42 protein-coding genes and 2 pseudogenes (1 of these 44 running past the window's edge) are annotated in these 57,671 nt (G+C 58.2%); 27 read left to right on the top strand and 17 right to left on the bottom strand.

Annotation, left to right across the window (positions count from 1 at the left end; genetic code table 11):
- The 3 genes in view from IVA79_RS08730 to IVA79_RS08720 are tightly spaced (at most 46 nt apart) and all read right to left on the bottom strand, a layout consistent with a single transcriptional unit that may run on beyond the window.
- Nucleotides 1-685: the 5' end (the start) of an IS66 family transposase gene (locus IVA79_RS08730; protein ID WP_247551896.1), read on the bottom strand. The gene continues 968 nt to the left of window position 1, outside the view; only the first 685 of its 1,653 coding nucleotides appear in the window; the start codon lies at nt 683-685; its stop codon lies beyond the left edge, outside the window.
- 46 nt (nt 686-731) lie between these two features.
- Nucleotides 732-1,079, bottom strand: coding sequence for an IS66 family insertion sequence element accessory protein TnpB (tnpB, locus tag IVA79_RS08725; protein ID WP_247551894.1), 348 nt, complete (start codon nt 1,077-1,079; stop codon nt 732-734).
- Entirely contained in the window at nt 1,076-1,477 is a 402-nt protein-coding gene (locus IVA79_RS08720) for a transposase (RefSeq protein ID WP_247551892.1), read from the bottom strand. The genes tnpB (IVA79_RS08725) and IVA79_RS08720 overlap by 4 nt, the downstream gene beginning before the upstream one ends.
- A 747-nt stretch (nt 1,478-2,224) precedes the next feature.
- Between IVA79_RS08720 and metC the strand changes: the two genes are divergently transcribed.
- The 3 genes from metC (at nt 2,225) to IVA79_RS08705 (ending at nt 5,177) form a co-directional block, all read left to right on the top strand.
- Nucleotides 2,225-3,451, top strand: coding sequence for a cystathionine beta-lyase (metC, locus tag IVA79_RS08715; RefSeq protein WP_247551890.1), 1,227 nt, complete (start codon nt 2,225-2,227; stop codon nt 3,449-3,451).
- Nucleotides 3,452-4,450: 999 nt separating this feature from the next.
- Complete coding sequence (locus tag IVA79_RS08710; RefSeq protein ID WP_247551888.1) at nt 4,451-4,891, top strand: autoinducer binding domain-containing protein; 441 nt, start codon at nt 4,451-4,453, stop codon at nt 4,889-4,891.
- On the top strand, nt 4,878-5,177 hold the full coding sequence (locus tag IVA79_RS08705; protein ID WP_346658161.1) for a helix-turn-helix domain-containing protein: 300 nt from the start codon (nt 4,878-4,880) through the stop codon (nt 5,175-5,177). Before IVA79_RS08710 ends, IVA79_RS08705 begins: the two co-directional genes overlap by 14 nt.
- A gap of 453 nt (nt 5,178-5,630) precedes the next feature.
- On the opposite strand, the gene IVA79_RS08700 is transcribed toward IVA79_RS08705, so the two are convergent.
- The 6 genes from IVA79_RS08700 to IVA79_RS08675 form a co-directional block, all read right to left on the bottom strand.
- The gene (locus IVA79_RS08700) at nt 5,631-6,368 is read right to left on the bottom strand and encodes an outer membrane beta-barrel protein (protein ID WP_247551886.1); all 738 of its coding nucleotides are present in this window, start codon (nt 6,366-6,368) and stop codon (nt 5,631-5,633) included.
- A 1,592-nt stretch (nt 6,369-7,960) separates the two neighbouring features.
- A complete protein-coding gene (locus IVA79_RS08695) occupies nt 7,961-8,302 on the bottom strand; it encodes a hypothetical protein (RefSeq protein WP_247551884.1) in 342 nt (113 codons plus the stop codon).
- 1,281 nt (nt 8,303-9,583) lie between these two features.
- On the bottom strand, nt 9,584-10,612 hold the full coding sequence (locus IVA79_RS08690; protein WP_247551882.1) for an LLM class flavin-dependent oxidoreductase: 1,029 nt from the start codon (nt 10,610-10,612) through the stop codon (nt 9,584-9,586).
- 214 nt (nt 10,613-10,826) lie between these two features.
- A complete protein-coding gene (hisC, locus tag IVA79_RS08685) occupies nt 10,827-11,903 on the bottom strand; it encodes a histidinol-phosphate transaminase (RefSeq protein WP_247551942.1) in 1,077 nt (358 codons plus the stop codon).
- A gap of 1,327 nt (nt 11,904-13,230) precedes the next feature.
- Complete coding sequence (locus tag IVA79_RS08680) at nt 13,231-13,950, bottom strand: MerR family transcriptional regulator (protein ID WP_247333180.1); 720 nt, start codon at nt 13,948-13,950, stop codon at nt 13,231-13,233.
- A gap of 2,329 nt (nt 13,951-16,279) precedes the next feature.
- Entirely contained in the window at nt 16,280-17,224 is a 945-nt protein-coding gene (locus IVA79_RS08675; protein WP_247302375.1) for a LysR family transcriptional regulator, read from the bottom strand.
- 442 nt (nt 17,225-17,666) lie between these two features.
- On the opposite strand from IVA79_RS08675, the gene IVA79_RS08670 reads away from it, so the two are divergent.
- The 13 genes from IVA79_RS08670 (at nt 17,667) to IVA79_RS08610 (ending at nt 33,274) form a co-directional block, all read left to right on the top strand.
- Nucleotides 17,667-18,083: a response regulator gene (locus tag IVA79_RS08670; protein ID WP_247551940.1), complete on the top strand. Its 417-nt coding sequence runs from the start codon at nt 17,667-17,669 to the stop codon at nt 18,081-18,083.
- A complete protein-coding gene (locus IVA79_RS08665) occupies nt 18,080-18,712 on the top strand; it encodes a NodA family N-acyltransferase (protein WP_247551881.1) in 633 nt (210 codons plus the stop codon). The genes IVA79_RS08670 and IVA79_RS08665 overlap by 4 nt, the downstream gene beginning before the upstream one ends.
- Complete coding sequence (gene nodB, locus IVA79_RS08660; protein WP_247551879.1) at nt 18,709-19,368, top strand: chitooligosaccharide deacetylase NodB; 660 nt, start codon at nt 18,709-18,711, stop codon at nt 19,366-19,368. Before IVA79_RS08665 ends, nodB begins: the two co-directional genes overlap by 4 nt.
- A 14-nt stretch (nt 19,369-19,382) precedes the next feature.
- Entirely contained in the window at nt 19,383-20,741 is a 1,359-nt protein-coding gene (nodC, locus tag IVA79_RS08655; RefSeq protein WP_247551876.1) for a chitooligosaccharide synthase NodC, read from the top strand.
- 22 nt (nt 20,742-20,763) lie between these two features.
- Nucleotides 20,764-21,393 carry a nodulation methyltransferase NodS gene (gene nodS, locus IVA79_RS08650; RefSeq protein WP_247551873.1) on the top strand — a complete coding sequence of 210 codons (630 nt, stop codon included), beginning with the start codon at nt 20,764-20,766 and terminating at the stop codon, nt 21,391-21,393.
- An 11-nt stretch (nt 21,394-21,404) separates the two neighbouring features.
- A complete protein-coding gene (nodU, locus tag IVA79_RS08645) occupies nt 21,405-23,117 on the top strand; it encodes a nodulation protein NodU (protein WP_247551871.1) in 1,713 nt (570 codons plus the stop codon).
- Nucleotides 23,118-23,121: 4 nt separating this feature from the next.
- Nucleotides 23,122-24,036 (top strand): nodulation factor ABC transporter ATP-binding protein NodI, encoded by a 915-nt coding sequence (nodI, locus tag IVA79_RS08640; protein WP_247333172.1) that lies wholly within the window; start codon nt 23,122-23,124, stop codon nt 24,034-24,036.
- 3 nt (nt 24,037-24,039) lie between these two features.
- Nucleotides 24,040-24,828, top strand: coding sequence for an ABC transporter permease (locus IVA79_RS08635; RefSeq protein ID WP_247311328.1), 789 nt, complete (start codon nt 24,040-24,042; stop codon nt 24,826-24,828).
- Between the two features lie 198 nt (nt 24,829-25,026).
- Entirely contained in the window at nt 25,027-27,039 is a 2,013-nt protein-coding gene (locus IVA79_RS08630) for a carbamoyltransferase (protein WP_247551869.1), read from the top strand.
- Between the two features lie 192 nt (nt 27,040-27,231).
- Nucleotides 27,232-28,206, top strand: coding sequence for a nodulation protein NodZ (locus IVA79_RS08625; protein ID WP_247551867.1), 975 nt, complete (start codon nt 27,232-27,234; stop codon nt 28,204-28,206).
- A 983-nt stretch (nt 28,207-29,189) separates the two neighbouring features.
- On the top strand, nt 29,190-29,957 hold the full coding sequence (locus tag IVA79_RS08620) for an SDR family oxidoreductase (RefSeq protein ID WP_247551938.1): 768 nt from the start codon (nt 29,190-29,192) through the stop codon (nt 29,955-29,957).
- Nucleotides 29,958-30,149: 192 nt separating this feature from the next.
- Nucleotides 30,150-31,994 carry a nif-specific transcriptional activator NifA gene (gene nifA / locus IVA79_RS08615; RefSeq protein ID WP_247551865.1) on the top strand — a complete coding sequence of 615 codons (1,845 nt, stop codon included), beginning with the start codon at nt 30,150-30,152 and terminating at the stop codon, nt 31,992-31,994.
- A 413-nt stretch (nt 31,995-32,407) separates the two neighbouring features.
- Nucleotides 32,408-33,274 carry an electron transfer flavoprotein subunit beta/FixA family protein gene (locus tag IVA79_RS08610; RefSeq protein WP_247551863.1) on the top strand — a complete coding sequence of 289 codons (867 nt, stop codon included), beginning with the start codon at nt 32,408-32,410 and terminating at the stop codon, nt 33,272-33,274.
- A 474-nt stretch (nt 33,275-33,748) separates the two neighbouring features.
- Here IVA79_RS08610 and IVA79_RS08605 read toward each other — a convergent pair whose 3' ends face one another.
- The 4 genes from IVA79_RS08605 to gmd all read right to left on the bottom strand — a co-directional run bounded on the left by IVA79_RS08605 (nt 33,749) and on the right by gmd (nt 40,174).
- Nucleotides 33,749-35,098, bottom strand: a complete 1,350-nt coding sequence (locus tag IVA79_RS08605; RefSeq protein ID WP_247551861.1) for an MFS transporter — start codon at nt 35,096-35,098, stop codon at nt 33,749-33,751.
- Nucleotides 35,099-36,084: 986 nt separating this feature from the next.
- Nucleotides 36,085-37,911: a glutamine--fructose-6-phosphate transaminase (isomerizing) gene (gene glmS, locus IVA79_RS08600; protein WP_247551859.1), complete on the bottom strand. Its 1,827-nt coding sequence runs from the start codon at nt 37,909-37,911 to the stop codon at nt 36,085-36,087.
- A 222-nt stretch (nt 37,912-38,133) separates the two neighbouring features.
- Entirely contained in the window at nt 38,134-39,108 is a 975-nt protein-coding gene (locus IVA79_RS08595) for a GDP-L-fucose synthase (protein ID WP_276577468.1), read from the bottom strand.
- Nucleotides 39,089-40,174: a GDP-mannose 4,6-dehydratase gene (gene gmd, locus IVA79_RS08590; protein ID WP_247551857.1), complete on the bottom strand. Its 1,086-nt coding sequence runs from the start codon at nt 40,172-40,174 to the stop codon at nt 39,089-39,091. The genes IVA79_RS08595 and gmd overlap by 20 nt, the downstream gene beginning before the upstream one ends.
- A 387-nt stretch (nt 40,175-40,561) precedes the next feature.
- Between gmd and IVA79_RS08585 the strand changes: the two genes are divergently transcribed.
- The 7 genes and pseudogenes from IVA79_RS08585 to IVA79_RS08555 all read left to right on the top strand — a co-directional run bounded on the left by IVA79_RS08585 (nt 40,562) and on the right by IVA79_RS08555 (nt 50,594).
- On the top strand, nt 40,562-40,816 hold the full coding sequence (locus IVA79_RS08585; RefSeq protein ID WP_247551855.1) for a hypothetical protein: 255 nt from the start codon (nt 40,562-40,564) through the stop codon (nt 40,814-40,816).
- Between the two features lie 4,094 nt (nt 40,817-44,910).
- A complete protein-coding gene (locus IVA79_RS08580; protein ID WP_247551853.1) occupies nt 44,911-45,498 on the top strand; it encodes a hypothetical protein in 588 nt (195 codons plus the stop codon).
- A gap of 579 nt (nt 45,499-46,077) precedes the next feature.
- A pseudogene (gene bioB / locus IVA79_RS08575) lies at nt 46,078-47,059 on the top strand (biotin synthase BioB).
- Between the two features lie 50 nt (nt 47,060-47,109).
- Complete coding sequence (gene panD / locus IVA79_RS08570) at nt 47,110-47,463, top strand: aspartate 1-decarboxylase (RefSeq protein ID WP_247551851.1); 354 nt, start codon at nt 47,110-47,112, stop codon at nt 47,461-47,463.
- Between the two features lie 85 nt (nt 47,464-47,548).
- A complete protein-coding gene (locus IVA79_RS08565; protein ID WP_247551849.1) occupies nt 47,549-48,703 on the top strand; it encodes an 8-amino-7-oxononanoate synthase in 1,155 nt (384 codons plus the stop codon).
- On the top strand, nt 48,700-49,332 hold the full coding sequence (bioD, locus tag IVA79_RS08560; RefSeq protein WP_247551847.1) for a dethiobiotin synthase: 633 nt from the start codon (nt 48,700-48,702) through the stop codon (nt 49,330-49,332). The genes IVA79_RS08565 and bioD overlap by 4 nt, the downstream gene beginning before the upstream one ends.
- A complete protein-coding gene (locus tag IVA79_RS08555; protein WP_247551845.1) occupies nt 49,329-50,594 on the top strand; it encodes an adenosylmethionine--8-amino-7-oxononanoate transaminase in 1,266 nt (421 codons plus the stop codon). Before bioD ends, IVA79_RS08555 begins: the two co-directional genes overlap by 4 nt.
- A gap of 548 nt (nt 50,595-51,142) precedes the next feature.
- On the opposite strand, the gene nolL is transcribed toward IVA79_RS08555, so the two are convergent.
- Together nolL and ectB are read right to left on the bottom strand one after the other, a co-directional pair.
- The gene (gene nolL, locus IVA79_RS08550) at nt 51,143-52,264 is read right to left on the bottom strand and encodes a nodulation factor fucose acetyltransferase NolL (RefSeq protein WP_247551843.1); all 1,122 of its coding nucleotides are present in this window, start codon (nt 52,262-52,264) and stop codon (nt 51,143-51,145) included.
- A 1,065-nt stretch (nt 52,265-53,329) separates the two neighbouring features.
- Nucleotides 53,330-54,592 carry a diaminobutyrate--2-oxoglutarate transaminase gene (gene ectB, locus IVA79_RS08545; RefSeq protein WP_247551841.1) on the bottom strand — a complete coding sequence of 421 codons (1,263 nt, stop codon included), beginning with the start codon at nt 54,590-54,592 and terminating at the stop codon, nt 53,330-53,332.
- A 554-nt stretch (nt 54,593-55,146) separates the two neighbouring features.
- Here ectB and IVA79_RS08540 point away from each other — a divergent pair.
- From IVA79_RS08540 to IVA79_RS36695, 4 genes and pseudogenes are all read left to right on the top strand, one after another.
- Nucleotides 55,147-55,554 carry a transposase gene (locus IVA79_RS08540; RefSeq protein WP_247551839.1) on the top strand — a complete coding sequence of 136 codons (408 nt, stop codon included), beginning with the start codon at nt 55,147-55,149 and terminating at the stop codon, nt 55,552-55,554.
- Between the two features lie 23 nt (nt 55,555-55,577).
- Nucleotides 55,578-55,769 carry an IS66 family insertion sequence element accessory protein TnpB gene (gene tnpB, locus IVA79_RS08535; protein WP_346658160.1) on the top strand — a complete coding sequence of 64 codons (192 nt, stop codon included), beginning with the start codon at nt 55,578-55,580 and terminating at the stop codon, nt 55,767-55,769.
- 561 nt (nt 55,770-56,330) lie between these two features.
- Nucleotides 56,331-56,612: pseudogene (locus IVA79_RS36915) on the top strand (group II intron reverse transcriptase/maturase); the annotation flags it as partial.
- 130 nt (nt 56,613-56,742) lie between these two features.
- Nucleotides 56,743-57,078: a reverse transcriptase domain-containing protein gene (locus tag IVA79_RS36695; RefSeq protein WP_253075256.1), complete on the top strand. Its 336-nt coding sequence runs from the start codon at nt 56,743-56,745 to the stop codon at nt 57,076-57,078.
- Here the strand turns inward: IVA79_RS36695 and IVA79_RS08525 are convergent.
- Together IVA79_RS08525 and IVA79_RS08520 are read right to left on the bottom strand one after the other, a co-directional pair.
- Complete coding sequence (locus IVA79_RS08525) at nt 57,014-57,280, bottom strand: hypothetical protein (RefSeq protein WP_247551835.1); 267 nt, start codon at nt 57,278-57,280, stop codon at nt 57,014-57,016. The two genes, IVA79_RS36695 and IVA79_RS08525, sit on opposite strands and share 65 nt — an antisense overlap.
- Before the next feature lie 197 nt (nt 57,281-57,477).
- Nucleotides 57,478-57,671 (bottom strand): hypothetical protein (locus IVA79_RS08520; RefSeq protein WP_247551833.1); only part of this gene is annotated, 194 nt, incomplete at its 5' end.

Here is a 57,671-nt window from a genome sequence, read left to right as displayed (position 1 = left end):
ACAACGGCAGGTCGATCCCCTCGCACTTGAAGCGCACACTCTGGCGGTTGAGCGGGATATGCATGCCGAACTTGTCGAACAGGATCGTCGCCAGCAATTGCGGGCCGATGAAGCCGCGCGGCGTGGTATGGAACGGCGCGGGCGGCTGGCTGATCTTCTCGCAATCGCGGCAGGTGAACTTCTCGCGTACCGTCTCGATCAGCTTGAAGCGGCGCGGGATCTCCTCCAGCGTCTTGGTCACATCCTCACCGATCTTCGCCAGCCGCGATCCACCGCAGCAGGCACAGGTCGTTGGAGCCTCAATGACGACGCGCTCGCGTTCGATGTCATCCGGCCACGGTTTGCGCACCGGCCGCTTGCGCATGAAGGGGCGGACGTTCTGCGTCTTCGCCGCTGCGGCCTGCGCGGCAAGCTCATCCTCGCTCGCCGTGGTGACGAGTTCTTCGAGCTCCAACTCCAGCTGCTCGAGCAGCCGTGCCGTGCGCTCGGAGCGCTGCCCGTACAGTTCGCGTTTAAGCTTCTCGATCCGCAGCTCGAGATGCGCGATCAGTGCCTCGTTGTCCGACAGCTCCGCCCGCGCACTGGCAGCCACCGCCTCAGCTTGCAGCCGCGCCTCACGCTCGGCCTGCAGCGCCGCCAGGGCACTCGCAAGGTCCGATGGAAGATCGTCCGGCTCCGATATCATGGAGCCATTGAATCAGATCGAGCAGCAGATTCAAACTGTAAAACGACTATCCGACCCGCGTCGGACGCTGGGTTTCTTGAGGGGTGCGCCAATCAATTCCGGACAACAGGTAGCTCAACTGCGCCGGGGAGATCGTTACCGATTCACCGGCAACCGATGGCCAGATGAACCTTCCTCTCTCGAGTCTTTTGGTAAACAGGCATGCTCCCTGGCCATCGTGCCAGATCATCTTCACAAGATCGCTGCGGCGACCGCGGAAGACGAACAGATGACCGCTGAGCGGGTCTTTGCGCAGCACCTCCTGCACTTGGAGTGCCAACGACGGAAAGCCTCTGCGCATATCCGTGTAGCCTGTCGCGAGCCACACCCGCGCACCCGTCGGAACCGGGATCATCGGCGCACCAGAGCATCGAGAACGCGACGCAGCGCATCTCCATCAACGTCGCCATCGACCCGGATGCGGTGTCCGCTACCAAGATCGATCTCGATGATGCCCTGGCTCTTCCGTCGACGCGCCGGCGCCGTCGTCAATGGCGCTTCGGCCACATCCCGCGGCGGCCCAGACGGCTCAATCTCGACCGGCACGAATGGCGCTATACTCGTTTCACCGTGCTTGCAAAGCTCTTTGCGCCACCTGAACAGCTGGCTCACATGAAGGCCGGCCATGCGAGCCACCTCGGAAACAGTGGCTCCGGGCACGAGCGATGCTGCAACTAGCCGTTCCTTCTCATCCTGCGACCACCGCCGCCGCCGCTCGACCGATGTGATCACCTCTGCCCGCGAAATCGTCATAGCGCTTCTCCTAGGATTACCCCTAGGACCTGCAGCGCTCGCGTCCGTCAAACAAGGCGGCCCTCAACGGAGGAATACGTACAACTTGACGCTAGGTACGATTCAAGTCTGCCAAGGGCCAGCTCTCGATTCAGTCAGATGTCGGTTCTTATTGGTTGTGATAATTCAGCGTAGTGGGGCTTGTGAAAATCTCTTGCACCACGAGCTTGCATGACGGCGGCGTAACGATCGCAACCGTGGCTTAGATGGCGCAAATCATGCTCCGCGCTTCGCTATAAGCGGTGCAGCAACTAGGCCTTCGTTGGGAAGCTGCAAAAACAAACGGCAGCGCGCGAGTTCATAGAAGTGCAATTGTCAACCCACATCAAGATCGTCCCGATTTAGCTGATTTGGCGAGGAGCCCACATGCAGCGTCTTTTGTCCGACAAGAAATCCGCCTGGTGGACGAGGCATCCGACCAGTCCGGCTTAATCCGCCTGCAGCGACAGCCGGCGCGTCTGGCCCGCCCTTTGCTGTAGTGATGGACCCACTGTAGAGCTGAATGAAGCTGACAACCGATTTTCGGGGAGCTCGGTCCGGCGCGGTCTCACTGTGCGGTCGACAGCGCTTTCGATCGGGGAAGAGAGCTGTTCCAAGGTTGGGATACGATCCAGAGTTCTCGAGTTGTCGCGCCTGAGACGAGTTGCAGAGTTATAGTAGTGGGCTTTCGCCGCGCATTTAAGCGACGCGATCCCAGATAGGAGAGGTATGGATCGCATCGCTTGGGATAAAATCTTGCCAGAGCCCAACACGCAATTGTCTCATCTCGGTCGCGCGCCCGCTAAACACGCCGGGATGGTCAATGTTCCTGTCTATCGAGGTTCCACGATCGTTTCGGAAACCCTCGAAGAGTGGGATAGGCGCAAGCAGAATCCAGTGACGAACTACGGACGATTCGGCTCACCGTTGTCTCGTGCTCTCGAGGCTGCCATTTGTGAACTGGAGGGCGGGTATCGTTCGATCTTGTTCCCTTCGGGGCTCTCTGCGTGCTCCCACGCACTTCTCGGGATCCTGAAGGCCGGGGATCATGTTTTGATCTGCGATAACGTCTATGAACCGGTGAGGATGTTCGCGAACCAGGTTCTAACTAGATTTGGGGTCAAGGTGGAGTACTTCCATCCCACTCAGCCTTCGGATCTACTCGCGAAGATTGGGACAAAAACGCGAGCTGTGTACCTGGAATCCCCGGGGTCCATGACGTTTGAGGTACAGGATCTGCCCGCGCTGTGCGCGATCGCACATCAATCGGGTGCGCTCGTGCTCATGGACAATACTTGGGCGACGCCGCTCTATTTCAAACCCTTTCTCCATGGCGTCGACATCTCGATCCATGCCGCGACCAAGTATATCGTTGGTCATTCCGACGCCCTTCTTGGCATTGCTACCGCTAACAAAGAAGCGTGGCCGCTCCTGCAGCAAAGCGCTCATCATTTCGGGGAGATTGCTGGGCCAGATGACATCTATTTAGCTCTTCGTGGACTGCGCACACTAGCCGTTCGCATGAGGCAGCATTACGAAAATGGCCTCAAGCTGGCTCAAAGCCTGGAAGACCACCCGGCAGTGGGCCGGGTTCTACACCCTGCGCTCCAAAACCATCCTGGCTACAATATTTGGAAGCGGGATTTCTTGGGTGCAAGTGGCCTATTCGGCGTCGTTCTGAAGCCTATCTCCAAGGCCCAGCTTTCGGTTTTCTTCCAGAAACTGCGCCTTTTTGGAATCGGATTGTCGTGGGGTGGGTACGAAAGCCTTGTGCTGCCTGTCGATGGTCCTCAGCGAACGGAAGCAACGGTTTCATTTGATGGACCATTGATTCGTATTCACGCCGGCATCGAGGGACCGAGTGATCTCATTGCGGACATGCATCAGGCGCTGCAAGCCGCCTGCGAACACTGCGTGAGCGACGCTGCTTACCAGGATGAGAGCAGAGACGGGTGATTTCAAGGGCAGTATTGACGGCGCGGAGCAGACCGATAAAAGCGACGCTTGGGGGCGCTATGCTTACCGCACAACGAGCCACTATCGTCGCGAGATCACGCCCGAACTCGTCTCCGCCCGAAACGCGGCAACTGGAATCCCAGCAGAGGTCAGTACTGCAGACGGTCGCGAGTTCTGGGCATGTTGGCCGAGCGGACCGATGATCTACCATTTGTAAAGCGGATTTATGGCCGTGCATCTCCGAGGTGGAGCACCAGCCCCGTGCAGGAAGACCATGCGCACGGCTTCTATCTGTCAATGTGCGTGAGCAGGACGCCCATGATGGGCGGTCAGTTGAATGTCATTTAAGCCGCAGGTGCCATTGCCGTATTCGGATGATTCGCTCGCCCAAACATGTCCGGGTGCTTTTGAACACGAGCGCTTGGCAATACGCGATCGCGCAACCGGGGATCTCCAGCGTTGCGTTCGGTAAGGCGCGACCGCCATGGCAGACCGGTATCGCAGCGGATGCATGCCATTTCTGCGTCTAATTACCTTTGCGCCCTATGACGCGGGCGCTGGGCCTAGCTAGCTCGGCTGGCGCCCGAGGCAGAGGCGGGAGGCTGACCAACGCGTAAACGATCGTTCGCGTACTTGCCGATGCAAGATATATTCTTCAGCTAGCGCGAACAAGGTTGTCTCTCTTGCGACGAATGTCCGAATTCTAACAGTGAACGTTGCGTGCCCAGTTCTCCAGCACTCGTGCTTTTGCGGCACTGCTCCTGGCGCGTCAGCTGGTACGACATTTGCTGGACGCTTCAGGTCCGCCTCCTCCCGAAGAAGCGCATGCACAATGTTCTTTATCGAGCAACTATCCGATCTCAGCCAAATCGATTGACGAGAAGTATGATTGTCGCGTTCGGTCGAGCACTTCGCAGAGAGGAGGCTGAAGTGGCGCAGGGCCCCTGCCCAAATCGATCCACCAGCACCGGTTGCCTAAGTCGGTGGCGGAGGCACCAAATGGACCTATTTTGCTTCATCGAATGCGCAAAACAGAGTCGATCTCCCGAGGTGTTGTTCAATCTGCTTGTGAGCTGTTCGAGCGAACAGGGCTTCAGTCAAGTCGCTTATGGGGCGCTGACGGACGCGGAGCCGACCCGCCGGCCAGAGTATCTGCCAGCCGCCGTGACAGTAAACTTTCCTTCGGCGTGGAGCGAGCGCTATGCTGAACGCCGATACAATGCCATCGATCCCGTGGTTCGGCGTACGACGATGCAGTCGGCTCCGTTTCTATGGGATCAACTCGCTCACAAATTTCAATTGCAACCCGGCGAAATGCGTGTCTTGAACGAGGCCAAAGAGGCCGGTCTGAAGCACGGCGTAACCGTACCACTGTTCGGACCATTTGGACAACTATCTGTCGCATCCTTTGCATCCAGGTTCGACGATGTCGAACCCTGAGTATCGGCTCAGTCGTCTCAACGCATTGGCTTGGCAGTTTCATCATGCATTTGCAGAAATCGCGCCGTCATCGGAGGGCAGATGCCATATGCAAGTAGCCCTATCCGAACGAGAAAAGGATTGCCTCCGCTGGGTGGAAGAGGGGAAATCATCCTGGGAAATCGGAGTCATCCTGAGAGTCAGCGAGAATACCGTGAACTTTCACCTGAAGAACGCGATGCGAAAGCTAGAGACGAACAGCCGTACCCATTGCGTTGCCAAGGCGATTCGCCTCGGTTTAATCTGACGTTTGGCGCCGCTGCCCCGTATCGACCTATGCCGGAGTCACGAGCGAGCGATCTGACCAGCGTGACAATATGACAATAGCAGCGAGGACGTTCAGCCCAAGGTGCAGAAGATGTTGTTGCCGCGAATAGCTGACAAGCCTGTCACTCGATCATCTTCGGGAGCCTCGATGCGCATCCCGCCGAGGGTTGGTCGTGTCTTCATGGGTGAGAGGTTCGCACGATTGGCTAAATCCGACGTGGACTGGCATGACGGGAGACTATTCGCCGCATCGATGACGCGCGTGCGACAGTGATCTTCGCAAGCTGATTGGTTGTGGATGCTGCCACTCGTCCAATATGGGAGCAGTTTTTTGGGCTTGAATTGCGACAACATAGTCGCCTGGGACCCGCCCTCGCAAAAAACAAGCCCCGGCCATGGGCCGGGGCTTTCGATCCGCCGTTCGTACTGCGGATCAATATTTCAGAAGAAACGGGCCGCCGAACTTATAGTTGAGCCGTGCAGTCAGAAGATCGAGATCCTGGCGGATGCGATCGGTTCCGCCTGCGGGCGTGGGGAAGTGCACCGCTCCGGGCTGCATGAATAGGTGGTCGTACTCGAGGCTGACCGACCAGTTCGGCGCGAAACCGTACTCGATCCCAGCTCCCAATGCACCACCCCAAAAAATGTGGTCGCTCTTCCCAAGCTGCGCGCCCGTGAGGGTCGGGCTAATCTGATAGGTATTGCTTGTCACTGCGGCACCAGCTTTGGCGTAAAATAATACGTTGTCCACGGCATAGCCGATCTGCCCCGTTACCACGCCGAACGCATCAATCGTGGTCTTGTTGATATCCGCAAACGCGACGCTGTCATTCGAGCCAGTCAAATCAGCCCAGTTCCCCTGGCCTTCAACACCAAGCACGATCTGGCCCATCTGCCTTCGATAGCCGATCTGGCCACCCACAGTAGCGCCGGTCGCATCATGGCAGCCCTCAGGCGTGCCGCCATTGAAGTCCCAGCAATTCGAGCTTGCGCCCAAGCCGCCGTTCATGCCGACGTAGTAGCCGCTCCAGTCGTAGATCGTAGCCGCAACAGGCTGCGGAGCTTTGGTATAGAGAGGCTGGACGGGCTGCGCAGCCAGATCCGCGCCGAATGTGGGCGCCACCGCGCCAAGCGCCACAATGCTTACAGTCGCAAGCAACAAGTTCTTCATTTCTACTCTCATGTCTTGAGTGCCCCGAGCCTCGCGCGTCTTAACAACATCCGCGCGAATAGCTGTAGCTGCATCGCAACATTTGGGCCGAAAGGAATGCGTGAACCGAACCCTGCGTCAGGTTGCGGCGTTGCGGATCATCTTCAACTGCCCCGCTATGCTCCTTCGTGTGCGAACGTAGATTGCGTAGGCGTGGGCGAAAAGCGGGTTGCTGATCTCAGCGGATGAAGCGCACCGCTAGCCACACGACGCCCAGCCACACCGCAACCGAAAAGAGCAAAGCGCTTTGCAACGCCCTTGCTCTGATCCTGTGACGCCATCGAAGGAGCTGCGATGAGCAACCGGTGAAGCGCCGACCCCGTACAACAGCTGTCACTTCACCGTAATCTGCAAACCGGAAGTGAGAGCGATGCTTGCGAATATACGCCAGCCGCTCAGTGGGCGAGAGGCACTGTGCCCACACCTTCCCTGCCTCATCATCAAAACACGCGCTATTCTCAAGGACCTCGGCTAGGCGCTCGTCAGGTTTCATGATGTATCCGCTGTACTGACTATCGCGGATCGAGTTCTAGGATGGAAGCCTCACCTTCGAAACCTCTCAGTTTAGGTAGGCGAGTTCAGGGGAATCGAACTCGGCAGGTAGCATTTGTCACGGTCAATGCGGTGCTGATCCTGCGCGAGATGAAAGTCGAAGTCCGTGCGATAACTCTGGATCTCTCTTCTCGCCCAGTGCAGATAGCCACGGGCATCGAAGCGGCGTAGATGCCGCGGGAGAGTGAAAGGTGCTCCTTGTCGATGCTGTTGAAATCGTGCTCGCCGTCGCATTCAGTTCAAGCGCCAACTCGCGTGCCAGACATGTCTTCTCCGCGGTGTGCACCAGCGCTGATTGGAATTCGTACCGGCAATGGCTTCCGCGCATGCTCAGATCACACAAATGTACCTTGCAAGGTCCAGGGCCGGTTGCGAATGCACCGCCGCCGACCCGATCATCCGTGAACGGCCGACTCGCAGTCTTCACCGATAGCTGGCGGTTAGCTATGTGGATTTGGAGATTATTGGTAAAATCTATTGTTTTGATGCGAGGTATCCGTGCTGTGGATGGGCCAAGAGGGATCCATCAACACTGATTGCGTGAGCCGATCCTCTTGAGTCAATTGATCAGGCACATGCCGAAGAATGGCTCAGCATGCGACCGTCCATTCGGTGAAGGTCCTAGCCAGGCATCGAAGCCATCTCGGGAACGCGAATCATGATGCTTGAGCTGGATCAACTCAAGCGCTGCTTCCCACGAGCAGAGTCGAGCCTACGCCGCTGCCTAATGACCACACCTGGCCGGTCCTTTCGATGATCAAGTTACAGAGCTGAGGTGGACGCGCATATGGCTTGAAGCAGCGGACCATTAAAGATTGCCAGAGAAGCCTGGTTCGGGATGCTCGAGAAAAACAGCCTGCAGCATTTCGGCTGCTGCGCATCCAAGCTTGCTCCATTCCCATCAGCTTCATAGCTGCTCAGGAGCTCAATCGAAGCCGCTCGGCTAACCAACGCTGCAGAGCAAAGTGTCCGAGCAAACGCTCGCTGGAGCGGGGCATGGATCAATGCATCTTGGGATGTGCGCTGCAGATACCGACTTCCTTAAAAGGTCCTGAGGGCGGCTCGGTTCTGGTCATGAACATTTTCATTGCAAAGTCGAGCGACCTGTATGCTCGATCGCGCACCGCCGGAGGCAAACCAGGAGTTGCGTCAATCGCAGCGCGCGCGTCGCTCATAATCTTATCTTTTGCGGAAAGAAGCTTTGCATCTAATATTACATGAAGCGTCTCTCGAACTTCAGGTGAGATCGAGCTGTCGCCATCGATCAATTCTCGAAGTTTCCAAAACATGCGCTCGACTGCTACCATCGACCCGAGGACTGACATCAGTCTTGGTGACATCATTGGCTATCTCCTTCTAGATTCTGGCGACCGTCCCAGCGAAATCAGACCTGTCCCCTTTGACACCGGCGCGCTAGACGACCCTGAACAGGCGAATGACTGGGATACATGTCCGCTGCTACGCCGCAGCGGGCGTGAGACGGACGTTCAAGATATGCTCAGGGGAACTCACAAACTGTGCGATTTGCGAGCAAGGGCATTTATCTTTCCTGTGCTCCAGGCCGTGACGCCGGTAGTGTGCGGTGGCTCACGTGCAAAACTGACATGGAGGGTGTGCGCCGCTGATTTGCCACAACCATGCAGCGGCATCGGGGTTGGACTTCTGCCGCGCATCCGTGCTCTTCCGCTTTCTCACTCGGATCGCTCTGTTGACGAGGCCGAATTGAATGAGTGATCCCGGTTACGCAAGGTGGTCATCCGATATCCCGGTGCTCGGGGCGCCCACCCCGGTTTGTGATTGCGTGGGTGCATCGAGATCGAGCCTGCCGATCTGGCGATGGTGTGTTGGTCGTGCGCCACGTCGACCTCGATCGATCTCTCAAGTCTCCACCGGCTGTCCGGTCGAGCTCAGAAAAGCTAGCAACTTAAACGCGCAGATCATTTCCATGTGCTGGATTCCCGATCTCGGATTGGTTCATTTCGTCTGTCTTACTGTCCTCGCCACTGCACGGCTATGCTGTGCAAGCCGTGCATTTCACCCACCAGCGGCCACCGCGCTTCTCCGCGCGCAACTTGCCGCGGCGGATCCGAGAGAGCACGCCTTCGGGGCTTATGTGGTTCATCGCTGCGAATCGCTGAACAGTGAGGTAGTCCTCATGCAGAGGTGGAGGGGTGCTAATTCCGTGCGCAGCCAGCAGAATGCGCAGCGAAGCCAACTCCGCCAGCACGATCTCGAGCTTACGCGCGATCTCCTCCGTCTGGTCGGAGCGCTGCCAGGACCGCGTCACGACAGGCCAGCCCGGGCGATAAGCCAAACCTTGGATTCGTGTGGAATGCAATTGACGAACTGGCGCGCCAAAGCGGGATGAGCGTGAGCCAACTCACCTGTCCAAGCAAACCACTGCTCGGGCAATGTCAACGCACGCAAACTGGGAGGCAGGGCATTTATTGCCGTTGAGCCTAGTGTTTGGTGATGTAGTCGAAAGGGTCTCATGCGCGTAAGAGCCATTTGAACCCATAAGAACGGCCTGACAAATGCATCCGGCTGCAGTGCTCATGGGCCTCGGTGTTGCCATTTATTGCCTGGTCAAGGACGAAGTTATTGGAATCGATGTTGGGTCACCGTCAGTGCTCTGCCGCTATGAGCTCGGAGTGAATCGCAGTTGCTGTGCTGAGGCAGGCATCCAGTGACAGAGATCCAAAGGCGAGCTGGCAAAGGAGATAGTTGGCGCCTGCCTCTTCCACATGATCGAGAAGAGTTTGGCGCACCGAAGCGCGCGTTCCGACAACGCACAGTTCACTCTCAATTGCGGCATCCAAGGTTAGGGGCAGGTTGGATGGAGGCGGGATGTCATTGAGCTCGTACAGGAACTTAAAGCTCTTGAGCCATGTTTCGTAGGCTGGCGCGGCGAGGGAGCGGGCAGCTGCTTCAGAGCTGGCAATTACGACCATGCGGAGTAACGCGAGAAATGGTGCTGAACCGTTGGCGTGATGCTTGACGTTTTGATGAGCGCGATAGCGATCTGTTACCTTGCGAACGGCAGAAGAGGGCCCCATGCACGCCAGATTAGCGCCATTCGCCGCCGCCCAATGCGCGGACTCTGGCCGATTTGTAGCAATCCATGTCGGCGGACAAGGACGCTGGTGAGGTGAAAGCGTCAAAGGAACGTCGCTCAGCGCGAAATGTTGCCCTTCGTACGAGAGCGGGCCGCCATTCATCGCGTTAACGAAGATTTGGGAAGCTTCCTCGTAACGGCTTGAGGCAACATCGGCCCCAACCCCAAAATAACTCAGTTCGATTGGTAGGGAGCCGCGACCAAGACCGACCTCGACCCTGCCGCTGCTCAGGTGATCCAACATGCAGATCTCCTCGAATGCCCGCAACGGGTGGTAGAGGTTGAGCAGCATGACCAATGGACCAACGCGAAGTCGCCGTGTGCGTTGTATGACGCTTGACAGAAACAAGTTCGGCGACGGACTGCGTCCATGGGGGGTGCAATGATGCTCCGCCAGATGATAGGCATAGAAACCTAGCCGGTCGTAGGCCTCCGCCAGCGCGAGGCGGTCCGCGTATTGCCGGGCGATATCGGGGCCGTCCTCGTCAAGATGATCAAAGATGCCGCAGGTCAGGTTTGAGGGAAGAACGTTTCTCACTCAGTTATCTCCTATAGAGAGGACCGGACTCCGCCGGGTTTTGGGGTGCAAGAGGTGCTCGCTGGCACTGCGGTGCATATGCTGCGAAGCCGTTCTCAATAGCTCGCAATGCGCCGATCGGACAAAATTGACTCCGGCTGCGTCGCGAAGCTGCATCATGTGTTGGTCCGGATCGATGACGAACGGGCATCTGTGACCTGAGTGGAAGGGGTCACTAGCCACGGCATCCCACTTTCTTAAGAATGCTGCCGACAGCCGCAAGAAACGCATCCATCTGGCGCGTTGTACCGATGCTAACCCGAATGCACTCTTGCAGGCCGGCATCCGGAAAGAAGGCAACGAGGATGCTCTGGTCTTGCAATGCCGCCTGCCACCATCTGCCACCCTGGCGTACCGGCACACGGGCGAGAAGGAAGTTCGCGTGGGAAGGCGTTACGGAGAACCCAAATTCCGAGAGGGCGGCCGCTACGCGCTGACGTTCAAGCCTTACGTGGCGATGGTTCTCCTCGTAGGCGTCGCGATGCGCAAGGACGCTCATGCCTACGGCATGAGCGACCACATTCATGTTGAAAACATTCTGGATGTTGCGAAGCCGCCCAATCAGCTCGGGATGGCCGAAACCGAAGCCGACGCGAATGCCAGCGGCGGAATAACTCTTGGAAAACGTGCGCAGGACCAGAAGATTCGAATGGCGCTCAACGAGGCGTAGGCCGTCCTCAGGTGCGAAATCGACATAAGCTTCGTCCAATACGATCAATCGGTCAGATCGTATAACAAGGCGCTCGATCTCAGCGAGCGGAACAAAGCTTCCGGTCGGATTGTTCGGATTGGCCAGCAGAATGAACTTGGCATCTTTAGCCTGACCGAAAAGCAGCTCGTCCATCGGCAAGCAGTCGGGTTCAGACCAGGGAATTTCAATGAACCGGGCCCCTTGCAACATGGCAAGCTTGCGATTGAATGAGAAGCCGGGCGACATCATTGCGATGCCGTCGCCCGGGGCAAGAAAGGCTCTGTAAATGAGGCTGAGGAGTTCAGACGATCCATTGCCAGCCATCACGCGATCAGTGGCAACCCCATAAGCCGCTGCGGCCGCTTGCCTCAAGCTGACATTATCGTCTTCTGGATAGCGGTATTGCACCTCAAGAGCTGCAATTGCGCTTCGCATCACGATGGCTGGCAAAGGAAATGGGTTCTCATTCGTGTTCAGTTTCACGCAAGTATTATCCAGGGTGGGTCGCCCGGACGGCAGAGCATCCAATTCGCGGGCCACCGGCGAGAGCGAGGAAAGCATAGTTTGCAGTTTTGCATCCAATTTGGTGTTCTCCCTTTTGTCGGCGAGAGCAGTTGACGGCCTTCATCGAGCCTACGTGATGCGCGCGCTGTGTTCGGAGCCGGGAAGCGCAAGGCGTGCATGAATGTGAGGGGTGGGGTGCCATAGGCGGGCTCAGATCTAAGCGCCGCACCGGATCAGAGCCCGTCTCAAAGTCCGGCAGCGATCAGCACGGATCAGGCGGCGCGCGGCGTTATTCCAGCGAATACCTGTTTCACGAGGGGAGGCAACGCCACGTCCACTCGGCCGAACAGCGCTGCTAACGCTTGGCTTGAACTCGCGTAATCCGCAGACAGACTGCGCACGACTGACATCTTGCCACAAGCTACGTTCCTTCTAAAGAGGTCCTGGCAGCTCACTCCCGAGAGCGAGGTGCGCATCAGTTTCACTAGCTGGAAGAAGTCACCGATGTTCGTCGGCCTTACGAATGTGGAAATGATGCTCACTCTAGTGGCACCAGGCGAATGGGAACGTACTCTTCGGGCGGCCGTTCGGGCGTGCACGACAGCTTTGATAGCATTGCCGCGAGGGCGAGAAATGCTGCGACTGCGGCGACTGCGACGCACGTGAGCAGCGCGTAATCGCTATGTCGAGGATGGTTCATCATTCGAACGCTCCGTGCGGTGTTGGTGCGGGCGGTCAGGTCTGCGCGACCGCTTCGACGGTATTGTCGCGCCAGCGGTAAACGATGACCCCAGAAGCGGCATTGTCTCCCTTGAAGTCGAATCGAACCGTGGCAATGGCCGTGTCGATTGAGCCCGAAGTAGGGACCGCAGCGACCCGTGTGGCTTCGAAGGTGCCCGTCCGTTTGACCGCGCCTGCCCATGCTTGAACTGCGGCATCTAGAGCGTGCAACCGCGGCAGATAGGCTCGTACCCTAGAGCTTGGCGACAGCGGCTGCCCCTGCAGCATTCGTCGTCGAGTCCGGCATAAAGGTAAAGAGCGTGCCATTTGCGCAGTCGCCGGCGCTCTCACCGGGAATTTCCGAAAGTGATGCTGATCATTGGAGTCTCCGTCGGCCTAGCCGACGCTCTGTCGGTCGCCCCGCCGCTGCGTCGATACGTTTAGAAGGTACAATGTGACGCTACGTGCGAATCAAGTACTTCGAAGGGTGCTCGTCGAGGGCGATTGCCAAAATCCACAGAGCGAAGAACCCCAAAGAGTGCCGACAACGCAGATTCGCAGGCGAATTGCTACGGGCCAACGATCCTCAGTCAGACAAGGATCAGCATCACTTCATTGGCGTTTAGAGACATTGCAGTAACCGAGTCGCGGGCAACCGCGTGCGTCAACTCTTTCCCAGCTGGTCCTCCAGCGCGGCGAGAGCGAGATCCAGGTATCGCATGAGGCTCGCATCCCAGCCGGCGAGATTGTGTGGTTCGGTCAATCGCGTCAGCACCTTAAGTATCATCGAGACAGTCGAGTCAACTCCTGCGATCTCAGTCAGCAGCGAACGGGCCTGACGCGCGACCGCATTTGCCCGCTCACTGCATGGAGGCTCGCCCCGATCCATGCAGCTACGCAGCTCGTCCCGAATCTTCCGCCACCGATCTTCGCGGCTAGCGTTAGAGGCACACGTGCAGATGGCCGAGGGGGTACGCTCCTCAATTCGCGACATTGCATCTAACGTGGCCGGCAGCTCGTCGACACTGACTTCTGTCTCACCTTGCGTCGTCATATTGCGCAATCGATCCCGTAATAGTGTCGCCCGCGCGACTTGAACTTCAATTCGCTCCAGATGGTTGCGCAATAGGTCCGTGAGAGATGTCCGCCCCTCGATGGCTTTGCGGATCTCAGGAAGCGAGAAGCCGAGCTCACGTAGCGCGCGAATCTGAGAGACGCGTTGTAGGCTTTCACGATCGTACATGCGGTGACCGCCATCGGTACGTTCCGAGACCGTCAACAACCCGGTATGTTCGTAGTGATGCAGAGTGCGTACCGTTACGCCGGTCGCCTCTGCAAGTTCTCCAATGCGCCATCGGCGCCGTCGTGGTGTGGCGTTTGTCATGGTCCTCAATTTGCAAGCCTACAACCTGACGTCACGTGAGAATCAAGTTATTTCAATGATCTAGATGATGGTCTCTCGCTGCGAACCCCGGGAGGACTGAGCGCATGCTGTTGATCAAGCGGCCGAGACAAGTGCAAGCATCAAGTTCGCCAGCGACGCCAATTCGTCCCTCGCTGCGCGTTGCATCACAAGTCTGGCGATCGCCACGCGATTCTCGCTGGTTCGCATGCACGTTGGTAAAGACGCGATTGCTCGATCAAAAAGGTTTCCCAAGCTCGCGAGATCCTCCGGATCGTAGACTCCGCTCGGCTTATCCAAGAGTAAGCTCCTTTGATTGTCGCACCGGCGCCGCACGTGACGAAGCCGTTTGGCTGTGGTGCGGCAAAAAGGAGACGGAGCGGCGACGTGCGCGAAAGAATGTGACAGGACGTTCGTGTGGTGCCGTTGTGCAACACGGCGTTTGCTTCCCTTTTGTCCAACACTGCCCTAACCGAAACTGTGCAAGTTCTGCTGGATGCTACCGCAGCAGTGGGCATCTGCTGTCTGATCGCCACGCGAAAGCGAAAGCAGGTACATGCAGCCCCGCTTGCTCTTGAGCCACAGCTTGACGAAGGGCGGTCCAGGCACAGTACTGATCCGATCAGATGGTCCTCTTCCGGTCGAATCCTTGCTGTGATGTCTATGTCGAGCCGGGCGTTGATTGATCAATCATCGCAGATTAGTCGTACCACCACATCGTGGCGAGGCCGCCCGATCGGCGCCTAACAGCGTTTTCGACACGGCGCGGGCGCGAAGGCGTTGTTCGCGCATGGCAACATCGGGTTTTGGAATGCCACAAGATGATTGCTGCTCTTCAACGGCGCAAGTCTGCGACGCAAAGCATCGGTAGAATGAGAGAGGCGGGCCGCAAAACCATTCCCGGCATGGATCTCAACGTAAGCGCGCCTCGCGCGGCTGGCGAAACGTCTTGCGATTGAGGACCGAGCCTCGAAGGATCGCTCTGGTATCCGTTGGACGTGGAGGCGCTCAAAGCGGGTCAACAGGCCGCCGGCGCCGCGCGGCCGCGAAAACAACGACGTGCCATAACTCCTACAGCAATAACTCGCATATCCAGACGTGAGCCGGATCAGTGTTGCGAGCACAGTCCAGCTGTCGCGGGTAATGGCTTGCTCGTCCACACTTTCATCCTCGAACAGTATCGCTTTGGTGTGCGAGCGCTGGACATAGATGCTTTGGGTAAGATAGGCAAATCATGTTACCGCACCGAAGTAGCTCTTCGAGGTCAGCAGAGGGGCCGCAACTCGGGACTAACGGCGGCGGCATCCCGCGCGCCACGACACTTTCGACAATAACACGACTGTCGCGAGATCCGAAAGGATGACCCTGCACCCGCGATCCGATGTGGCTGGATTGACCATATCGCCCGAAACGATCAAAAGTTGTGGGTGGAGCAGGGCTTGGCGAATGGGAGCGGCGAGCCATTCCGTGCGCCGGACATTGGCATAGTTGCCGTCCTCTCATCATAAAGGCTCATCCCCCCAGCACGCGCAGCGGGACAATGCCGCGAGCTCACGGCGGGTGGATTCAGGTTGATCCTGCGATCAGCGAGTTTGCGGTTGCGCTCCGTCATGCCGGGTCGAGTACAACAAGAGTAAGACAAGCGCCGTTGAGATGACGTGTCCCAACCTCCATGCCAACCTTGCGCAGACCTCTCACCTGCAGGTTCCGCTCTCCCGAGTTACGCCAGCTCGCGTTGCGCTTTCCGGGCGACTGTGGACAGCGTTGGCGTTCGGCAGAACTAGTTGGTTCGACGCGAACGAGCCGGCATCGGCCCTGTGGGGCGGCCCGCCAAGAGGCGTCTAGCTACTGGCGTGCTTCGGCATTACTGCTGCGATCGCCGGGACATTAGACGGCAAGGAGAATGCCCACCGGCAGGCGAAGAGCGGTGCGGGTGCGCTGCCAGTGCCCACGTTTGCAGCCTCGATCGCAGGTCTTGGTCTACAACCTGATGCGGTGAACGATTCAAGGGATTTTAGTGCCGAGGCCCGACCTCGTTCACCTGACTGGCCGGATCATTTCGCGAGCTCTGAGCTCAGCTCATGTAGAACAGTGCGATGCAGCCCGTCGGATCAGCGGAAAGTCATTGCGGAGCGCCTCCGAATGAGCTGTATGACCCGCAAGATCGTCACGCCAGCGCGACTATCAATAGCGCCGCCGACCCGATCAAACTACGCTCAAGCGCGCCAATCCGAACACCAGCGAGGACCGGAGCTTCGAGCCTGGCGTAGATCTGGTTAACGAAGAGTAGGTCGCAAACGGCCGAACAATCCTAGAACGATCCGTGACATTGGTTGGTCTCGGACGGAGAGACCATCATGGATGCCTCTTGGAAGAACATGTTGCGCATCCAAATGCTTGCAGGATCAGTATTGTGAATGGCGGGCCATTGGACGGCCTCGGTGAATGTGAGAAGTCGCAGCGGAGGTTCGATGACCCGCAGGGGCATCGTGTTTGCGAAATGGCTGACCAATCTTGAGGGCATACTCGCTATACGATTGGTGCCCAATATCATAGGCGGAATCATACCAAAACCCTGCACAGCGACCTCGGTGCGTACCTTGAAACCATGCTCGAGCAAGAGCCATTCGTGGAAGGAGGGCCTCAGGGAGCGCCCGAACTGGGCTTCCACGTGTCCGATCGACATGTACTTCTCGAACGTAAGTCGCGGCGCCAGCTGCTTGTTCATCGGGCAGCCCACGCAAACGAAAGTGTCCTCGAACAGTGCCGCCTTGGGATGCGCACTTGACATGAACATCTCCGGATACATGAGGAAATCGACTTCACCGCGCCGGAGAAGTTCATCGGGTTCCTCTACGGGCGGCAGCAACTCGAAATTGATTGTCGGAGCTTCCCGCGCCACGCGGTCCACGATTCGTCGAAGAAACACGACAGTCATGAAGTCGGACAGGATGATTCTGAATCGCCGATTCGATTGAGACGGAGCGAAGCCGTCCGGAGAAATGATGGAGAGCTGAATGTGAGCGAGAGCCTCGCGAATCGGGACTGCGAGCGCTTGAGCCCGCGGCGTTGGGACAAGCTTCCGGCCCCTCATCGTGAATAGCTCATCGCGAAAGTAAGTGCGAAGCCGCGCGACGGCAGCACTCATGGCAGGTTGACTGAGGTTGATGCTTCTTGCCGCCGCAGTGAGATTGCCTTGCGTCACCAGGGCGTCGAACGCGACGAGGAGATTCAGATCGAGGCCCTTGAAACGCATAATCTTGAGTGATCCACGGTATGAATGTGTTCGATCGATACAATCGATTTTACCATTTGTACCGAATGAGGATAGCAAAGGATAGTTTAGCGAGATGTCAGATCTATCAGAATGGTTACAAATCTTAGCGCGTCTCAGCCCAGCGCCAGGGATCGATCAAGACATCTGGACCGTGCGGTCGCAGTTTCGCGCGTGTTGCGCAAGTCATATCTCGGCGAGCTAGCACGGTGGGGATCCGCAAATGTGCGTGGCCGTATAGGACGAGCAAACGTTCGTATGGCTTCGCCAACCCATTCTATACCGGCCGTGTACCGCCGTAGAATTGAGCGAACGCTCAACCTGGCCGTAGATTTCCCTCCAGTTGAACCCCTTCGGTTGCGAGTGCCAAATGTGTTTTGGTCGCATCCGATTACGTCCTTGCTGCGGAGAAATCGTGCGGAACATGCAGGCGAAGGCGTCCTTGGCGAATCTGATGCGAGTTGCGCACACGCTCGACGTCGTATCCATTGTGAATGCAGATCGGTCAGTGCGTGAAGCTCTGACAGATATGGTGTTTTCTGCGGGTTACGTACCCGAACCCTTCGAGAGCGCAGACGAATTCTTGAAATCGGGCCGCCGTTTGATCACGTCGTGCTTGATCGCGGACATGCAGTCGAGCGTGATGAGTGGCTTTGAGCTTTTCCATCATCTGGCTGCATCCGGAGGCGCGATTCCCACCGTTCTGCTCACAGACAACTCCGAAGACGACATGAGGCGAGTCCTGCAAGCTGGAGTCCAGTTCTTGAGCAAGCCTTTCGAGCGTAGCGAACTGCTGGCCTGCGTCAGGAGCCAGATAATGAATAGGAATTACTCTCTATGAAAATGATCGCGCCCGGATCCACACGAGGTGTTTCGGCGCGCCATCCAGTTCGTTGGAGGCTGTGCTGGGAGAATGAGCTTCAACTTGCTGACCATATTGAATTGTCCGACTTCTTCCGGAAGACCTATGGTCCGACCGGGGCATTCAATGCAAAGCCCTTTGAAGATCATCGAAGCTGGGCCGGCGCAAGGCCTGAGATTCGGGCAATCGGCTACGATGATCGTGGCGTCGCGATTCATATCGGCGCACTGCGCCGCTTCATAAAAGTTGGTGAGGTCGATCTGCTTGTGGCTGAACTCGGATTGTACGGGGTACGCCCGGATCTCGAGGGGCTCGGCATCAGCCATTCCATCCGCGTGATGTATCCCGTATTGCGAGATCTTGGCGTGCCGTTCGGCTTTGGCACGGTCCGATCCGCCCTGCAGAAACATATTACCAGGCTGCTCGGGCGACAGGGATTGGCGACTGTTTTGCCAGGGCTCCGTGTCCGGTCCACTCGTCCGGATATCTATCTCACTGTGCCTCCGACGCGCGTGGAGGACGTGGTCGTCCTCGTTCTGCCGATCGCGAGGCCAATGAGCGAATGGCCGGCCGGTGAGATGATTGAACGAAACGGGCCAGAACTGTGACGTTCGCAGACGACGAAACTAAAGCGCGGAGCGACTACGCCGACCCCGGCGGAGAGCACTGCGTCTATCTGACATTTGATGATGGGCCCAACCCGCATTGCACGCCGGCTATCCTAGATGTGCTGGCGCAGCATCGGGCCCCCGCCACCTTCTGCGTGATCGGTGGATATGCAGCAGGTCAGCCGGAGCTCATCCAGCGCATCATTGCAGAAGGGCACGAAATCGCAAACCACACAATGACGCACCCGGATTTATCCAAATGCATGCCGGATGAGGTGGAATACGAGATCCTCACGACGAACAAGGTCATCGGAATGGCCTGCCCCCGAGCCTCTGTGCGGCACATGCGTGCGCCGTATGGGATATGGACCAAGGAGGCCCTCGCTGCTTCGGCGAAGGCCGAACTGGTAGCCCTGCACTGGTCAGTCGACCCGCAAGACTGGTCTCGTCCTGGCGGCGAGGCAATTGTTGCCGCGGTGCTGGCCTCGGTCCGGCCGGGGGCAATCGTGCTCCTGCACGACGGGTGCCCTCCCGACGAGTTGGAACGCTGCCCTTACTCTGGTCGGCGCGACCAGACTGTGACGGCGCTCGCCCAGCTCATTCCAGCACTGCGTGACCGTGGATTCGCAATCCGGTCGCTTCCTCAAACTCACTGAATAGATCAATTCCCATGACCCTGCTTGCCACCATCAGCACCGTTGCTGTTGCCTCCTACGCGTTGCTCTCCAGCGTCCATAAGAGCGCGCAGGCGCTTTATGCGCTGCGAACCGACGCCTCACTGCCGCCGTACGACCCGGTCGACACCGGTGCTCTGCCCAGCGTGGATGTCATCGTGCCCTGCTTCAACGAGGACCCGCGCACGCTGGCGGCCTGCCTGAAGTCTCTCGCAAGCCAGGACTACCCAGGGCGATTGCAGGTCTATGTGGTCGATGACGGCTCTGCAAATGTGGCTGCAGTGGCCCCGGTCCATGGGAGCTATGCATATGACCCGAGGTTCAACGTCATTCTGCTGCCAAGCAACGTTGGAAAGCGCAAGGCGCAGATCGCAGCGATACGCCGGTCGTTCGGCGATCTCGTGCTCAATGTCGATTCCGACACGGAACTCGCCAGCGACGTGGTCAGCAAGCTCGTACGCAAGATGCAGGATCCGGCCGTCGGCGCGGCCATGGGGCAATTGACGGCCAGCAACCGGAACGACAGCTGGCTGACCCGATTGATCGACATGGAGTACTGGTTGGCTTGCAACGAGGAGCGCGCGGCGCAGACGCGCTTTGGTGCCGTCATGTGCTGCTGCGGGCCGTGTGCCATGTACCGCCGCTCCGCGCTGCTGTCGCTGCTGGACCAGTACGAGACGCAGTTCTTCCGGGGAAAGCCGAGCGACTTCGGTGAGGACCGCCATCTGACGATCCTCATGCTCAAGGCAGGGTTTCGAACCGAGTACGTTCCGGACGCCATCGCCGCCACGGTGGTCCCGGACAGGCTCTTGCCGTATCTTCGGCAACAGCTCCGCTGGGCGCGGAGCACTTACCGCGACACGCTGCTGGGTTTGCACCTGTTGCCCGGCCTGGACCGGTACCTTACGCTCGACGTGCTGGGACAGAACCTCGGGCCGCTGCTGCTCGCCATCTCATCGATTGCCGCGCTCGCTCAGCTCGCGCTCACCGGCACCGTGCCCTGGTGGACCGGTCTGACCATCGTCGGGATGACCATGATTCGATGCAGCGTGGCGGCCCTTCGTGCCGGCGAGCTTCGATTCATCGGCTTCTCGCTGCACACCCCGATCAACATCTTCCTCCTGCTCCCGATGAAAGCCTATGCGCTCTGTACCTTGAGCAACAGCGACTGGCTCTCGCGCAAAGTAGCGAAATCATCACACGTTGACGAATCGAAGGCCTCGATCGAAGACGCCACAACTGGACCAAGCCTTAACCCGGCATCGGAAACGCCTGGCTCAATTCGCGGGGCAGGACTTTCGCGCGCTCCCTCGCAGCTGATCACGTCTGATAGCATTGCGGCCGAGACTGACTGACAGCTTTGTTGGGGATTGAGTGGTGAGCGTGGACAAGACATATCAATCGTTGCAACGGGAGCTGACTAACGATGACCCGTGGCGGCTTGACGACAATCCGTTCGAACGTGAGCGTCACACCCAATTGCTACGGCTATCGCTGTCGAACGGCACCGTCTCAACCGGCCTCGAGATCGGGTGCGCGGCCGGTGCATTCACAGAGAAGCTTGCTCCTCACTGCAGACGGCTCACCGTCATCGATGTTATGCCGCGAGCAATCGGTCGAGCGGTCCAGCGGACCAAGAGGTGGTCGCATATCAGCTGGGCGGCGACCGATATTCTGCAGTTCTCGACCGAAGAGCTGTTCGATCTGATCGTGGTCGCCGAAGTTCTCTACTATCTCGAAGACATGAGACGGATGCGTACCGCAATCGACAAGATGGTGAAAATGCTTGCTCCAGGTGGGCATCTGATCTTCGGATCTGCACGTGATGCCACCTGCAGGCGATGGGGGCATGTCGCTGGCGCCGAGACAGTCATCACGATGTTGACTGAAGCGCTTATTGAGGTCGAACGCGTGCAGTGCCAGGGGCAGTCGGCTGACGAAGACTGCTTGTTGGTCCGCTTCCGCAATCCGGAGCGATCTTCGATCCGTCCTAACGGCCGAGCTTGAAAGGAGCCACTATGCGTATCTGCGGTATCAAGTTGACGCATGACGGGGCAGTCGCTCTGATCGAGGACGGCCGGGTGGTGTTTTGTGTCGAACAGGAGAAGCTGAACAACAATCCGCGTTATCAAACCATTGACAACCTGGATGCCGTTGTTAGTGCCTTGGCGGAGCACGGGCTGGATCCGAGCGATGTTGATCAGTTCGTGATTGATGGCTGGGATGGAGAGTTCGAGTCGCAGTTTGAAGTCCTTAGTGGGACGACGACCATCAAGCTCAAGGGCGCGCCGTATGTCGAACGGCAAGGCGATAGCCCCCTGACGTCCCGCGATCGCATCGGCCTCATGCTTGATGGGAAGCTATATCCCTATCAAAGCTATCCCCATGTCACCGGGCACGTAGCATCCGCATACTGCGCCAGCTCGTTTGCCAAATCCGCACAATCTGCTTTCTGCTTGGTGTGGGACGGCTGCATGTTTCCACGCCTCTACTATGTCGACCCCCACGGCATCCGGTTCATCGAGTGCCTGTTTCCGATGATAGGTCACGCCTATGCGACGGCAGGACATCACTTTGGACCTTACAGGCGGGCAGACCGGACCAGCTGGGATCTCGGTATTGCCGGCAAGCTGATGGCCTATATCGCGCTGGGATCGCCCGACGAGAACAGCATTAAGACGTTTCAGGAACTTTATGAGGCGCACTTCGTCACGGATGCTGAGCGCGCTTGTCCTGAGCTTGAAAAGGTCAACAGCTCACAAACGCCACTTGAAGCTCTGCACGACTTCTTCGATGCGTGCGCAATGCGATTGAAGGAAAAGAAAGCCGAAGACGTCCTTGCGTCATTTCACGTCTTTCTAGAGCGTCTGCTGGTTCGCACCATTGCTGATGTTGTGGAGCGGCATTCGGATCTTGCGGGGGCGCGTAACCTCTGCATAGCCGGCGGCTGTGGCCTGAATATTAAGTGGAATAGTGCATTTCGTGCGACCGGCCTGTTCGATGTCGTGTGGGTGCCGCCCTTTCCGAACGACAGCGGCTCAGCCATTGGTGCTGCTTGCTCTGGACTGGCGGCACAGCAAGGCTTTAGAGCTCTGGAATGGTCGGTCTACAGTGGACCGGCGGTGCGTCCCAGCGAAGTCCCGCCCGAATGGGAGGCCGCGCCCTGCACTATGGGCGAACTTGCGGCAATCCTCGCTTCCGACAAGCCGGTGGTCTTCCTTGCCGGGCGGGCCGAGCTCGGACCACGAGCCTTGGGTGGCAGAAGCATTCTCGCGGCTGCGAGCTGGGAAGGAATGAAAGATCATCTCAACGACATCAAACTTCGTGAGCATTTCAGGCCCGTAGCGCCGATATGCCTGGAGGATCGTGCGGCGGAGATTTTTAGCCCTGGAATACCCGATCCGTACATGCTGTTCGATCACCAGACGCGACCGGAATGGCGAGACAAAATTCCCGCCGTCGTGCATCTCGATGGATCTGCTCGTCTACAGACCGTTTCCAGAACCTCTCAGCATAAAGTGGCCGAGCTTCTCGTCGAGTACGAGAAGCTCACAGCCATTCCGCTGCTTTGCAATACCAGCGCCAATCTGCATGGACGCGGCTTTTTCCCGGATGCTGCCGCCGCGTGCCAGTGGGGACGCGTCGATCACGTATGGTGTGACGGCCTGCTTTGGACAAAAAAGCGCGGGAGCGAGGAAGCGGCGCGAACAACGTCCGTCGCGATAGCGTAAGCAAATGTCAACCGCGGCAGTCGACCTTTTCCAGGTGAGCAAGTTCTATGACGACAGGGTCGTCGTGGACGCTCTTTCGTTTACGGTCTCGCCGGGAGAGTGCTTCGGTCTGCTGGGACCAAATGGCGCGGGTAAAAGCACGCTTGCGCGTTTGATCCTGGGCGTTGCATCGCCCGACGCAGGTAAGATATGCGTGCTCGGCGAGCCAGTGCCGGCAAGGGCGCGCTTGGCGCGCCGGGGGATCGGGGTTGTCCCACAGTTCGATAACCTTGATCTTCAGCTCACGGTGCGCGAAAACTTGCTCGTTTTCGGGCGCTACTTCGCCATGAGCGCGGCTGAGGTGAAAGCGGTCACGCCGTCACTGCTCGAATTCGCGCGCCTGGAGAACAAGGCGGATGCCCGCGTCTCCGAACTGTCCGGCGGCATGAGGCGACGCCTGACGTTGGCACGGGCCCTCATTAACGACCCGCAGCTCTTGGTGCTTGATGAGCCGACGACCGGCCTTGATCCGCACGGCCGTCACCTGATCTGGGAACGCTTGCGCTCGCTATTAGCGCGCGGCAAAACGATCCTTCTCACCACCCACTTCATGGAAGAGGCGGAGCGATTGTGCGACCGCCTGTGCGTGCTTGAGCACGGCCGTAAGATCGCCGAAGGTCAGCCTCACGCGCTGATCGAGCAGCAGATCGGCTGCCAAGTAATCGAGATTTACGGCGGTAATCCGCATGAACTGCTGCCGCTGGTCAGACCACAAGTGCAGCGCGCTGAGGTGAGCGGGGAGACGCTCTTCTGCTATGTCACGGATCCAGAGCAGGTGCGCCTCCGGCTTGCCAACCGCACGGATCTCCGCTTTCTGCAGCGTCCTCCAAATCTGGAGGATGTCTTCTTGCGGCTAACCGGGCGAGAGATAAAGGACTGAACGATGTGGCAACGTTTTGCGCCGGCGCTCCCTGCTAATCCATGGAACTGGATCGCGGTATGGCGCCGCAATTTTTTGGTCTGGCGGAAAGTCGCTCTGGCATCGATTCTTGGGAATCTGGCCGAGCCGATGAGCTCTCTGTTCGGTCTCGGGTTTGGCCTTGGAATGATCATAGGTGGTGTTGAGGGGACCTCATACATCTCGTTTCTGGCGGCTGGCATGGTCGCTACAAGCGCGATGGTCTCCGCAACCTTCGAAACGATCTATGCGGCTTACGCTCGCATGCAGACAAATTGCACGTGGGAGGCAGTGCTCTGTACGCCCCTTACGCTCGGCGACATTGTTCTCGGTGAAGTGGCATGGGCAGCGAGCAAGGCCTTGCTCGCCGGGACAGCGATCACGATTGTCGCCGTCGCGCTGGGTTACGCAGAGTGGTCATCTATCCCCTATGCGTTACCAGCCATCGCCCTCACTGGCGTTACTTTCGCGAGCCTCGCAATGGTCGTTTCAGCACTTGCACCAAGCCACGACTATTTCATCTTCTACCAGTCGCTCATTCTCACGCCCATGATGTATTTGAGCGGGACCATCTTCCCAATGAGCCAGTTGCCCGGTTCATTTCAACGCATCGCGGCCTTATTGCCGCTGACTCATTCCGTCGATCTCATTCGTCCAGCAATGCTTGGTCGACCGGTCGACAGCGTCGGATTACATGTGGGCGCACTTTGCATCTACGCAGCATTTCCCTTCCTGGTCTCGGCCGTGCTGCTTCGGCAGCGCCTGATGCGGTGAGAGGAACAAAACCTAAAGCGAAGCATCGCGTGTGCGAGATGGGATATCGGGCGCAGCGAACTTCCAATCGCGTGCGACGCTTATAGGCGTCTCGTCAGCTAGCGATGCCTGATCGGCCCCGCGGCAACGTGCGGCCTACTCCCAAAGCAAGCGATACGAAATAGGCCAACAGGCCTCTCAGGATTAACGGAGAACAAAATGCTGTGTCTAGGATTGAGTGGCGGCCTCGACAGGGTCTATGAAAACCCCCTCGGACTACCGAACACGTTTCTGCACGACGGCGCCGCGGTACTTGTCAAGGACGGGCGCGTGCTCGCTGCCGTGGAAGAGGAGCGCCTCAACCGGATCAAACATTCAAACAAGCTCCCGAGCAGTGCGATTGAATACTGTCTTGCAGCCGCGGGTGTGGAGCTTCGCGACGTCGATCGTATTGCGTTCTACGCTACTGAAGCCTATTGCAATGCGATGCTCGAACGGTTGTTCATCTCACAACCGGAAATCTCAATTCCGCTAGATGCCAATCTGCTGTTACGGCACCTTCTAGCCACGGAGTTCGGTACCCAAGTTGATCCTTCGCGGGTGTCATTCGTAGGCCACCATCAGGCCCACGCCGTGAGCGCTCTGGCGATGTCGGGTTTTGAAGAAAGCCTGGTCCTCGCGATCGACGGTTGTGGCGACTTCCTGTCGGGTCTGTTGGCGGTCGGGTCGGGCACCGAAATGACCGAGCTTATGACGTTTCCAGAGAATAACTCTCTCGGACTGTTCTATCTGGAGACGATCCGATATCTCGGCTACGGCCTGTTCGACGAGTATAAGGTTATGGGACTGGCTCCTTACGGAGATCCCGCACGCTATCGCGAGCTCTTTTCCCAATTCTATGAGCTTTCCGCAAACGGTGGCTACCGCGTTCACCTCGACCGTATCGGTCCGGCATTGCTGCGCAATATTGAGGTCCGGCGAAAGGGGATGCCGTTCACGCAACAGCATCGAGATGTGAGCGCATCGTTGCAGGAGGCGCTGGAGCGGATCGTGTTTCACATTCTTCGGCATTACCGTGAGTCGACTGGAATGAAACGGTTGTGCCTGGCTGGCGGGGTGGCTCACAACTGCACGCTGAACGGAAAACTCCTGTATTCAGGCCTGTTCGAAGACATCTTCGTTCAGCCGGCTGCGCATGACGCCGGATGCGCATTGGGCGCGGCACTGATGGTGTCGAACGAGGCCGGCCAGCCTGCGCCTCGCGAGCGACTACAGGCGGTTTATTGGGGGCCAGATGTCGGCAGCGACGACAGCATCGAACAGGAACTGAAGGGATGGGCCGGACACCTCGAGATTGAACGGACCTCTGACGTCGCAACCAGAGCAGCCGAGTGGATGGCTGATGGCGCCGTGATCGGGTGGGTACAGGGCCGATCGGAGTTCGGCCCTCGTGCGCTCGGCAACCGCAGTATTCTTGCCGACCCGAGGCCCGCGGCGAACAAGGACCGGATCAATGCGATGGTCAAGAAGCGCGAGAGTTATCGACCATTTGCGCCATCGGTTCTGGAGGAGGATGCGGGCGCGTTCTTTGAGTTGCCGGATGGTCGCGCAGAATATCCCTTCATGAATTTCGTCGTTCGCGTGCGCGAATCCAAGCGTGCTTTGCTAGGCGCGATCACGCATATCGATGGTACGGCTCGGCTGCAGACGGTTTCCCGCACGAACAATGCCGCCTATTGGGAACTCATCAATGCGTTCAAGAGCCGGACAGGCGTCCCGATTCTGCTTAATACGTCCTTCAACAACAATGCCGAACCGATCGTAGATTCCGTTGCCGATGCGATTACGGCGTTTTTATCGACCGAGCTGGATGGTCTTGTAGTCGGGTCATTCCTCGTCAAGAAGCGGGCAACAACGCTCGAAAGCTGGACTGCACTCGCCGTATCACTGCCGCCCCATGTATCTCTTTACCGGGTTCGCGCTCATGCGGGCCGAGAACACCAGGAGACAGTCTGCGAGATCCGCATGGGTCACTCCAGCCAGGACAGCGTGCGCGTCTCGCATGACCTGTTCGACATGCTGATGCAAATTGAGAAGGAAGCTGTTCTTGCCGATCTTCTCGCCAGGGTCACTTCTGACAGGACTAGGCGAGAAGCTCTCGTGAACGAACTGCGCGGGCTCTGGGATCTGCGCCGTATTCGGCTGCATCCGTCACAGACTGCGCGGTCGTAAAAGGTGGGCAATGCGGAAGAGGGCTCCTTGGACGCCTCTTGCATGACCTGCCAATCGCGGTGCCGTGGAGGAGGGCTTCCGGGTTGATCGCCTTGCGTCCAGGTGACCAGCCGTCCATTGGCGTGGATCGGAATCGCAAGAGTAGGTGCGCCACACAAAACTAATCTTGCGCAACGAGAAGGGTTTGATAACTTGACGAAGGAACGCTTTGTTATTTCGCGCAGGCGTACCGGCTTTGGTGACTGCCTCTGGTCGCTGGCGTCAGCCTGGTCGTACGCGCAGCGGACCGGGCGGACGCTCGTCGTTGACTGGCGCGGTTCCTGCTACATCGACCAACCGTTCAGCAACGCCTTTCCGGTGTTCTTCGAGCCGCTTGAGGACATCGCTGGGGTCCCGGTGATTTGCGATGACCGGATCAACCAGCTCTCGTTTCCCGGACCGTTTTTCCCGCGGTGGTGGAATAGGCCATCGATCGACTGCATCAATCGTCCGGATGAGCAGATCTTCAAAGAACGTGACGAACTGACCGAGCTGTTCCAGGCAAGAGAAGATAACGAAGCCAACACCATTGTCTGTGACGCCTGCCTGATGTGGCGTTGTGGCGAGGAAGCCGAACGACTGATCTTTCGGAACATCAAGCTCAGGTCTGAGATTCAAGCGCGGATCGACGCCTTGTATGAGGAACACTTTAACGGCCACAGCATCATTGGCGTTCATGTTCGGCATGGCAATGGCGAAGATATCATGGAGCATGCGCCGTACTGGGCCGATTCGGAGCTCGCCCTTCGTCAGGTCTGCATGGCAATCCGTAAAGCCAAGGCTTTGCCATATCCAAAGCCTGTAAAGGTCTTCCTGTGCACGGACAGTGCACAGGTGCTCGATCGACTATCGGGTCTGTTTCCCGATGTCTTCGCCGTACCAAAACGGTTCCAGGCCGATCGGGCAGGGCCGTTGCATAGTGCGGAAATGGGAATTGAAGGTGGAGCTTCCGCTCTCATCGACATGTATCTTCTTGCGCGATGCGCTACAGTGATCCGCTTTCCCCCCACCAGCGCCTTCACGCGCTATGCCCGTCTGCTCGTGCCACGGATTATTGAATTCGACCAGAGCAAGCCGGAGCACTTGACCATGATCGATAACCCATACGAGCATTTCGCGGCTTCATGAAGCGCCAGAATGTGAGCCTGAGCAATGGAGGGCTAGATCATCGGTCTCCATACTGCTGGCTTCGACACCATCGCGTTTCGCAACGTCTCGCAGGATCGGTGGATGGCGACTTCCGTCCCGCAAGCGGCGGCTGACCGGCGCACCACCACGAATGCGGTGCGGTGGGAGGGCGAACACCTGCGAAGCGTAAGGCCAATGCCCGCGGGCGCCGGCGGCCTTGCCCCGCAATGCTTCGGGCCCTCCTGTGTAAGTCGAGCCGCGCGGAAAGGTTATGGTTCTGTCATCCACCAGCCAAATCCGCCATCGCTGGCCAGACGGTGAAAAGCAGGGCAATGGCGGTCCGGGGAAATCTGACGTAACAGACAGTCACGTCAGAATGTCCCAGCAGCAAGGAGGCGCGTCCGGTAGATGGATCGCCTTTGCTGGGCAACCCTTTTGCGGTCAGCTCGTTTTCTGAACGACGGCCTTGTTCATGCGCCGCTCTCAGAGTCCTTTCGGCCGGACGTGTGATGAACCGCGCGGCCGGCGGCCCATCGATATTGCTCAAGCGCCGCATGCGCGTACCATGGCCGACAGCAACTTGGACGAACTGGCCATTAAATCCTGATCTCCGCCAAAGGCAGCTAACCTATCTCGTCCAGCCCGCATGACCCACAGACCACTCATGGAGGACGAGGCAGTCAGCTCGCGCTGGAAACACCAGCCTCTCGGCTCGAAGGCTTAGCGCACGCAATGGGCAGCACACGGGAGCTCGACGACAGCCATTGCTGCGTTGCTTGTGTCGAAAAGCAAACAGGCCAGATGTTCGGAACCTGCCATTTGCGTCCTACAAGCGCGCCACCTGGGCCCTGCATCGCTCTGGCCCGGATCCTGCACCAGGTGTACAGGCGAGGGGGAGCGGAGGGGAGTCGCGTGTGAATCTAGGTCTACCAGATGACAATGCGGTCACAGCTCAATCGTCGGAAACGGACGCTCGCGGTCTAATTCACGCCGATGGAGGGGGCTGTCCGCTGCGTGAGCGGAAAACGCTGGTATTGACCGGGGCATCGCGCGGTATCGGTCGCGCCACCGGAAGATTGTTTTCGGAAGCCGGTTGGCGCATCATTTCTTGCGCGCGCCAACCATTCGACGCGGTGCGCTGCCCATGGGACTCAGAGGGGGATAGCTATATCGAAGTCGACCTGAGCGATCATCGGACGCTACCGCGCGTGATTGCCCAGATAAAGGAGCGCCTTGCCGGCGCACCGCTGCAGGGACTGATAAACAATGCCGGAAACTCACCAAAAACGCCAAACGGTGCCCGGCTTACGTCGCTGGCGACCTCAGTCGATACCTGGATGAGCGTGTTCCACCTCAATCTGGTGGCGCCCATCCTGCTCGCTCAGGGTCTGTTCGATGAGCTAAAAGCGGCTTCAGGCTCGATCGTCAATGTGACTTCGATCGCCGGAGCGCGGGTGCATCCATTTGCAGGCACGGCATATGCCACGTCGAAAGCTGCGCTCGCTTGTCTTACGCGCGAAATGGCGCACGATTACGCCTCACATGGCATTCGCGTCAATGCGATCGCGCCCGGCGAAATCAAGACGGACATTTTGTCGCCTGACACGGAAGCGTATCTTGTGCCAAAGATCCCACTACGCCGGGTGGGTACACCCGAAGAGGTCGCCAAGGTCATTTTCTTCCTATGTTCAGATGCGGCGAGTTATGTCACTGGCGCCGAAGTGCCGATCAATGGCGGGCAACACTTGTGAGTGAATCCGTCCCTGGCGAACCCGGCTAACTGAGCTTCATCGATGGAAGCCATGTTGGTCGGGGCGAATCCGCGAAGCGAGTTGGAAAGAATAAAGCGGAAAATCTAATCCCTGTAAGTGCTGCCGGCGTGCCATGAAGAGGCGTCATCTCTCGCCCGCGCCCTGAGAACTGGATGTCAGATCGAGGCAGGCATGCAACACGAGTCTAACAAGTCCGATCGAGGTGATGGGGAGGATCAAGAAAAGAACGGAGAAGTCACTATGCTGGACAGCGTTTCCCTGCGCGAAAGACCAAACTCAACCTCCGACGCGGGCCCTTCCGCTTCTGCGGGCCCTTCCGCTTCTGTTCTGCCGTCGCAAGAGAAATCGCTAAGCACGATCTTTGAAATAGCGCACACGCTCACCGGCCTATGCCGGCTCGAAGCCAAGCTGGCGAGCGTCATCGAGCGTCTGCCATCGCTCGTGCAGATGCGGCGCGGCATCGTATGTTTGTTCGAACATGACGGGGTGCCCCAGATCATCGTAGACGACGGCCGGAGCGCAGGGCGCGACGCGCGTTGCGGGGGGCGCTTGCCGCAAGGAGCAATTGATCAAATTGTGGCGACGGGGCGGCCGCTCATCGTCGAGAACGTAGCGCTACAGCCGATCTTCAGTTCTTCGGACGTCGAGATGCTAGACGCCGCCGGTAAAACGTGTGTTGCGTTCATCGGCGTTCCCATAGAGATTGACGAGAAAGTTGTGGGTACGCTGAGCATCGACCGCATCGCAGACAACGGGACGCATGCGCAGCTCGACGACGACCTCCGCCTGCTGACGATGGTCGCAAGCCTTCTGGGCCAGACGGCGAAGCTGCATTGCATCTTTGTGCGCGATCGCGGGCGGCTTTTGGACGAGGAGTTCCGGCTGCAGAAGCAGCTGTCGTCCGAGCTCAAGCCTCATGAGCGGGAGCATAAGAAGGTCCAAGTCGCGGGAATTATCGGCGACAGTCCGGCGCTGCGAGCGATGCTTGAGAAGATCGAGCTGATCGCAAAATCGAATAGCACCGTTCTGTTGCGTGGCGAATCGGGTACCGGCAAAGAGCTGGTCGCGAAGGCTATTCACGAGCGTTCAGCGCGCGCCAAACGCCCGTTTATCAAGCTGAATTGCGCAGCCCTCACCGAGACAGTGCTGGAATCCGAATTGTTCGGTCACGAGAAGGGGGCGTTTACGGGCGCATTCAACGCGCGGAAGGGGCGCTTCGAACTCGCCGACAAGGGAACGTTGTTTCTGGATGAGATTGGCGAGATTTCGGCCTCGTTCCAGGCGAAACTCCTGCGCGTGCTTCAGGAGCAGGAGTTTGAGCGGGTGGGCGGCAATCAGACGATCAAAGTCGACGTCCGCTTGATTGCAGCCACGAATAAGAATCTTGAAGAGGCGGTGGCAAGGAAGGAGTTTCGTGCCGATCTCTATTATCGCATTAGCGTGGTTCCTCTGCTACTGCCGCCGCTGCGCGATAGACGCACTGATATTCCGCTTCTCGCCGCTCGATTCTTGAAGAACTTCAACAATGAGAACGGCCGTGCTCTGGTCTTCGATTCAAGTGCGGTTGACGTTCTTATGAATTGCGGATTTCCCGGTAATGTCCGCGAGCTGGAGAACTGTGTGCAGCGGACCGCGACCCTGGCGCACGGATCATCGATCGGAAGAGACGATTTTGCCTGCTGGCACGGGCAATGCCTGTCGGCCACGCTATGGAAGTGCGGGCCGGAGCAAGTGGCGCGACAGCCGAGCCCGATAATCTCACTTCCCACAAGGCTGAGCATGCCGCCGACACAACCTGTGGCACACGATCAGCCGGTCGGTACCGAACTGACGCCGCTAGAGCCACCCGGCCGACCTAGCATAGGTGCCGCCAAGGTCACAGATCGCGAGCGCGTAGTCGCGGCGATGGAAAGGTCCGGGTGGGTACAGGCCAAGGCGGCGCGCTTGCTTGGACTGACGCCGCGCCAGATTGGCTATGCCTTGAGAAGGCACGGTATCGAGATCAAGCGCTTCTGAATAAAGAGTAGGCTCGCGTGTCTCTCGCTCGCCCGGGCGCGGTAGGAGAGCGTGCAAGAGGCGGTACTCTGGTCCATGAAGCGGATACGAAACCGATGTGCTCTGCTTAGGGGTGGCCATGCCGGTAAGCGTAAGCCCTCTTCGCGTCAGCCGGTGCTGGTCATCGTCCGCTTGCAATGTATTCGCCCTATGAGAAATGATTAGGTGTCGAACTAGCGCAAGATCGCGGCCGCGCCGTTTATGGCGCAGCTCAGATCAGAGAGATCACGTCCGCTTTACGCAGCCCGTCGCAGTCCCCAACGGTCTCACCGTCAGTCGCCAGCCGTTGCATTCGTCTCTCATAGGCGAAATGCCTGGGCTGGTATGACAGTTGCTATTCGTGGGGAGCCTGCTCAACATCTTAGGAGAAGCATATGCACAGCATCGTCTGCATCAAACAGGTCCCCGACTCCGCACAAATCCGCGTGCATCCTGTCACGAATACGATCATGCGTCAGGGCGTGCCGACAATCATCAACCCATATGATCTGTTCGCACTGGAAGCTGCGCTCGAGCTACGAGACAAGTTCGGCGGCGAAATCACTGTTCTCACAATGGGGCCGCCGTCGGCCGAAGAATCTCTCCGAAAGGCGCTGACATTTGGTGCCGATCGTGCTGTCCTGCTCACTGATCGTAGTTTCGCGGGCTCCGATACGCTGGCGACGAGTTACGCGCTGGCGTGCGCGATTCGCAATATCGGGAAGGAATATGGCCCACCAGACGTCATATTCACCGGCAAGCAGACTATCGACGGCGATACGGCGCAGGTGGGACCTGGCATTGCGAAGAGGCTCGGGGTCCAGCAGCTTACTTATGTTTCCACAATCAAAGCGTTGGACTTCAAAGTACGCACGATCGATGCGGAACGGCGCTGCGAAGGAGGAGTCCAGGTGCTGCGTTCCAAGCTTCCTTGTCTCATCAGCATGTTAGAGGCAAGCAATCAAATTCGCCGCGGTGCAATGATCGATGCCTTGCGTGCAGCCCGTGCCTCAATCGTAAAATGGAGCGCTCAAACTGCCGGCGTGGATGACATGGCCAAATGCGGTCTGAGGGGGTCGCCGACCGTCGTCAAGCGTGTCTTCGCGCCCTCCGCACGAGCGGAGAAGGCGACGTGGGTGGAAGCGACCGAGCAGCCGGCCCAAGCGTTGATCGACGCCATGTTCAAGCGCAACCCTACGCTCGAGACGGAGCTCGCACAGCTTGCGCGTGGTACCTCATCCGCGCAAACTAGCGGTGCGTGAAGTCGCGGCTGATCGAGCGGAGCCAGAGATGGCCCGGGTCGTGGTCATGCATGGGCCCGTCGGTCGGTCACTAGGCACGATTGAAAGCTTTTCGACCGCTCGCTGAGGTTTGCGAGCTGCGATACACCGGTCCACTGGGGAATTCATGCAACCTCAAGACGTGCCCGTTAAGTTTGCTTGGCAGCGCACGTGAAGCTCGCGCGAGGGATGTATCTCCCTCGCGCGAGCTCTGCCGTGTTTCACGTAACCGCAAAGTGCGAGCATTATCATCGCGCCGCTCGACCACAGAACGAATCGAGCGTGGCGATAGTGCTCAGCCATTCCCGTCAACATAAGCCACGGCTCGTCCCGATACTGCTCGACTCGCATATGAAGAACCGTGACCCGCAGAGTGGCACGTGGACCACCGCGAGGACCGCCACGCACCCCGTTCAGTTCAGTCTTGGACGTGAAGGTCCCCCCGTGAGCGCGCTGCTAATGCGTGGTAAATTGCGCGCTTACGGCCCGGTTAGACCGCTCGGATCGCGACAGCTTCGCAACTCTCTTGGTGTTTCCTGGATAAATCGTGAGCGCGGCGATAATGCCGAGCAAAGCTGCAAACATCAACCAGAAACCCGGCGAAGCCTTGTCGTCGGTCCGATCGATCAGCCAAGTCGATGCGAGCGGCGTAAAGGTGCCAAAGAGAGCTGCGGCGAGTGCGAAGGCCAAAGAAAAGCAGGTTGTGCGAACGTGCTTCGGCACGATTTCGACCAAAGCGCCCAACATGGCGCCGCTGTAGGTGCCAAAGTAGAACGAGAACATCATCTCCACTACCAGCATCTTGCCAAAGCTTGGGTCGGTCACAAGCCAAGACAACGCCGGATATACAGTCACCAGGGCAAGGCCGGCAATGGTCAGCAAGACCGGCTTCCGACCGATTCTGTCAGAAATCGCGCCGCCAATTGGGTTCCAGATGAAGTTCGTCACGGCGACCAAAAGCGTCACCAAGAGCGTGTTCTGCGAGGACAGCTGCAATACGTGCTTTCCGAAGGTAGGCGTGTACACTGTGACGAAATAGAAGGTCGTGGTCGTCAGCATCGCGATCATCATGCCGAGAATGACAATGCGCCAGTTCGCAACTGTGGAGGCAAAGACCTCGCGGGCCGTTGGGTGGGTCTTCATGACCAGAAACTCCGGAGTTTCCTCCAGCGTCCGGCGCAGGAAGAAGATAAGCGGAACGATCAAGCAGCCAAGGAAGAATGGGATCCGCCAGCCCCAGGCCGCAACCATTTCGGCCGGAAGTGCTTCGCTCAAAAAATACCCGATAAGAGCCGCGACAAAGATCGCAACCTGCTGGCTCGAGGACTGAAACGATGTGTAAAAGCCGCGGTTGCCCGGAGTGGCAATCTCGGAGAGGTAGACGGAAACGCCGCCAACCTCAACGCCGGCAGAAAAGCCCTGCAACAAACGTCCGAACAGCACGATCGCGGGTGCGGCAATGCCGATTGTTGCATAGCCGGGACAAAAGGCGATGATGACGGTGCCAACAGCCATGATCGAAAGCGTGATGATCAGGCCTTGCCGACGGCCAATCTGGTCAATATAGGCTCCAAGCACAATCGCGCCAACCGGTCGCATCAAGGCCCCCAACCAGAACACACCGAAGGTGTTAAGCAGTGAAGCGGTTTCGCTTCCTGATGGAAAGAACGCGTTTCCGATGGCACTGGCGTAGAACCCGAACAAGAAGAAGTCGAACTGCTCGAGGAAGTTGCCGCTCGTCGCACGTAAGATGGCGCCAATGCGCGATTTGGCATTTGACGCATGCGCGATGGACGCTGGTGACATGGCGAGTTTCCTCTCGGTTTGAAATGGCCGGTTCCGGAGAAAATCTCACGCCAGCCGAGTGCAGTTTCATGGCCGCGAATCTGCCATCAGGGCACTATCGACCAACCTGTAAGCGCCTGACGTTTCCGGCATATTTTCGGCAATTGCCGCAAAATCGCACAGTTTTTCGGGCGTTATTCCGCTCGCACGGCAGGAGTGACTCTCAAGCAACTGAAACCTCGGGCAATTCTCGGTGACAAGGTTGTTGTCTGTGGCGTGGCCGAATTCGCTCATTGGGCGCACCGAACATGCAATGAAAAGGAAGGACGAGATGCATGGCATTCGAGCGGCAGGCAAGAGCTCCGTGAGATGTCGTGCTAGACCAGCTCGCGAGCCTGCGATTGGGGCCGAGGTGCGTTAGCATCTCACCCCGACGTCCAGCGATTTGGCCTCGAGTTGCTCAAGTTAACCTGAGGTTTGACGGAAAACGTTTGGTGAGCGTGCTGGCGATCGAGCCCGTCCGATAGCGCCGATTGCCATGCTCGGCAAGTGCTACGTTGTCCTTCGAAGCGAGGCGCGCCTCATACTTCGAGGGCCGCTGCGGTCCCAAATGCGGTCCAAAACCCGCGCTGAGGGGGAGAAACATAGCGGGCCACCTCAGCGATAACGAGCATTCGTTTGGATCAATCGGTCAGGTTCATCTGGCTTCCACGCCGTATGAAAAACCTGGATGTTTGTCACGAATTATGACCAGGTCCAAGCAATCGGAATGCCGTGATAAGCTTTTCGCGACTCCTTGCCTGCCGGAGGCAACGCCACGCCGGCCTCGCAACCTGATTGGCCGTAGATTTGCACATGAGTCTCAGCCTCCGTAAGCAAGGGCTATGAACCGGCACAATCCATGCGGTGGCATCGGGCCAGGAGCCGGGCGGCACATCGTAATTCGATCTGACCGAGGCTTGTGCGCATTCGGTGACCACGACAATGCCAGGTCGCATCACCTTGCCTTATTCGACGGTTACGGATTTCGCGAGATTTCTGGGTTGGTCGACGTCCGTGCCCATCAGGATGGCCGTGTGGTAGGCCAGAAGCTGCACCGGAATCGCATAGACAATCGACGTAAACGTCGTACCCATCTCCGGCAGCACAATCGTCGCGAGTGAATCCATGGATACCTCTGCGGCTCCCCGAGCGTCAGTTATCAAGATAATCTTGCCGCCGCGTGCGGCGACCTCCTGCATGTTCGAGATGGTCTTTTCGAACACCCGGTCGCAGGGAGCAATGACGATTACGGGAACGCTCTCGTCGATCAAGGCGATCGGCCCGTGCTTGAGCTCTCCGGCCGCATAGCCCTCGGCGTGGATATAGGAGATCTCCTTTAGCTTCAGTGCCCCCTCCAGGGCCAGTGGAAACGACGTGCCGCGACCAAGATATAGCACGTCACGCGATTTGGCGATGTCGCGTGCGAGCTTCTCGATCTGCGGCTCGCTGGCAAGCGCCGCTGTAACGAGCCGCGGAATTGCGATCAGCGCTCGCACGAGATCGACCTCGTCGCTCTCCGGCAATTCACCGCGCGCCTTGCCAGCAGCGACAGCAAGCGCCGCCAGGACGACGAGCTGGCATGTGAACGCCTTGGTCGAGGCAACGCCGATTTCAGGTCCGGCGAGTGTCTGCAGCACTGTCCCGCTTTCGCGCGCAATGGTCGAACTCAGTACGTTCACGATCGAGAGGGTATGCAGGCCTTGCGATTTGGCATAGCGGAGCGCGGCCAGCGTATCGGCCGTCTCGCCGGACTGCGAGATGAAGATAGCAAGATCTCCCTTGCGCATCGGCGCCTCACGATAGCGAAATTCGGAGGCGACATCGAGCTCGACCGGAATACGAGCCAGCCGCTCGAACCAGTATTTGCCGATATGGCCGGCGTAGCCTGCCGTACCGCAAGCCGTGATCGAGATATGTCCGATTTCGTTGAAGTCGAACGGAAGCTCCTGCGGCAGTGCCACGCTCTGGCTGGCGACATCGACATAATGCGCCAGCGTCTGCCCGATCACCTCTGGCTGTTCGTGGATTTCCTTCGCCATGAAGTGGCGGTAGTTTGCTTTGTCGACGACAACCGACGACGCGGCAGATTTCATCACCTGCCGGCGGACAACTGTGCCTTGTGCGTCGTAGACCACGCTGAAGTTGCGGTTGAGCACAGCCCAATCGCCGTCCTCAAGGTAGGTGATCAAGCCGGTAAGGTGCGCGAGCGCGATAGCATCCGATCCGAGATACATTTCGCCTTCGCCATGCCCGATCGCGAGTGGTGAGCCCTTGCGCGCACCGATCATGAGGTCGTGTTGACCCTTGAACAGGATTGCAAGCGCAAACGCGCCGACTAGCCGCGGTAGCGACGCTTTTACTGCCTCCTGCGGCGAGCAGCCATCTTTCAGATAAAAGTCAATGAGGTGCGGCACCACCTCGGTGTCTGTTTCAGAGGCGAAACAGGCGCCATGCTGTTTTAGCTCCGCTCGCAGCTCGCGGAAATTCTCGATTATGCCGTTATGGACGACTGCAACATTGTCCGTTGCATGCGGATGAGCATTGTGCTCCGTCGGCTTGCCATGAGTAGCCCAGCGCGTGTGCCCAATCCCGATATGGCCTGAGAGCGGATGGCAGCGAACGCGTGTCTCAAGGTTCCTCAGCTTGCCCTCGGCGCGTCGAAGCTCGATATGGTTTCCTTTGAGCGTCCCGATGCCCGCTGAGTCATAGCCGCGATATTCCAGTCGCTTCAGTGAATCGATGAGACGATCCGCGACAGGACCGCGCCCCAAGATGCCGACAATTCCGCACATTTAATCAGTTTACCTCAAGTTCAAAACAGAGCGTCCCGCAAGGCGCGCCTGACCAATTCGCTCGCTATAGTTATCGGCCAGTCTAGCCGTGCCTGCCCTTCATCGGGCACGCGGCGCCCGGAGGTGCGCGAGCTCCAAGCAACACGTGGAGCCCTGTCGAATTCGCCGGAAGATCCTAAAGCAACTTTCTGGCAATCGCCCAATGAGCGCCGTCAGCAGTTATCAGCTGCATGAGTCTCTCGTTTTGTCCGATGTACTCGATACCGCCAAGAAGGCCTGGTAGGTCTGCCGCATTCCATCTGCAAGCCATGTCCTCGCGCGCCAGCCGAGGCTTGCGAGACGGCTAACGTCGAGCAGCTTGCGCGGCGTGCCGTCGGGGCGCGAGGTGTCGAAGGCGATCTCACCGTTGTAGCCGACGACCTCGGCGACCACGCGGGCGAACTCGGCGATGGTGATGTCCTCGCCGGTGCCGATATTGATCGGATCCGCGCTCGAATAGCTTTTCATCAGGTGGACGCAGGCATCCGCCATGTCGTCGACGTAGAGGAACTCGCGCCGCGGCGTGCCGGTGCCCCACACGGCGACGCTCCTTGCGCCCGCGACCTTCGCCTCGTGGAAGCGGCGGATCAGCGCGGCAACGACATGGCTCAGTTCGGGATGATAATTGTCGCCGGGACCATAGAGATTAGTTGGCATCACGCTGATGAAGTCGCTACCGTACTGGCTGCGATAGGCCTCGGCCATCTTGATGCCGGCGATTTTTGCAATGGCATAAGGCTCGTTGGTCGGCTCCAGCGGGCCGGTCAGTACGGAATCCTCGCGCAGCGGCTGGGCGGCCTGCTTCGGATAGATGCAGGACGAGCCCAAAAACATCAGCTTCTCGGCGCCATTTTTATGCGCGGCCTGGATCACGTTCGCGGCGATCGCGATGTTGTCGTAGATGAACTCGGCACGCAGCGTGTCGTTTGCGACGATGCCGCCGACTTTAGCGGCGGCGAGGAAGATCACTTGCGGCCGCGTTTTCGCGAACCAGTCGAACACGGCGGCCTGGCTGCAGAGATCGACCTCGCGCCTGTCGACCGTGACGAGTTGCACGTCCTCCCGCGCGAGCCGGCGCATCAGCGCGCTGCCGACCATGCCGCGATGACCTGCGACGTAGACGCTTTTGCCCTTCAGCTCAAACGGTGCGTTTGCCATGGGCCGCCTCCCGTTTTGCTTCCGCCAGATCGCTTGCCATCATCTCCTCGACGAGCTGGACAAAGGTGCGCTTCGGCTTCCAGCCGAGCACCTGTTGCGCCTTGCTGGCGTCGCCGACGAGGAGATCGACTTCGGTCGGACGGAAGTAGCTCGGATCGATCCGCACCACGGTCTTGCCGCTCTTGGCATCGACGCCCGTCTCGTCGACGCCCTCGCCGCGCCATTCGATGCGGCGGCCAACTTGCGCAAAGGACAGCTCGACCATCTCGCGCACCGAGCGCGTCTCACCGGTCGCCAGCACGAAATCGTCGGCCTTGTCCGCCTGGAGGATCTTATGCATGCCCTCGACATAATCCCTGGCATGGCCCCAGTCGCGCTTGGCCGAGAGATTGCCGAGATAGAGCGTCTGTTCGAGCCCGACCTCGATACGCGCGACGCCGCGCGTGATCTTGCGGGTGACGAAGGTCTCGCCGCGGATCGGGCTCTCGTGATTGAAGAGAATGCCGTTGGATGCGAACATGCCATAGGCTTCGCGGTAGTTCACCGTGATCCAGTAGCCGTAGAGCTTCGCGACGCCATAGGGCGAGCGCGGATAGAACGGCGTGGTCTCCTTCTGCGGGGTCTCCTGCACGAGGCCATAGAGCTCGGAGGTCGAGGCCTGGTAGAACCGCGTCTCCTTCTCCATGCCGAGGATGCGGATCGCCTCGAGCAGCCGCAGTACGCCGATCCCATCGGCATTGGCGGTGTATTCGGGGCTCTCGAAACTGACGGCGACGTGGCTCTGGGCTGCGAGATTGTAGATCTCGGTCGGCCGGATCTGCTGCACCAGGCGGATCAGATTGGTCGAGTCCGTCATGTCGCCGTAGTGCATCAGGAACGGCACGTCCCCGAGATGCGGGTCCTGGTAGAGATGGTCGACCCGCGCAGTGTTGAACGAGGACGAGCGCCGCTTGATGCCGTGCACGACATACCCGAGCGACAGCAGATGTTCGGCGAGATAGGCGCCGTCCTGTCCAGTCACGCCGGTGATTAGCGCGACCCGCCGCTTGCTCTCTTGGTTTGACAAATCGTTGCTCTGCGCAGGCTAATGTCGGTCCCCGATCGACGACGTCGATCGCGTCTGGCCTCTTCGAATGCGGAAGCGTCGCGCTCTCGAACTGCCGAGTTCTGGACTCTGTATAGGCATTGCATCAATCGCTCAACTGTACGGAGGTAACCTTCCACATCGAAAGGGTTTTGAAGGGCTATACGAAAGTTTGTAGTCCGGAAGATTTCGTTCGGCCCGTCAGGCGTTTCTCTATTGCGCGGGTGCGACTAATGAAATTGTGGCGCCGATGGGAGGTAAGCAGACCAGTTTGGCCGAGAAGCGTTCCACAGTCCCTGCGTGGTGAACTCGCGCGTTGAGCCAGCGAGTTTCCCTCATTTCGTATCCTCGCCTAAGAGTTTTCCAGTCTTGCTGTCCATCCAGTACAACCACAAGCAAGCCGGGCACAAAGCATTGAAATTCGTTCTCTGTCGCGCACTACTTATGATCACCGATCCATTTCTGAACAATCAAGTTGGTGATCTGGCAAACAAAAGTGAAGGCGCGCATATTAACTCTGTGCTGTTTGAGTTCACAGAAAAGCGCTGCATGAATGAGGCCAGTGCTATATGGGACCTCAAGGGATTTATCGCGACGATCAGTGTGCCCTGCGCCCCCGAATGACGAATTCAGTAGCGAAAAGCATCTGGCGGTTCATTGCCACGCGAGTGGTCACGGAATCAACAACAATGGTGCGCCTAGCGCGCGGACGAGGTGAGTGCTCGGTTCGGCGACCGTTCGGCCGGGGGTGTTTTCCGCGCTCGCAAGCATGTCTTTGGGCCGGCCGTAGTATGACTAGGCAAAGCCCGCATGTGCGTGAATAGGCCGCCTTGAGCACGTGCCGCTGCCATTGAAACTGGCGGTTTGCTGGCCCCGAGCGCCCCTTCTCTTATGGATGCCCGCGCAAAGTCCCGGTTCTTGAGCAAGCATTCTGCGGACAGCAGCCTGAGCTGACGGATCAACTGCGTTCTACCTCAATTATCACATTTGATTTGCCGCCCCTCGGCAGAAAGAATTCGGATGAGCTGCTCGTGGAGAGGTCGACCCGGGCCTTTAAACCACGTGCCACCCGCTCGCATGCGCCGAAAGCAGCGTAAGCTTTAGAGGCGCGCCCTCGAAATGGATCGCCGGCTTATCGGCTTCGAACGCGGTGTTGCCTTCAATCAAGGTGCCGAGATCAATCTTCAGTCCCTCGCGGGTATAAACTTCCCCATCATTTCTGATCCAAGGCGCTCACATGAGCTTCTCAATACTCGTTCATCAGGTCTTGATGGGCCTCATTGCCTGGATCGGCGTTCGGCCCTGGGGCAATCGTCAGGCCTGCACGTCGCGCAGATCCAGCTCGCGGATCTATCGGCAGCTCTCTTGCTCCCGCGATGAGCGCTGCCCATGCCTAGCAATTGCGCGCGCTCGTCTCGGATTACTGTTGGTCATCTAATCTGCTTTCCTTCAACGACGGTGCGTCCGTCCGACCATGGCATGACGTGCATTCGGGAATGGTGATAAGCGCACCATGATGACAGCTTTTGGCGAGGTCCCATCACAACGGGTTCGCCGCACATATATGCCGTTCCAGGATCGCCATTCTTGAAGCCAACAATGGCCCGGCATTGGCCCTCACAGTGATCGACGAGCAAGACTCTGTTGGATCCATCGGGTCCTCTCACAGGTCCGCTCCGGGATAGCGCATCAATCTCGCTGCGGCTGGTTGGGCACTCAGTGCCCGCAAACGTATTTCGAAGCCTCCAAGGCTGGATTGGTCCTTCTTACATGTGGGCGATCTTGTCTTCATACAGGCCGGCGATCTGCGTGGACAGGACAGAAACCGCGTTCTTCGCAGTGAGCGCGATCCTCAGCCGCTTTGGCAGAAAATGTCTCATCGCAAAGCGACCGGCCTGCTCCGCTTTAGCACAGGAATTCGGAAGTGACCGAACATTGGTGCTCCCTAGCTGTGCATTCTACAATCTGACGCTACGTACGATTCAATCCCCCTGCGGGCTTATCGCGTGAATATGTCGAAACCGTCTTCGTTCGCCAGGAGCCAGCCGCATGACGAGGAGGGCGGGAGGCGCTTCACCAAGGCAGTTGGCTTTCTGTATTCGTCGTCTGCGGAACGCGCAGCTCGGGTCCACTCGAGTGTGCGCGCATAGCTACGCCCAGCTGTGAGGCTGCTCGTCGCCGGCCACGAGTGATCAAGCGAATCAGTCAAGCTTACTTGAATGTGTGGATAGGAGCTGCCTCGGCACCGGAATCAATCGTCCATGGCTGAATGCTCTCTCGAGTCTGTGCGAATTGGTTTTGTCAATCCAGCCGAGCTCTCCCGCTGTCACCATCATAATAGGGCTGCTTCCCGGGAGTTGTCGGTGCCGTGGCGGCTGAGCAGAATAGGAAACGAGATCAATCGGCAGCGCGTTAATCTGGTCAATGAGCCAAACTCCCGTCAAGACACCTCACAGTGACTTCGCCGTTCTAGATAACTTTGAACTATGGACTTCGAAAGGCGCCGTCAGGTGCAGGCCACGCCGGGTTGATCATCGCGCGTTCGATACTTGTGGGAAGATCTGCCGGGCGTCACGTTGGAAGCCCGCGCCTAAGCGGTACTCAGCCCTGGTCCCGTTGAGAGCGTCGCGGCTCGTGTCCAGATTGGCGCGTTTGCTACAATCGTTGTTGGTATCAAAGAGCTGCTATGCCGACTACTCCAGGTCGGCCAGGGGACAGACGGCGTTTTGAAGGCAATCAAGTGGCTGTTGGAACGAGCGGCGCAGTTGGCCATGCTCTCTGATGGACGGGCGGGGCCTTGTAGCGGCGCCGATCGGCGTTCCTCCCATTCATCTTGAGGCGCGAGCGATTATTAGGCCGGCATTCTCCAGCACATCCAAAATCCTGTCAGCAACCGCCCGCGGATCTCGCTGGTCCTCTTTGCTCACGTTACAGGCCAAGGTAGCTGCGATGATCGCGTGCGCTGCTTTGCGCTGCAGGCAATCGTACTCGGCATATTCACCGCAAGTATTGCAGTTGATCACTGGTCGGCCGCTCCAGGGATCGTGCATTGCGATCTCGCACCAGTTATCTGTGTGACATTTCGGACAGGGCATAGATCGAGAGTTCCTTGTGGTCTGACCTCGCGCGCTCCATGGCCGTCTATTGAACGACTGCTTGGTAGCCACAGCTGCAGAAGTCATTGCTACTCCGGAGGCCGTGTTGCCCGTCTTTGGATACGAAAAACATGATGGAGGCGGCGGCGGAGTCAATCCAGGCACCCGAAGGGGGCTCCGGCATGAGCGACCAGTCGACGGATCTGTGGCGAGAATGCTGGCAACCGTGTATGCCTACAGCTACCTGTTTCGGCGTGAGCAAGCTATTGCAGGTTCGCCGCGGCCGCATCACGGCTATGTAAGATGAGTATGGCCTCCAACTTCCATTCCACTCTGAGCTGCGAGGCCCCGATCTCCGGACCGCGACCTCTGCGTGAGCAATCTATCAAATCGGGCAATCGCCACGCGACGATGCTGCTGCGATCTTAGAATCCGGTTCTCCTGCAGCCTGGCTTCATCGCCCCACGTTGCAATGATTCGCCGAGGCGGCCTCACTGCGGCGTCCGGGACAACGCGGGCGTTCTGCAATCTTGGCTCGCCAAATGACACACTCGAAATTGTGTCGCCCGGAAGCTGTTGTACGGTCAAGCACGCTCGCCAGCTGTAAGAAGACCCTACAATCTGACGCTACGTACGATTCAAGCCCTAAATGTCGAGAGTCGCGCATTTCGCGCCCCTCGCCGCGCTTGCTGCGAGCGGCTTGTCGCATCCCAGACATCAACAGAGCGGTCGGCAGATAACGGCAAATGAGGTGCTTTTGCGAAAGCCAACCTACGGGATCTTACGTAGGGCATGTGTCGCATTTCCTTGATCTAAACATTGCATCGTCTTCCGCATGAAGCAAAAAAACCTGTTCTCAGACGCCAAACATTGGCGAAGCCGTGCTGAAGCGACCCGAAGAAAAGCGGAGTCGCTCGAGGACGACACATCCAGATGCAGGCTCATCAAGGTCGCTGAGGAATATGATAAGCTGGCTCGCCTCGCGGAGGGGCGGCAAAGAAATGAGGTTGACGGGCAGTTCTGATCGACCGGGCGGACGGTTGCACCGATCGTTAATGCTTGTGACCCCGGCGCGGGGTGTTTCTCCGTTGGAGCTCACAGCCCACTAGGGCTGAACTGCGAAACTGCATCATGCGGTAAGGCCAATGAGCGAGGCTGCTGAACGAGTGCGGACCGCGCGTGCGAGCCTGTGACCATGAATCCATTCTGAGTCACGGTGGCCGGCCACATAGATGACGCATTGACGGTGTCTCAGGCGGCAAGCCGGCTAACCGCTAGACATGAAGGAATGAGATGAAAGTCCACCGCCTGCGACGTTTGTTTGGGTGACAAAGTGCCGGTTCGCCGGATCATGCCACGCGAATTAGCTTCCGCCGCCATTAAGCGTTTCAGTCGAATTCTGGCATCTTGCACCAAGCACGGCGAACTCAACGCCATACGTTGCGGATTTGTTCAGGCGACGAGGCGAGCAGAAGCTCCTGCTGGCACGGCTTGCCAAGACAAGCCATCGTAGATGTCTGCGCAGATTGTCTGCATGAGGCCAAGTTCGCAACGAACGCGGCGAATGACGAGAAAGTTTAAGAGAGCTCAGATGTGGAAAGATAAACCCAAGAGAACTCCCCGGTGAACGATGCGGGCAGAACCGATGTTCTTCATCCAAGTAAGTCGGTGCAGATGATCAGCGGCAGTTGGGGCCGCCCATGCCAGGGTACCAGCCGTTCGATGTACGAGTCGGACAACACGGCTGGTGCCGGATGCAACTCTATCGGCCAAAACGAAGAAGGAGGACGCATGAGGAAGCAAAGTGTAGAAAGACTCGAAGCGGGGCGCGTCCGCGATGGCCGATTCGCCACCGCACCGGGGTCTGGTCCTTCCGGTCTCTTCTTCGTGCAGGGGCCTTGTGGCTGCCAACTCAAGATCGTCGGCTTCGTCCGTCCGGGATGGGAGCATGTCTCTGTGTCGACGCCACGGCGATCTCCAAACTGGGAGGAGATGTGCTTCGCCAAAGATATGTTTTGGGATGAAGAGGAATGCGTGATGCAGCTGCATCCTCCTCATTCGCAGTATGTGAACAATAGTCGCTACTGCCTGCATCTCTGGAGGCCGACCCGTCAGGTCATTCCGATGCCTCCGGCAGCTTTCGTGGGCATCGTCGGGCTCGGGCCGTCTGAAGCGGCAATTCTGTTTGCGCAGATGAGTGCGACGTCTTAGCAGATCTCGCCGCGTCGTGCCAAGTCGGGCGGCGACGACGTGATCGAGAGTCCAGCGGAGTTGCTCACCACAGCCAGGGCGACGAGCGCAGCGGCGAGCAAGCCTAGGTGGCCAAGGGCGCGCCGAGCCGCTACTCTGCGCCCCAGAGCCCAACCCGCTGCGCTTCTGGAGGCGGCGGGAGGTAACGCTCGCAGAGTCGGCTCGTCCGGGCCACCGCTTATTGTACGGAATGTGACGCGCATAACCACACCATCGTGGAATCGGCCAGGTGAGCAGATTCGTGGATCCGTTGTACATGGCGCGCGGCCAAATACATTTGTATCAGGAGAGGCTCCTACGGGGCGCAACTACCGTACGCATCGGCTAGTTACCTGAGTGAGGCGCGTCGAGGAGCGTTGTTGCGCTTGTCTCGGCCTCGCGAGGAAATCCTGCGTGAGGGAGCGGCGATTAGCCTGATAGGAGCGCCATGCCCGCGCAACTCGGCGATATTTCTCGTTCAATACAGGGCAAGAGTGTTGCTTTGCGAAGCTACGCACGACGGTGTCGCCTGTATGATCGACCGAAAATCTTGGGGGTGCTGTGGAAGTCGAAGGCAATAGCGGCCGCAACGGCGCGCCGGTCCGCCGCGACTGGGAACGTGCCGAGGCGGAAGGGGTTTACGCGCAGCCATTTGCCGAGCTCCTATTCCAGGCCCAGACCGTTCATCGCGGCAATTTTGACCCAAACCACGTCGAAACCGCAAGCCTGCTCAGCATCAAGACGGGCGGCTGTCCCGAAGACTGCACCTACTGCGCACAGAGCGTGCTACGACACTGGCCTGAAGGCGACTCGCTTGATGGATCGCGCTGATGTGGTCGCCGCCGCGCAGCGCGCCAAGGCGGCCGGGGCGAATCGCTTCTGCATGGCCGCGGCGTGGCGCAGTCCAAAGGACCGCGATCTCGATAAGATCTGCGACATGATTGCCGCCGTTAAGCGTGTCGGCATGGAGACGTGCGTAACGCTCGGCATGCTCACGCCAAGGCAAGCCGCACGGCTCGCCGACGCCGGCCTCGACTTCTACAATCATAACGTGGACACTTCGCCGGAGTTCTACCGCAGCATCATCACTACGCGGACCTTGCAAGATCGGATCGACACTCTTACGCGCGTGCGCGAGGCGGGGGTCAAAGTCTGCTGCGGCGGCATTATTGGCATGGGTGAGCACGTCGATGACCGTCTTGGCATGCTGGTACTGCTCGCCAATCTTCCCAACCATCCGGAAAGTGTACCGATCAACCTGTGGAACGAGGTGGATGGCGTGCCGGTGAAGGGCACGGCGGAGCGTCCCGATCCGATTGCACTGGTGCGCCTGGTGGCGACCGCGCGGATCATGATGCCCAAGAGCGTCGTACGGTTGGCCGCCGGGCGCCAGTATATGACTGATGAACTCCAAGCCCTATGCTTCTTGGCGGGTGCGAATTCCATCTTTGTCGGCGATGTGTTGCTGACTACCAAAAACCCGCAACTTGACCGTGATGCAAGTTTGTTAGCCCGGCTCGGCATTACGTCTGGACTCGCTTAAGTCATCAGAACAACGGCGTGCTGCTCGCAAGCCATCAGCGTAGGTAAGAAATGCAGATTGTCATGATGAAGGGAAAGATTCATTGCGCCTCGGTAACTGAATCCGACCTGCACTTTGAAGGCTCGATCTCGATTGATCGCGCACTGCTGGACGCGGCCGGTATCCTGATTAACGAACGCGTCGAACTCTACAACCTCGAGACGGGGGCACGCTTTGCAACGTTTGTGACGGAAGCGCCACAAGGGTCCGGCACGGTAGACGTGAACGGTGCGGCGGCGCGACTGGCGATGCCCGGCGATAAGCTAAGTATCGTTGCATACGCCTCACTTGACGAGGCGGATGCAAGAATCTTCAGGCCGCGCATTGTGCTGGTTGATCGACAAAATCGCATCGTGCCGGTTTGAATCCAACAAGCAACCGCCGTAAGACCCTGTCATTGGCGACCAGTTGGGAGTTTTGCGGCCTCCATCCTTGCTCAGCGAGTGAAGAATGAATTCCATCATTGCGGGTAAAGTCGCCAGCTATGCGGCAGGCTTAGATGCGCTTAAAAACGACGACCGCCTGCGGAGTCTCAGGCCGCGCACCGGGATTGACTTTTCATCAAACGATTATCTGGCCCTGGCGAGCGCGCCGCGCATGAAAAAAGCCATCGTCACCGCCCTCGAAGGGGGTACTCCGATCGGAGCCGGCGGATCACGGCTTCTGCGCGGCAACTGCGAGGAGCACGAACGCCTCGAAGCAGCAGCGGCGCGGTTCTTCGGCGCGCAGACTGCGCTCTTCTTCGGCAGTGGTTATGTCGCAAATTTTGCGGTGCTGACAACGTTGCCGCAACGGGACGACCTGCTGGTCCTTGATTCCCTGGTTCACGCCAGCCTTCACGAAGGAGCACGAGCTGGCCGAGCCGCGTTTCGAATCAGCGCCCATAACGACCCCCAGGTTATCGAAAGCGCAATTTGCGACTGGCGTGCCGCGGGCGGAGCGGGGCGGGTCTGGATCGTAGTCGAGAGCCTCTACAGCATGGATGGCGATTTCGCACCGCTTGAAGACCTGCTCGCGATCGCGGACCGGCACGATGCGTTCTTGGTTGTGGACGAAGCTCATGCCACCGGCGTTTACGGCGAGCAGGGGCGAGGGCTCACAGCGGCCTATGAAGGACGCGAAAATCTCCTGGTTATTCATACCTGCGGCAAGGCGCTGGGAGCCGCCGGCGCGCTTGTCACCGCCTCTGGCGTGCTGCGCGACTTCATAATCAATCGCTGTCGCCCGTTTATCTTCGCGACCGCCCCTTCGCCGTTAATGGCGGTAGCCGTACGGGAGGCTCTCTTGATCCTGCAGGAGGAACCGGAGCGCCAACAGCGGCTGGCGAGGCTTGTCGCGTTCACGCATCGGGAGATGGTTGCGCGAGGCGAGAGAAGTCCTTCGAACTCGCAGATCCTGCCCTATATCGTTGGCGAGAATGCCCGCGCCATGAGGCTAGCGTCCGCGCTACAGGCTCGCGGATTTGACATCCGAGGAATCAGACCGCCAACGGTGCCGGCCGGCACGGCCCGTTTACGAATTTCACTGACGCTCAACGTCGGAGAGAATGAGGTGCGTGCGATGCTCGATGCCCTCGCTGAGGAGACGAGGGGCGGATCTCGATGAGTCAGCGGATCGTGGTGACCGGCACAGATACAGGGATCGGCAAAACTGTCTTTTCAGCAGGCCTTGCCCATCTTCTCGGCGCGAATTACTGGAAACCAATTCAGGCCGGTGTTGAAGGAGAGACCGATAGCCAGCAGGTCGCACGACTGAGCGGTCTTCCGGCCGATCGGATCGTTCCGGAGCGTTACCGCCTTAAAACGCCCGCTTCGCCGCATCATGCCGCCGAAATAGATGGAATTCGCATCGACCCCGATTCGCTCGTCCTGCCGCATACCGGGGAGCGACCGCTCGTCATCGAAGGCGCTGGCGGGCTGATGGTGCCGCTGAATTCTAGCGCACTCTACATCGATATCTTCCAGCGGTGGCGACTCCCCGTCGTGCTTTGCGCGCGCACGCAACTCGGGACCATCAATCACTCGCTGCTCTCGATAGAGGCCTTGCGAAAGCGCCAGATCGACATTCTTGGGATCGCATTCATCGGGGAAAGAAATTCTGAAACTGAGAGCGCAATTTGTGACATCGCGCGGGTGCGTTGGTTAGGACGGCTGCCCTGGATTTCTCCTTTGACGGCAGACAGCCTAGGGGATGTCTTCAAAGGCTCGTTCGTTCCCGGCGATTTCAAGCCATGAAGCCAAACAAGAGGTGGCCAATTTGGCATCCATTCACGCAGCATGCTCTTCACCACGAGATGACCAAGGTTGTGCGTGGCGACGGTGCTTATCTCTACACTGCGGATGATCATCGAATCATAGATGCAATCTCATCCTGGTGGGTCGTCACCCATGGCCATTGCCATCCGCAGATCGTGAGCGCGATTCAGGAACAGGCCGGCAAGCTGAACCAAATCATTTTCGCCGGCTACACGCATGATCCGGCCGAGGAGGTCGCTCGGCTCCTTTTGAAACTCACACCCCGAGGCTTGGACCACGTGTTCTACTCGGACAGCGGCTCAGCCAGCGTGGAAGTCGCCTTGAAGATGGCGCTGGGTTATTGGCACAATATAGGCGAACAGCGAACACGCATCGTTGTCATGCAGCACTCCTATCACGGGGACACGTTCGGTGCGATGTCAGTTGGTGCCCGCGGTGTCTTCAACGTGGCGTACGGACCTCTCCTGTTCGACGTGACCTCAATCCCGTTCCCTGCGAGCGGTCGTGAGCAGACGACGCTTGATGCGCTTGAGTCAGCATGTCGGAACGAAAATCCCGCAGCCTTTATTGTCGAGCCTCTGGTGTTAGGGGCAGGCGGAATGCTGATGTACCCAGCTTGGGTGCTAAGAGAGATGAAGCGGATCTGCGAGGCGTCGGACGCCCTGTTCATTGCCGATGAGGTCATGACGGGCTGGGGCCGCACCGGAACAATCTTCGCCTGTGAGCAGGCCAATGTTGTGCCAGACATAGCGTGCTATTCGAAGGGTCTCACGGGAGGGGCGCTGCCGCTCGCGGTAACACTCTGCCGGGCGGAGATTTTCGATGCCCATTATTCAAAAGACCGTACGCGCACATTCTTTCACTCGAGTTCGTACACGGCAAATCCGGTGGCCTGTGCCGCCGCCAAGGCTAACCTGGATCTGTGGAAAGACCAGGAATGTCACCGGCGCATCGCTGCGGTTGCAACCATGCAGGAGCACGCAATTGAAGCATTCCGCGCCCATCCGCGTTTTGCAAACGTTCGCCGTAGCGGCACCATCACAGCACTCGATCTGAAGACGAGAGATACCGGCTATCTCGCAGGCATCGGCCCGAGGCTTCACGCCTTCTTTAAAGACCGTAATCTCTTGCTGCGCCCACTCGGTAAAACGATTTATGTAATGCCGCCATATTGTGTAACGGCAGGTGACCTGGACGAAATATATGCAGGCATCTGTGACGCTGCCGATGCGCTGGCCTGAAGACGCGCGCGCCAGCGCAAGATCAAGGATCCTGAGCTGTCGTCGGCTTCCCGAACGACTTGAGAGAGCCTTGCCAGACCTACGAAATGGACGATTGTGACCTCGCATCTGCAATGTGGGAGCTGCCGGCCGGGCGAGATCGCGGGCTTCGCCGAGCCGGTCCACAGTCTCATCGCGAGTTCGGTTTCAGTCCGACGTCTCAGGTTCAGTACTTCAGTACGGCGCTCGAAGAAGCATCTCGCCAAGTGTGATTGGATTAGGTTCGATCGCCAGATCTGGGTCGAAACCCGGCGGCTAGACGACTGGTGCAGCGAAGCTAATCTCACGACAGTCGATCTTGTTTGGACGGACGCAATGGGCTGAGTTCGCCGGTGGCATACAAACCCTGAGCAATACACGCTTCGATGGGGTTGATCTTATGCCGATCACCGGCTCGACCGGCGGCACGCCGTCGCCGCCGGATCTGGGTTCGAACGCTATTTCGGCGGCGTCACAAGCAGATGCTATCGCCATACCCTGCCGCTACTCAAACAATCAAATGCATACAGCTAGTTAATTGCAGGTTTGGCTTGCGGAAGACCTGAGCGTGGCGGCATTCCAAGGACGAGCTGCGACAGATATGGAACGCCGCGAACAATCGAGCGCACCGTTAGCGCAATCGCAATAATGGCGGCACCGAGCATACCCGCGATGATCAACCGGGTCGTGAGATCCCAAAGTTCTCCGAACTGTACGAAATCCATGAGACGGAACACGGTACCCTGGACCAGGTAGAGCAGCAACGTGGTCTGGCCCAACTCCACAGCGATAAAGCGGGCCATTCGATTTGAACGGCCAACGCTCCAGCATTGCAGCAGGAGTTCGATAGCGACTGTTGAGGCAGCTGCAGAGCCAACAAACATCAGAAGCACGTTTTTGGCCGACCGAAAATCGTGAATTACCCCAAGATTATTGTAGACATAGGTATCCTTGCCCCAAGCTACAAAGCATACGCAGGTCACTATCGAGAGAAATAAAATCAGGAGCGGCTTGTGATGTCGCGATGTACGCGTCCATCGTTCTCTCGATTGAGCAAGCAAGAAGCCGAAGCAGAAGAACGGGTAAGTGAATCTGATCAGGGGTGATATGGAAAATGTCAGAGGTGTGAGTGCTACCAGTATGGCTAAGCCAGATATGACCCACGATTGGTGGTTTAGCCTGGTAGAAATCTTGAGAAGAAGGTAGGAAACAAACGTGGCCCAGATGAACCAGTATGTGCCCGCGAAATCGTCTACAAATTCCAAAAGTCCGCTCGTTAGGCTGGTCGCGCGCCACAATGCCGCCAGCTTAGCTGTCTCCATGAACGTCCACCAAAACAGCATCGGCAGCAAGAGCTGCTTCGCACGGTCGCCGGCGGCTCGAGTGAACGACTTTTGCAGCAGCGATCGAGAAGAAAGATATCCGCTTATCGCCATAAAGAGTGGCATGTGAAACATATAGATCGATTTGTAGTACGGCGAATACCAAAACCCGTCGTCTCGGTAGATGACATACTGAATCAGGTGCCCAACGATCACCAAGACAATGAGCGCACCTTTCGCGAAATCTAAGCTTAGATCTCGATCGTTTGCCTCTGTCGTGCGCGAGCTCGGCGCGATCGTTCCAGTCACGCGTAGCAATGTATCAAACATCTAGATATCTGTTGTTGATGAGCCGGCGGTCCGTTGTCCGCTTCTTCTGCCTCATTTTTGATCCAAACGAAAGGTGATGGCGGGAATTTTTGGAACGGGAATAGTCCGGCCTTGAAGATGGAGCTGGCCGAACGTCTCTGAATGCCTCGCGGAACTTTGTGGCAGAGCAGATATCTAATTTGAGATATTTGTGTAGCAGTACGGGCACGGCATACTACTTGCAGACGCGGTTCTGGGAGGAAGACTGTCGCACTCAGTCTTCCACTCAGCCCGACGCATCTCGGACCCGGCAGATGCGTCGGGCTTCTTCGGTTGGCCCAGCATAGTTGACATTTGGTCCGTCACCTCCGCTTGCCGCCGAGGCGCTCACGCCAAATAGGGGCTTCTGATAGCTGAACTCGGGCACTCGCCCGCACTTCCGCAAATGCTTCGTCCACAGCGCCGGTCACCGGCCAACCAGTAGGTGTAATCTCTCGTCATGGCGTTGCTCTCCTTTGGAATCAGAACCCCGAGCCTACCGGCTCAAGGTGACAACGCCGACCTCTTCAGAAATTCAACAGAACCCGGACATCCCCGCCGCTCGTTCCTTGACGGCTTTCGTCGCAAAGCCGGCCGCCGGAGTGATTATTGCTGCACCTATGCTCTAAACGGCTCAGGCTGGATCGCTGCTGCACAATCTACGGTCCTAAACAAAGTCTGCACCCGTGCGGATGGGCACGTGGCCACCAAGAAGCCATACCACGCCATTCGACTCCCTTCCGCTGCGAGCTCACGTTCGGCAGACCTCAGAGTGGAACTTAGATAACCAGCTCGACCAAAGTCGCTCGCGACTGCGAGGTTCAAAGGTGCTGCTCGCACTCTCGTGCCGTGGACCGAGATAGGCAGCAGGCGTTCTCCACGCATCAGCCGTCTCGGCGGATCACAGATAGCCTTGGCGTTCAGGCTTCACCTTCATGATCATGACCTCAAAACTCGTGACCATTTCGGCGGCAAGCGAGAACACACGCCACTGACTTGTGCGGCGATGCGGTCGCTAGCAACAGTTTCTCTCGTGCGCCTACAAGTTTAGCTTGCTCGGGCTGAATCTAATGTTTCGGTCAATGACTCCTCGAATATGTCTAGGCCTTGTCCCAACGTTTCTTGCTCGATCGTAAGTGCAGGCAAGAACTTTACAACCTGATCGGTCGGTCCGCATCGCTCGATAATCAATCCCTTCTCAAACGCTCTATGTGACGTCGCCTCTGCGATTTCGGTCGTTTTGCAATCGAATCCGCATACCATGCCCCGTCCACGAACAGCAAACCTGTGTCCGTGCTGATGCGCGATAGCATCGAGCCGACGCCGCATAAATGCGCCCAAGCGTCGGACCTGTTGCGAGAACGTCTGGTTGCGCCAATACAGATTCAAAGCCGCTTTGCCAGAGACGAGTGCAAGGTTGTTTCCTCGAAACGTCCCCGTGTGCTCGCCTGGTTCCCATGCGTCAATCGCTTCTTTGATCAGGAGCATCGACAGTGGCAAACCGTACCCACTCAGCGATTTCGACATTACAACAATGTCTGGCGACAACGCAGCGAGCTCGAAACTGAAGAACTCGCCTGTACGGCCACAGCCCATTTGGATATCGTCAACTATGAAAATAGCTCCGACCTCTTTTGCCAAAGCCTGAATTGACTGCAACCATTCCTCGCCGGCGACGTTAATGCCTCCCTCTCCTTGCACGGTTTCGACGAGAATGGCGGCTGGAAGATCAGTGCCACTGCTCTCGTCCATCAATACCTTTCGCACGTAATCCGCCGCACTGTGAGCGGAGCCAAGATACCCATCATAGGGCATGAATGTTGTGCCGGATAAGGGAATGCTGCTGCCTTTGCGGTAAAAGCGGTTACCGCTCGCGGCTATGGCTCCCAAACTTTGGCCGTGATATCCATTCGTGAAAGAAATGATGTTGTGACGTCCTGTGATCTTACGCGAGAGCTTTAGAGCTGCTTCAATAGCGTTAGCTCCCGTAGGGCCCGTAAATTGAAAGCGGTAGGAAAGATTCCGTTCACGAAGGATGACAGAGCTAAAGGTCTCCATGAATTCGACCTTTGCTGGAGTGGCCATGTCCAAGCCGTGGACGACCCCGTCCGACTCCAGATACTCGCTGATTGCCGATTTGATCTCCTGATTGTTGTGGCCATAATTTAGCGCTCCAGCGCCGGACAGAAAGTCAATGACCTTTCGGCCACCCTCTGCGAACATAATGGAGCCGCGCGCCCTGCTGAAGACAGCAGGAAAGGAACGCGAGTACGCGCGCACGTTGGACTCTAGCTTTTCGACTGTCTTCATTCTGTGCGGCTCGTGTCCTCCAACCATGTGGTCGTCTCCTCGACAAGAAAATCTGCCCGACGAATAAGCGCGCGGCCAACATCGTACAGGATTGGCAGACCAAGAGCGCACGGTTCCGGCGCCTCTCGGCGTCCTTTGGGCTATGCGTAGGGCGTCTGAAAATCAGCTCCAACGGCTTACCCGAGAACCAGGCGGAACAAAGCTACTATGTTTAGTAGTCTCGTCCTCATCCAGCGAGGGCCCCGGCTAAGTCGTCCTTCGCGGGCAGATTTGCTTAACCGCGCGCGATTGAAGAATTTGCGCATACTGCGCGGTTAGCTTGGAAACGGGGAAGTATGTGGGCCGAAAAGTTCATCGCGACCAGAAGGCCCGATGCGCTCCCGGCGACGGCGGAGCCCGCCAGCCGGAAGCGTGTGTTGGAGGCTCACGCTCACGGTCCCGGCGAGTAGAAGGGACACGGCCGCCGCAGATCTGGCCCGGCGCGCGGGTTTATCGTAAGCCTCCGAGGGAAGACGCCTTGCGGCGGGCTGGCCTGATGGTTGAGAGCTGCACGTATGGACAGCCATACGATCAGTACGTTGAATCGACTTGAAGTGGTTGATACAGGCCGGCGGCGCCGCTCGTCTGAGGAGGAGAAGGCGTGGATTGTCTTGGAAAGCCTATCCGAGCCGCGCCTGGTTGCGGCGACAGCGCGGCGATACGGCTTATCACGTTCTCTGCTGGTGACCTGGCGAAGAGCCTTCGCAGCGAACCGAACCAAATCCGAGGCTGGGTTTGTCAGGGCATTTATGGCCGAGGTCGGGGCCGTGACGTCGGTGGCGGCCTCATCGGAGAGCGCGACCGCGCATTCGACGAAGCGTCGGATTGAGATCGAGCTGGCTGGCGGACGGCGCGTCATTGTTGATGCGGGCGTCGACGTTGAGGCGCTTCGCCGGATTATCGAGGCTCTGGATCCGCAATGATTCCGGTCCCTACGGGAGTTCGGGTGTGGCTGGCGACGGGCCACACCGACATGCGCAAAGGCTTCGCCTCATTGTCGTTGCAGGTGCAAGAGGTGCTGCGCCGCGATCCGCTGAGTGGTCATTTGTTCTGCTTCCGTGGACGTAGGGGTGATTTGTTGAAAGTGATCTGGCATGGTGTGCTGCAGAGCACGAAGGAGGTGAATGACCGAATTTGATGCGTACAGCTTTATGAGAGATGGGGGACGGCCCTCCTGCATCGGCGTTCCTGGCGCAGATGCAAAACCACGACACTATGGCTTCGCTTAAAAGGCGCGGTCATCAGCAAGTGTTCCAAAAGTCCCGGGTTTACGGGGCAGGTAAGTATCCAGAAGGCGAGCGAAAGCGAATCTTCCGATGACGCGTCGAAAATTACTAAGGCGTCGCCAAAATCAGGGGCGCGCGCCATCCCTGAGATCAATCCGTGAGGCGCCTGGATTACTGCGCGGATGGCGACCGGCGTTTAGGGGACGCGATCTGGATACAGGCTCTTGTAGAGAACTGCAGGAACCAGTCGTTGTGATGCTAAGGGAGAAGTTCAAGCGGCGCACACCGCGAGACGAGAGTACCGAAGCACAACACTGGAGCGGATCGGCTCGTAGTAGTGATGAAGGTGCTGTAATGCAACTGGAGCGAAGGGGCCGAAACAAGTGGGTTGCGCCCATATGCAACTGTGATGAGCAGGAGGACATGTGAGTGTAACCGGACGTAAGCAGTATGATATCAACAAGCAGACAGTGATGAAGGCCTACAAACTGGTCAAAGCCAATGCGGGCGCGGCCGGCGTGGATAAGGTGTCGCCCGAAGCTTTTGAGAAGGACGTGAAGGGCAACTTTTACAAGGTCTGGAATCGAATGTCTTCTGGTAGCTACTTTCCACCTGCCGTTCGGGCTGTCCCCATTCCCAAGAAGAACGGCGGACAACGCATTCTAGGCCTGCCGACAGTAGCAGATCGCGTGGCGCAGACGGTCGTCAAGCTGCAGATTAAACAGGCACTCGAGGAAATCTTCCTTCCCGATTCCTACGGCTACCGGCCCGGAAAATCCGCCCTGGACGCCGTCGGCGTCACCCGGCAACGGTGCTGGAAGATGGACTGGGTTGCTGGAGTTCGACATCAAAGGCCTGTTCGACAATATCAGCCACCAGTTGCTTATGAAGGCGGTCAGGAAGCATGTGCAAGACGAATGGGCTCTGCTCTACATCGAACGCTGGCTAACAGCGCCGATGCAAGACAGAGACGGAGCGATCACCGCTCGCGACCGGGGCACGCCCCAAGGCGGCGTGATCAGTCCCGTCCTTGCCAACTTGTTCTTGCATTATGCGTTCGATATATGGATGGCGCGGAACTTCCCGCAGTCACCGTGGTGTCGATACGCGGACGACGGGCTCGTTCATTGCCGAACCAAGGCTGAAGCGGAAGCCATCAAGGCGGCGCTACAAGCAAGGTTTGAGGAATGCGAACTCGAAATGCATCCGCCACGCGCTTAACATGCGGCCGCAGAAGACGTTCGACCGCCGCGCTGTTGCCTGTCACCTCGATGACTACTTCATCATCCCGGCTGAGCGTCTTGGCGAAGGCGATAAGCGGATCGTGGACGAGATCGACGCGAAGCTGTCGAATTATCGCGCCATCCTCCAATATCGCCACCTGGGCGAAGGACCGGTGGATGTCCATGCCGACGATTCTCATGCTTGGTTCTCCCTTGTTTAGGAGCCAGTGGCTTGCACGACATCTACGGATCCGCGCTCACAGCGCAGCCGGGCAAGTCGTAGGGGCGGCCAAGTAACAACGCGAGCTCGCAGCTCATGGACAAGACGGCCTGCCACCGTTTCGTGCTCCAGACGCCCCTATCCCGGCTTCGACAGACTAACCCCGAAAGATCAGCCTCACCACCGAACTTGAGGCGCCGGCAACATCATGCCCTTTAACAATGCGGCCGAGCGAGCGCTACGCGGCTTTGCGCTGGGAAGAAAGGCATGGTTGCGGATTCCGACGATCGCGCGCATGTATTCCGATCTGATGCCGCGCAGCTTTCCGATCTGATCGCGCGCAGGTGGAGCACCTGATCGTCGTGGCAAGA

It is taken from the genome of Bradyrhizobium sp. 138 (assembly GCF_023074075.1).
Taxonomy (GTDB): domain Bacteria; phylum Pseudomonadota; class Alphaproteobacteria; order Rhizobiales; family Xanthobacteraceae; genus Bradyrhizobium.
The sequence above is the reverse complement of the archived record's forward strand: the minus strand, read 5'-3'. Positions and strand labels throughout refer to the sequence as shown.

What these genes read in the sequence shown, in the direction of transcription:
- nifA (WP_247551865.1), top strand. Translation starts at nt 30,150, where the DNA reads ATGCAACACGAGTCTAACAAGTCCGATCGAGGTGATGGGGAGGATCAA.
- IVA79_RS08710 (WP_247551888.1), top strand. Translation starts at nt 4,451, where the DNA reads ATGGACCTATTTTGCTTCATCGAATGCGCAAAACAGAGTCGATCTCCC.
- IVA79_RS08720 (WP_247551892.1), bottom strand. Translation starts at nt 1,477, where the DNA reads ATGACGATTTCGCGGGCAGAGGTGATCACATCGGTCGAGCGGCGGCGG.
- IVA79_RS08705 (WP_346658161.1), top strand. Translation starts at nt 4,878, where the DNA reads ATGTCGAACCCTGAGTATCGGCTCAGTCGTCTCAACGCATTGGCTTGG.
- IVA79_RS08680 (WP_247333180.1), bottom strand. Translation starts at nt 13,950, where the DNA reads ATGACAAACGCCACACCACGACGGCGCCGATGGCGCATTGGAGAACTT.
- ectB (WP_247551841.1), bottom strand. Translation starts at nt 54,592, where the DNA reads ATGAAGACAGTCGAAAAGCTAGAGTCCAACGTGCGCGCGTACTCGCGT.
- IVA79_RS08665 (WP_247551881.1), top strand. Translation starts at nt 18,080, where the DNA reads ATGAAAATGATCGCGCCCGGATCCACACGAGGTGTTTCGGCGCGCCAT.
- IVA79_RS08695 (WP_247551884.1), bottom strand. Translation starts at nt 8,302, where the DNA reads ATGATGTCACCAAGACTGATGTCAGTCCTCGGGTCGATGGTAGCAGTC.
- tnpB (WP_247551894.1), bottom strand. Translation starts at nt 1,079, where the DNA reads ATGATCCCGGTTCCGACGGGTGCGCGGGTGTGGCTCGCGACAGGCTAC.
- hisC (WP_247551942.1), bottom strand. Translation starts at nt 11,903, where the DNA reads ATGCTTTCCTCGCTCTCGCCGGTGGCCCGCGAATTGGATGCTCTGCCG.
- metC (WP_247551890.1), top strand. Translation starts at nt 2,225, where the DNA reads ATGGATCGCATCGCTTGGGATAAAATCTTGCCAGAGCCCAACACGCAA.
- bioD (WP_247551847.1), top strand. Translation starts at nt 48,700, where the DNA reads ATGAGTCAGCGGATCGTGGTGACCGGCACAGATACAGGGATCGGCAAA.
- IVA79_RS08670 (WP_247551940.1), top strand. Translation starts at nt 17,667, where the DNA reads ATGCAGGCGAAGGCGTCCTTGGCGAATCTGATGCGAGTTGCGCACACG.
- IVA79_RS08610 (WP_247551863.1), top strand. Translation starts at nt 32,408, where the DNA reads ATGCACAGCATCGTCTGCATCAAACAGGTCCCCGACTCCGCACAAATC.
- IVA79_RS08675 (WP_247302375.1), bottom strand. Translation starts at nt 17,224, where the DNA reads ATGCGTTTCAAGGGCCTCGATCTGAATCTCCTCGTCGCGTTCGACGCC.
- IVA79_RS08635 (WP_247311328.1), top strand. Translation starts at nt 24,040, where the DNA reads ATGTGGCAACGTTTTGCGCCGGCGCTCCCTGCTAATCCATGGAACTGG.
- IVA79_RS08525 (WP_247551835.1), bottom strand. Translation starts at nt 57,280, where the DNA reads ATGAGAATCGTCGGCATGGACATCCACCGGTCCTTCGCCCAGGTGGCG.
- nolL (WP_247551843.1), bottom strand. Translation starts at nt 52,264, where the DNA reads ATGTTTGATACATTGCTACGCGTGACTGGAACGATCGCGCCGAGCTCG.
- glmS (WP_247551859.1), bottom strand. Translation starts at nt 37,911, where the DNA reads ATGTGCGGAATTGTCGGCATCTTGGGGCGCGGTCCTGTCGCGGATCGT.
- IVA79_RS08555 (WP_247551845.1), top strand. Translation starts at nt 49,329, where the DNA reads ATGAAGCCAAACAAGAGGTGGCCAATTTGGCATCCATTCACGCAGCAT.
- IVA79_RS08630 (WP_247551869.1), top strand. Translation starts at nt 25,027, where the DNA reads ATGCTGTGTCTAGGATTGAGTGGCGGCCTCGACAGGGTCTATGAAAAC.
- IVA79_RS08565 (WP_247551849.1), top strand. Translation starts at nt 47,549, where the DNA reads ATGAATTCCATCATTGCGGGTAAAGTCGCCAGCTATGCGGCAGGCTTA.
- nodI (WP_247333172.1), top strand. Translation starts at nt 23,122, where the DNA reads ATGTCAACCGCGGCAGTCGACCTTTTCCAGGTGAGCAAGTTCTATGAC.
- IVA79_RS08700 (WP_247551886.1), bottom strand. Translation starts at nt 6,368, where the DNA reads ATGAAGAACTTGTTGCTTGCGACTGTAAGCATTGTGGCGCTTGGCGCG.
- nodC (WP_247551876.1), top strand. Translation starts at nt 19,383, where the DNA reads ATGACCCTGCTTGCCACCATCAGCACCGTTGCTGTTGCCTCCTACGCG.
- panD (WP_247551851.1), top strand. Translation starts at nt 47,110, where the DNA reads ATGCAGATTGTCATGATGAAGGGAAAGATTCATTGCGCCTCGGTAACT.
- IVA79_RS36695 (WP_253075256.1), top strand. Translation starts at nt 56,743, where the DNA reads ATGAAGGCGGTCAGGAAGCATGTGCAAGACGAATGGGCTCTGCTCTAC.
- nodU (WP_247551871.1), top strand. Translation starts at nt 21,405, where the DNA reads ATGCGTATCTGCGGTATCAAGTTGACGCATGACGGGGCAGTCGCTCTG.
- IVA79_RS08605 (WP_247551861.1), bottom strand. Translation starts at nt 35,098, where the DNA reads ATGTCACCAGCGTCCATCGCGCATGCGTCAAATGCCAAATCGCGCATT.
- IVA79_RS08540 (WP_247551839.1), top strand. Translation starts at nt 55,147, where the DNA reads ATGGACAGCCATACGATCAGTACGTTGAATCGACTTGAAGTGGTTGAT.
- IVA79_RS08595 (WP_276577468.1), bottom strand. Translation starts at nt 39,108, where the DNA reads ATGGCAAACGCACCGTTTGAGCTGAAGGGCAAAAGCGTCTACGTCGCA.